Source organism: Pseudomonas sp. PDM22 (assembly GCF_014851965.1).
In the GTDB taxonomy this organism is placed as follows: domain Bacteria; phylum Pseudomonadota; class Gammaproteobacteria; order Pseudomonadales; family Pseudomonadaceae; genus Pseudomonas.
This window is the reverse complement of the sequence record NZ_JACVAR010000011.1, coordinates 111,506-168,350: the sequence shown is the minus strand read 5'-3', so window position 1 is coordinate 168,350 and position 56,845 is coordinate 111,506. Positions and strand designations below refer to the sequence as shown.

The following is a 56,845-nucleotide window of genomic DNA, read 5'->3' as shown; positions in this document are numbered from 1 at the left end:
GGCCTGCCGCCAGCGTTCAATCTGAGCCATGATCAAACTCTTCAGTTCAATACTGCTTGGGTTTTGAGAAAACCCTAAACTTGGCTCAGCAATCGCATGCTCTATTTAAAGAGCTAAAACTCTCGAACTCACGAGTGTTACTTGCGCTGCTGATAATCAGTCGATCATCAGTCTTACATCACAAGCACCCACACGAATTGCTTGATTCAACTTGTTAAAGAGCGTTTGGCTGAGGCTTTCGTCTCAACCGAGGCGCGTATTCTACGCTAACCTCTCTTTCCGTCAAGCTTTATTTTTCGAAAATTTCTTTTCTACTCAATCGCTTGTGCTTCAGCGAAGGAAACCTTCTCATCAGCGGGAGGCGCATTCTACAGCGATAAAACTCACTGTCAACCACCTCGGCGATCTTCTTTTCAGCTCGCTGCCGGAGCAGCTAATGAAGAGCGGCAAGCGAATCACCTGCCTGACCACCACCCTCAACTTCGAATCTCTGTAAGTACTTGATTTTCAAGTTCTTTCAGCGCTTCGTCGCTGGGAGTGGTGCGCATTATAGGGAGTTTAAATCGGCCGTCAACGACTAATTTAAACTTTCTTCAGTTAGCCGCCAGGCGGCCCCGCAGCAACGGTAGACGCCGGGCCACTGGCGGTATCCGCAAGAGCAGCAGGACCAAGCCTATGGCTGCATAGACCGCCCAGCGCTCCAGATCGGAGCGTACGACCCACAGCATATGCAGTAATCCCAGACCGAGGATGACATATATCAGGCGATGCAGTTTCTTCCAGCCTGCCCCCAGCCTCCGCATGCTGTAGCGGTTGGAAGTAATCGCCAGGGAGAGCAAGCCGAGGAAGGCAACGACCCCGACGATGATATAGGGACGCTTGCGCAGTTCGACGCCCAACTGCGCCCAGTCCAGCCCCAGAATGAAGACGGCATAGGCGCCCAGGTGCAGCACTATATAGGTGAAGCACCACAGCCCCAGCTGTCGACGGACCTGTACCCAGCCTCCCCAGCGGGTGATCTTCTGCAGGGGAGTCATGGTCAGGGTTATGAGCAACAGGATCAGACCTCCCTGCCCCAGCCGGTCTACCAATGCCTTGCCCGGGTCCGGGCCAAGATCGAAGATCCACGCCTGGTACAGCCAATAAAGCGGCGGCAGCAACGCAGTCAGAAACACCCCGGCCCGCCAGAACGGATAGCGCATCAGTAATCCTTCCTCAGGTCCATGCCTGCATAGAGCGAAGCGACCTCATCGGCGTAGCCGTTGAACATGAGGGTAGGACGAACATTGGGGCTGAATAGTCCACTGGGCAGGCGCCGCTCGCGCGCCTGACTCCAGCGAGGATGGTCCACGGTCGGATTGACGTTGGCATAGAAACCGTACTCATCAGCCGCCAGGCTTTGCCAGGTGGTCTTGGGCTGCTCTTCCACGAAGCTGATCCGCACGATGGACTTGGCCCCCTTGAACCCGTACTTCCACGGCACCACCAGGCGAAGCGGTGCTCCGTTCTGGTTCGCCAGCACCCGGCCATACATGCCGACTGCCAATATCGCCAACGGATGCATGGCTTCGTCCATACGCAACCCTTCCACATAGGGCCAGTCGATCAGGGCGAAGTTGGACTGCACACCCGGCATGTCCTTGCGATCCACCAGCGTTTCGAAGCGTACGTATTTCGCCTTGCTGGTCGGCTCCACTCGCTTGATCAGGTCGGATATCGGGAAGCCAATCCAGGGAATGACCATTGACCACGCTTCGACACAGCGCAGCCGATAGATGCGCTCTTCCAACTGATAGGGCTTGATGAAGTCTTCGAGCCCATACTTGCCCGGCTTGCCCACCTCCCCATCAATCACCACTGACCACGGCTCGGTCTTCAGCGCGCCGGCATTGGCGGCAGGATCGCCCTTGTCGGGACCGAACTCGTAGAAGTTGTTGTAGGTGGTCGCGTCCTTGAATGGCGTGATGGCTTCATCTTTCACCGTCACGGCATCCCAGCGGGTAGCCGACAGCTTCTCCGCCAACCAGGAAGGAGCAGCCGTTTCGGCCACATCGGCATAGCGACCGCCATCGGCAAGGCTCAGACGGGGCAGTCCGGACAGCGCGGCAGCCGCCATCGCACCACCGAGAAAGTGACGACGGGAAAGATAGAGGGATTCAGGAGTGACTTCCGATTCGTGGCAATCGGAAAGACGGGACGACTTGATCAGCATGACGGGCTCCGCAACGACTGGCTGTATGCGCCAGTAGACTGCGGAGCCCGCTAGAAATTACACGGCAGGCGGCTGCTTGCGACGGCGCAATTGCAACAAGTATTGCACCGGGCCGGAGGTGGCGTAAGCAAGGAACAGCAGGAGCAGGATGCGCGGCGGGTCGGTGAAGACCACGGCGAATGCCAGCACCACCACCAGGATCGCCATGAACGGCACGCGACCACGCAGGTCGAGGTCCTTGAAGCTGTAGTACTTGATGTTGCTGACCATCAGCATGCCGGCGGCAGCGACCATCAGGGCAACCAGCAGGGAAACCTTGGCACCCTGCACGTCGAAGTCGGCGAACGCCCACACCGTACCGGCAACCAGCGCCGCGGCAGCCGGACTGGCCAGACCGATGAAGTAGCGCTTGTCGGCCTTGCCCACCTGAGTGTTGAAGCGTGCCAGGCGCAGCGCCGCACCCGCGACATAGATGAAGGCAACCATCCAGCCGACCTTGCCCAGGCTGCTCAGCGCCCACTCGAAGGCGACCAGTGCCGGCGCGACACCAAAGGCGACCATGTCGGACAGCGAGTCGTACTCGGCGCCGAAGGCACTCTGGGTATTGGTCAGGCGGGCCACGCGACCGTCGAGGCCGTCAAGGACCATGGCGACGAAGATGGCGATGGCGGCGTTGGAGAAGTCGCCATTCATGGCATTGATGATGGCGTAGAGGCCGGTGAACAGTGCCGCGGTGGTGAACAGGTTGGGCAGCAGGTAAATGCCGCGATGACGAACCTTGCGACCTTCGGCGTCATGCCCCTCTTCGATGTGTTCATCGATGGGCAGCAGACTTTCTTCGGTGTCGGAAGCCTTGTTCGGCTCCTCGTGACCTTCACTCATGGACGATTCCTTGAGAACTCGTTGAGGCTGAGATTCGCCGGGGCACGCTACCGCGCAGACTCACCCGACGCCCCCGCTTTATACCAGATCACCGCCCTTAAACGAAAAAACGCGGCAAGCGCCGCGTTTCTTCGTTCGTCGAATGGACCTTAGTTCTTGGTCTTGTCGACGATCTTGTTGGCAGCGATCCACGGCATCATGGCGCGCAGCTGCTCGCCGATGACTTCGATGCCGTGAGCGGCGTTGTTACGGCGCTTGGCGGTCATCGATGGGTAGTTGGTGGCGCCTTCGGAGATGAACATCTTGGCGTATTCGCCGTCCTGGATGCGCTTCAGAGCGTTGCGCATGGCCTGGCGGGATTCGGCGTTGATGACTTCCGGACCGGTCACGTACTCGCCGTATTCGGCGTTGTTCGAGATCGAGTAGTTCATGTTGGCGATGCCGCCTTCGTACATGAGGTCAACGATCAGCTTCAGTTCGTGCAGGCACTCGAAGTAGGCCATTTCCGGAGCGTAACCAGCTTCGACCAGGGTTTCGAAACCGGCTTTCACCAGCTCGACGCAGCCGCCGCACAGAACAGCCTGCTCGCCGAACAGGTCGGTTTCGGTCTCGTCCTTGAAGGTGGTTTCGATGATGCCGGTACGGCCGCCGCCGACGCCGCAGGCGTAGGACAGAGCGACGTTCTTGGCATTGCCCGAAGCGTCCTGGTAGATGGCGATCAGGTCAGGGATGCCGCCGCCCTTGACGAACTCGGAGCGCACGGTGTGGCCCGGGGCTTTCGGCGCGATCATGATCACGTCTAGGTCAGCGCGCGGTACAACCTGGTTGTAGTGGATGGAGAAGCCGTGAGCGAAGGCCAGGGTAGCGCCCTTCTTCAGGTTCGGCTCGATCTCGTCCTTGTACAGGCGGCCTTGGAACTCGTCCGGAGTCAGGATCATGACCAGGTCGGCAGCGGCAACGGCTTCGGCCACTTCGGCGACTTTCAGGCCATGGTTCTGGGCCTTGGCAACGGAGGAAGAACCCGCACGCAGGCCGACGGTGACGTCGACGCCGGAGTCTTTCAGGTTGCAGGCGTGGGCGTGGCCTTGGGATCCGTAACCGATGATGGCAACTTTCTTGCCCTGAACGATGGAGAGGTCACAGTCTTTATCGTAGAAAACGCGCATTTGGGTAATCCCCTGTCAGTTGGCCTCGTGGGCCGTATTTCAAATCAGATGCTGAGAGTCTTGTCGCCACGGGCAATGCCGGTGACGCCACTGCGGACAACTTCGAGGATCGACGCGGTGCCGACTGCCTGGATGAAGCTGTCCAGCTTGTCGCTGGTACCGGCCAGCTGCACGGTGTAGACGCTGCTGGTGACGTCGACGATCTGGCCGCGGAAGATGTCGGTGGTGCGCTTGACCTCAGCGCGCTGGGCGCCGGTGGCCTTCACTTTCACCAGCATCAGCTCGCGCTCGATGTGCGCGCTCTCCGAGAGGTTCACCAGTTTTACCACCTCGATGAGCTTGTTGAGGTTCTTGGTGATCTGCTCGATGACCTCATCCTGACCGGCGGTGGTCAGGGTCAGGCGCGACAGCGTCGGGTCCTCGGTCGGGGCGACGGTCAGGCTTTCGATGTTGTAGTTGCGCTGGGAGAACAGGCCGACCACGCGGGAGAGCGCGCCGGGTTCGTTTTCCAGCAACAGGGAAATGATGTGTCGCATGATCAGGTACGCTCCGTCTTGCTCAGCCACATGTCGCGCATCGCACCACCGCGGATCTGCATCGGGTAGACGTGCTCGCTGGTATCGACCTGGATGTCGAGGAAGACCAGGCGATTCTTCATCGCGAAGGCTTCTTCCATCATCGGTTTCAGGTCCTTCAGGTCGGTGATGCGCATGCCGACGTGGCCATACGCTTCAGCCAGCTTGACGAAGTCCGGCAGCGATTCCATGTAGGAGTGCGAATAACGGCTGTTGTACTGCATGTCCTGCCATTGGCGGACCATGCCCAGCGCACCGTTGTTCAGGTTGACGATCTTCACCGGCAGGTCGTACTGCAGGCAGGTGGACAGCTCCTGGATGTTCATCTGGATGCTGCCCTCACCGGTCACGCAGGCGACGTCGGCTTCGGGGAAGTTCAGCTTCACGCCCATGGCGGCCGGGAAGCCGAAGCCCATGGTGCCCAGGCCACCGGAGTTGATCCAGCGATTGGGTTTGTTGAAGCGGTAGTACTGCGCCGCGAACATCTGGTGCTGGCCCACGTCGGAAGCGACGAAAGCATCACCGTTGGTGACTTCGCAGAGGGTCTCGATCACGGTCTGCGGCTTGATGATGCTGCCGTCGCCCATGTTGTACGGGAACAGGCCGCGGGTGCCGCGCCATTCCTCGATCTGCTTCCACCAGGCAGCCTGGGCTTCCTTATTCGGGGTCTCGCCGATTTCCTTGAGGATCGCGACCATTTCGGTCAGGACGCTGTCCACCGGGCCGACGATCGGGATGTCGGCCTTGACCGTCTTGGAGATCGAGGCCGGGTCGATGTCGACGTGGATGATCTTGGCGTTCGGGCAGAACTTGGCAGCGGTCTCGCCGTTGATCACGCGGTCGTCGAAGCGTGCGCCGACAGCGAAGATCACGTCAGCGTGGTGCATCGCGAGGTTCGCGGTGTAGCTGCCGTGCATGCCGAGCATGCCGACGAACTGGCGATCGGTACCCGGATAGCCACCCAGACCCATCAGGGTGTTGGTGACCGGCACATTGAGCATGCGCGCGACTTCGGTCAGCGGCTCGGCGGCATTGCCCATGATCACGCCACCACCGGCGTAGATGATCGGGCGCTTGGCAGCCAGCATCATCTCGGCAGCCTTGCGGATCTGGCCGGAGTGGCCACGGACCGCCGGGCTGTAGGAGCGCAGCTTGACCTTCTTCGGGTAGTTGTACTCGAACTTCTGGGTCGGATCGCCCATGTCCTTCGGAATATCGATCACCACCGGGCCGGGACGGCCGGACTGGGCGATGTAGAAGGCCTTCTTGATGACCTCGGGGATTTCCGACGGGTGCTTGATGATGAAGCTGTGCTTCACGATCGGGCGGGAGATACCGACCATGTCGGTTTCCTGGAACGCGTCGGTACCGACCATGTTGCTCGCCACCTGGCCGGAGATCACCACCATCGGGATGGAGTCCATGTAGGCGGTAGCGATGCCGGTGACGGCGTTGGTCGCGCCGGGACCGGAGGTCACCAGCACCACGCCCGGCTTGCCGGTGGCGCGCGCATAGCCGTCGGCCATGTGGGTAGCGGCCTGCTCGTGGCGAACCAGGATGTGGGTTACTTCGTTCTCTTTGAAGAGAGCGTCGTAGATATGCAGGAGGGCACCGCCCGGGTACCCGTAGATGTACTTAACGCCTTCGTCACGCAGGGAGCGGACGACCATTTCAGCGCCGGATAAAAGTTCCACGTTGTCACCTCTAGAACGCTATATACGGAAACCCCCAACGTGGGGGACCGACTTGGATGGCTGCCCGGCAGACATGGGCGAATGTAATCGCCGGCTACGTCGACTGCCGATTGAGCAGAACCTGGAGACGCTCCTGTTTGTGTTACGGAGAGCCTCCACCCAGCGCGAGGTAACGCGAAACAGGGTGAAACTTTGCGGCGCGGGTAGCACCTCTTGTCTGCCGAGTAAAACCAGCTTGCGGCCGGCCCACTGCAGCGAACCTTGGATTCTTCTGAAACGAAGCGGCCAAGTCAAGCCATATATGGCTTTGAATGAAGCGGGGATGTGAACTTTCTCAGAGTGAATAAGCGCACGATTTGGTTATAGTTACCGACAGACTCCGCATCCCAAGGATCGACAAAGCATGCGACGGACGATTTTCCTGGGCAGCCTGCTGCTCGCACTGGCCCCGACCGTGATGGCCGCGCAGGTCTACAAGTGGGTCGATGCCCAGGGCATCACCCATTTCGGCGCTCAGCCGCCGGAAGGCACCGATGCCGCCACGGTGAACACCAATACGGCGCCGCCCAAGGCCAGCAGCAATTTCCCGCCGCCTGCCGCCGCCAAGCCGGTGCTGCCGCCCAGCGCAGACGAAAAGCAGAAGGCCGCCGACGAGAAGGTGCGTCAGGAAGTGGCGCAGCAGGAAGCCGAGCGAGTCCAGCAATGCGAGAGGCTGCGCGCCGATGTGGCACAACTGAAGAACAACCCGCGCGTCCGCGTGGACGACGGCAATGGTGACCTGCGCCGGATCACCGAAGAGGAACGTCAGGGACGCATCGCGGCCAGCGAAAAGAGCATTCGCGAGAACTGCAACTGACGCCCGCTCAGGGCGTCGGGCTGATCAGCTGATCGAAGGCGCCGAGCGCATCCAGCAGCGCCGCAACGCGCGCGCCTTCATTGGCATAAGCCATTTCCGCGATGGCGCGGATGCCAGAAGCACTGGGCAGATCCGCGCCGCTCTCGATGATCAGTTTCATCCGCGGCAGGAAAATCCACTGCAGCCACTCCTCCAGCGCCAATGTGTCCACGCAGAAGGGCTCGATGCTCGAAAGCCTGTCCGTCGACGGGCTCTCGGCTCCCCACATCCCGACCGCACGCAGCTCCCGCTCGATCAGCAGCAACTGATCGGCAACGGCCAGCACGCGGGCGTCCATTACAGGGTCACCTTGGCTTTCTGACGCGCTTCGGCAGCGCCGGCAGCGTTGCCCTGCTGGTCACGGCACTTGGCGATCAAATCCCACAGACTGGCCTGCATGGTCGGGCGACCGTTGGCCAGCGACAGGCCACGCAGCGCTACCTGTTCGGCTTGCGCGGCATCGCCCTGGGCCAGGCGAACCTGAGCCAGCTTGTAGAGCACCTGCGGCTCGCGCGGCGCGATGCGCTGGGCACGCTCCAGGCTCGCGGCAGCGCCGTTCAGATCACCACCACCCTGCTGCTGCGAAGCGGAGGTCAGCAGCGCCAGCACCGGACCATCCAGTTGCTCGTCCGCCGACAGGCCGGAGTTGCTCCGCGGAATCCCCGACGGCCCCTGGTAGGTGCTGCCCTGGCTCGACGGCGCGGCCTGCTGGGTCTGGTACGCCGGCTGCTGGTAGGTCTGCGACTGGAAACCACCATTGGAGGTGATACCACCACTGGTGGAAATCGGCTGCTGCGAAGAATAGGTCGAGCCGGCAGCACCCGGAGACGTGGTCATCGGCGCGGTGCTGATCGGCGCGGCGCCGGTCTGTGCCGGGAAGGTCTGGATCGGCGCCATGCCGGCATCCTGCGGGACCATCACGGTAACGCCGGAGTCACCCTGCGGGATGCTCTGACCGGCACCAGCGCGCACCGGTGCCTGAGTGTTGCCACCGCTGCGGCCGACGCGCTCCGAGTTGGAGACGGAGGTACCGGAGTCCTGCACGGGAATCGCGCCGTGCTGCGGGGACGCGCAACCGGACAGAAGCGCCAGAGTCGCCGACGCTGCAAACCAAGCTTTTCTCACTTCCAATCCTCTTGCATCAGTTCAACCAGCCGCGCACCCAGTCCATGACTTCGCCGGCCGGCGTCTGGTTTCCGCAACCTGCGCCCAGCGCAGGCTCGCTTCCTCGAATATAAGGCATCTGTACTGCACCGGGGCAGTTGGCGTCAGTGCCCTGCCCGGTATGCGGATCGACCCAGGCCTGCACCACATTGTCCGGCATCGGCATGTCCAGCGGCGCCGGATTGGCCTTGCGCATGAAGCTGGTCCAGATCTGCAACGCACCGGTGGCGCCGGTGAGCGGCGTCTTGCCGTTGTCATCGCGACCGATCCACACCACCGCGAGCAGGTCCTGACCGAAGCCGGAGAACCAGCTATCGCGGGAGTCGTTGGTGGTGCCGGTCTTGCCCGCCAGGGTCAGGGACGCCGGCAGCTGGTTGTAGACGGAGCGGCCGGTGCCCTCGCGCATCACGCGCTGCATGGCGCTCTGCAGCAGGTAGATGGCGCCCGGATCGAAGCGCTGCTGGACCTGGAACGGATAACGCTTGAGCGGCTGCCCGTCGGCCGCCAGCACGCTGCGAATACTGCGCAGCGGCGTGTTGAAGCCGCCGCTGGCGATGGTCTGGTACATGGTCGCCACCTGCATCGGGCTCAGCGCACCGGCGCCCAGCAGCATCGACGGATAGGCCGGCCAGTTCGGCGAAACGCCCAGGCGCTCCAGCGTCTTCAGAACGTTCGGCACGCCCAGGTCAAGACCCAGCCTGGCAGTGGACAGGTTCAGCGAACGAGCCAGCCCCTGGTAGAGGAAGATCGTGCCGTTGGCGGTGCCTTCATAGTTCTTCGGCGTCCAGACCTGACCATCCTTGCCCTTCACCTGGAACGGCTGGTCCTGGATGTAGCTGGTCAGGGTGTACTGGCTCGGCTTTTCCAGCGCGGTCAGATAGACCGCCGGTTTGACCAGCGAACCGATCGGCCGCACCGCATCGACGGCGCGGTTGAAGCCGGCGAAGCGCGGGTCGCGGCTGCCGAGCAACGCCTGGATCTCACCGGTTTCCGGGTTGGTCACGACCATCGCGGTTTCGGTTTCGGCGACGCCCTTGCGGCCTTCGAGACGCTTGAAGGTTTCGCTGACGGCGGACTCGGCCTTCATCTGCAGGATGGGGTCGAAGCTGGTGAAGATACGCAGACCTTCTTCGGTGAGGTCCTCGTCGCGGTAATCCTCGCGCAGTTGGCGTTTAACCAGGTCGAGGAAGGCCGGGTAGGAACTGTTGGCCATGCTGCCCTGGCGAGTCACGCCCAGCGGCGTCTGCTTGGCGGCAGCGGCTTCGTCGGCAGTGATCACACCCTGCTCGGCGAGCACGTCGAGCACCACGTTGCGGCGCTCCAGCGCACGCTCGGGGTTGCGGCGCGGGTTGTAATAGGAGGGCCCTTTCACCATGCCGACCAGCAGAGCCACCTGCGGCAGCTTGAGCTCCGACAGCGGCTGACTGAAGAAGTACTGGCTGGCGAGACCGAAGCCGTTCACCGAGCGCTGGCCGTCCTGACCGAGGAATACCTCGTTGAGGTAACCTTCGAGGATTTCACGCTTGTCGTAATGCAACTCAAGCAGCACCGCCATCATGGCTTCGGTGAGCTTGCGCGACAGGCTGCGTTCGTTGGTCAGGAAGAAGTTCTTCACCAGCTGCTGGGTCAGCGTACTGCCACCCTGGCGCAACTGGCCGGCGCTGGCGTTGACCCAGACGGCGCGGGCGATGGACTTGATCGAAACCCCGTGGTGGGTCCAGAAGTCACGGTCTTCCACAGCGACCAGGGTATCGATCAGGTACGGCGGCACCTGGTCGAGCTTGATCAGGATGCGGTCTTCGTTGTGCGCCGGGTACAGGCCGCCGATCAGCAACGGCTCCATCCGAGCTACAGCAAGGTCGCCACCGTTGGCGCGACTCAGGCCGGCCACATAGTCGCCGGAGAAGCGCACGCGAATGCGCTGCGCCGGCTCGGCACCTTCATAGAACTGGAAGCCGCGTGTGTTCAGGTCGACGGCATTGCCGGCCACCGACACCGCGCCCGGCCCTGCGACCGAAGTCTCGCGCCGATAGCCCAGGGCATCCAGCTCGCGCAGGAAGTCGTCCTTGCCCAGTTTCAGGCCGACGAACAGTTCCAGCGGCCGAGCATAGACCTTGGCGGGAATGGTCCAGCGTTTGCCGGAGAACTTCTCCTGGACAACCGCATCGAGGTACACGGCAAAACCGGCCAGCACCACCACGCCAACCAGACCGAGCTTGAGAGCCCAGCCCAGCCACTTGCGCATGGCAGGCGACGATTTGCCGCTTTTTTTACGAGGTTTGGAAGATCGGGGACGCGTCATGGCGGCGCATTATACGTACTTTATCCACAGGAGACAGACGCCGCTCCAGCGGGCGTCCAGGCTTGATGCGAACTGCCGCGCATCTCGCGGTTACGGCAGTCGCCGAGCTATGACCCCACGATGGCCATTTGGTTGCCGGTCGGCCGCACAGTTTGCAGCTACCGACCCAGCCGCCATAATGCCTGCCTTCAGATATTCGACCGGAAAGGACATCACGTGAGCCAGACCTTACTCGCAGCCCTGCAGAACCCCACCCTCTTCCCTCATCCGGTCGACGGGTTCCGGGTCATCGAAACCCACATTTCCTGGGTGCTGCTCACTGGCTCCTATGTCTACAAGATCAAGAAGCCGGTGAACTTCGGTTTCCTCGACTTCACCGACCTCGCCCAGCGCAAGCACTTCTGCGAGGAGGAGCTGCGCCTGAACCAGCGCCTGACCGAAGGCCTGTACCTCGACGTGATTGCCATCACCGGCAGCGAGACCGCACCGCAGCTGAACGGTGAAGGCCCGGCCATCGAGTACATGCTCCAGTGCCGCGAATTCCCGCAAACCCAACTGCTCAGCGAAGTACAGGCCCGCGGCGAACTGGGCGCCGAGCACATCGACGGCCTGGCCAGGCAGATCGCCGACTTCCACCTGCGCACCCCCATCGTACCTACCGAGCACCCGCTGGGTACCCCGCAAGCCTGCATGGCGCCCGTGCGGCAGAACTTCGAGCAGATTCGCCCGATGCTCTCCGACAAGGCCGACCTGCAACAGCTCGACGCCCTGGAAGCCTGGGCAGAATCCAGCTTCGAACGCCTGCACAGCGTGTTCGAGCAGCGCAAGGCGAATGGCTTCATCCGCGAATGCCATGGCGACATTCACCTGGGTAACGCCGCGATCATTGATGGCAAGGCCGTGCTGTTCGACTGCATCGAATTCAACGAACCGTTCCGCTTCACCGACGTTACCGCCGACTACGCCTTCCTCGCCATGGACCTGGAAGACCGTGGCCTGAAATGCCTGTCGCGGCGCTTCGTCAGCCAGTACCTGGAATACACCGGCGACTACCAGTCCCTGGCCCTGCTGAACTTCTACAAGGCCTACCGCGCCCTGGTCCGCGCCAAGATCGCGCTGTTCAGCCTGGCGCACCAGACCGACGCCGTGCAGAAGGCCGCGACCCTGCGCCAGTACCGCAACTACGCCAACCTGGCGGAAAGCTACAGCGCCATCCCCTCGCGTTTCCTGGCCGTCACCGTCGGCGTTTCCGCTGTCGGCAAGAGCCAGGTTGCCCTGCGCCTGGTGGAAGCGCTGGGCGCCGTTCGCCTGCGCTCGGACGTGGAGCGCAAGCGCCTGTTCGGTGAACAGAAGACCGATCAGCAGGGCCAGCTCAAGAGCGGCATCTATGACGCCGACTCCACCGCCGCGACCTACCAGCGCCTCAACGAACTGGCCGTGGACATTCTCCGCGCCGGCTACCCGGTCGTGCTGGACGCCACCTTCCTCAAGCGCGAGCAGCGCGCCGCCGCGTGGGAAATCGCCGAGGAAACCGGCGTGCCCTTCCTGATCCTCGACTGTCACGCACCGGAGGCCGTGATCGCCGGCTGGTTGGCCCAGCGCCAGAACGACGGCAACGATCCGTCCGACGCCACCCTGGAAGTCGTCCAGGCGCAACTGGCCAGCCGCGACGACCTCAGCGCCGAGGAGCAGCAGCACAGCAAGCGCGTCAACACCCCGGAAGCCGCCAGCCTCGACGCCCTGGTCGCCAGCATCCGCCAGCGCCTGCCCGGCCTCTGATCCACCGCCTGTCGGCCGGAGAACGCCCCAAGTGGCGTTCTCCGGCTAGCGGCGACGCCGCACGACCAGCCTTCGACGACGACAACGCCCTGCCCCGCATTCATGGCGATGTCACAAAGCCACGTTTTTCCCAGTCACCGCTACACTTCCTTCTGAGTGTCCGGCCGCTACGAGCAGTTCTCGGCCCCTTCAAGACCTGACACCCATCGCGCCCATCGCAAGGACAGACGATGAACGACGAACTGCTGCACCTGAAGAACCTAGGCAAGACCTCCGCCCAATGGCTGCATGCCGTGGGCATTCACAGCGCCAGCGACCTGCGCCGTCTGGGGGCGGTCGGCGCCTATCGGGCCGTGCGCGCAAGGGGCTTCCGCGCCTCGAAAGTGCTGCTCTATGCCATCGAGGGCGCCCTGCTGGATGTGCACTGGAACGACCTGCCACCCGCGCACAAGGCTGCTCTTCTTGGCGAGCTTGAGACATTTCCCGCACGTAACAAGAGCTAGCTCACAAGCTCTGTGTGAAAATGTTTACGCAAGGTACCTGTCCGCTTATGGTTTCAGGGCCCTTCGTGCGCCCTCGACCGTCGCCATATCAAGGAATTACGGCCATGTACCTACTCGGTGAACAACCCGCCTATGCCGATCGACTGATCAATCGGCTGCAGGGCATTCCGGCGCAATTGCTCGCCGGCCTTGAGCCCGCAGGCGAAGCCATTCGCCTGGAGCGCTCCGACGATCTGGAAGGCGAGCTGCCCGGCAAGCATCTGTTCCTCATCGAGAACGGCCTGGTCCATGCCCTGGTGGATGAACGCCCGCTGTTCTACCTGCAGGAAGGCGACCTGGTCGGCCTGCGCCAGGGCATCGAGCTGCCACCCTGCCGCTATGTCAGCGAAGAGCCGCTGTGCCTGATTCCCTATTCGCGCAGCGAAGTGTTCCGCCATATCCACAGCCACGAGCAGCGGCAGGAACAGTTCCTGCACTACCTGATCGGCCATACCGCGCTGCTGTCGGATGCCCTGGCGCACCTCAAGCAGCCGGAGATTCGCCCGGCCACCGGCTTCCAGCACTTCGCCGCCGGCGCCCAGCTGATCCAGCAGGGTGACGACGCCGAGCACGTGTTCATCATCATCGAGGGCCACGCCGAAGCCTTCGTCGACGGGCAGAAGGTCGGCGATGTGCAGAAAGACGAGATCTTCGGCGCCATGGCCGTGTTCACCCGCGAGAAACGCAGCGCCTCGGTGATCGCCAGCGAGCCGTGTACCGTGATGGTGATCCCCAAGGACCAGTTCCTCAGCCTGATGCAGAGCAACCCGCGCATCGCCCACAGCCTCATCGAAGGCATGGCGCGGCGCATTGACCTGCTGAACAAGGAAGTCACCCAGCTGCGCCTGCAACGCCAGGCCGACTGATCCGCTTCCACCTGAGAAAGCCCGGCCCAGCGCCGGGCTTTTTCGTTTGCGCAGGCGGAATTTCGCGGACGAGAAAAAATCTGCAGAAAAGAGGTTGACTCTCAAATGATAATGATTATTATTGAGTCATCTGGTCGCGAGGCCAGATCGATAACCTCAAGAGACCACGCAGTCGGACTCTTCAGATTATCTCCTCATCAGGCTAATCACGGTTTCGACCCGGCACTTTGCCGGGTCTTTTTTTGCCTCGATTTTTTCCTTCGCGCGGCGCATTCACGTCCACCAGAAAATCTTCGGATCGGTCGAAGAAAAGGTGTTGACTCTCAAATGATAATGGTTATTATTACAACCACTGGCTGCGAGGCCAGTTGGATAAGCTCGAGAGACCACGCAGTCGGACTCTTCAGATTATCTCCTCATCAGGCTAATCACGGTTTGGACCCGGCACTTTGCCGGGTCTTTTTTTGCCCGCGATTTCTGCCACGACCGTCCTTCATCCACTCATGAAAAAGGGCCTTTCGGCCCCTTCACATATTGCCGCGCATCTGCGCGCAGTAATCCGTCGGCGGCTGTGCCGGTGTGTACCAGGCGAAGTCCGCCTGAGCCGGCTCCACCACCCTGCCCACTTCCGCCAGCATCACCACCTTCAACCCTTGAGCGGCGTCCAGGTCCTGCAGGTGCAGCGGAACGCCCAGATCACGGCGCGCATGGAAACCACCGGCAATCAGCAGGGAAGGTTCGGGCGCCGCCTTGAAACGTTCGGCCAGGCGCCGATCGCGTTGCTGCTGCACCGCCAGCATCGCCGGCAGCTGACTGTCCGGCAGCAGGCCACAGTGGGACTCGCGGATGTCCTGCAGCAGCGCATCGCGCACCGAGGTCGCCGTGGAGGCTGGACCCTGCAATTCGGGCTTGTTCCGGTAGATGGCCATGATCTCGCTGCGATCCAGGTTGGCCGCCAGCAGCGGCGCCGGCTGTTTCACCAGCCAGGTCACCAGCGGGCCGTACTGTGACCAGTCCCAGCCTGGTTGCCAGCGCAGCGCACCGATCAGGTCTTCCGGCGTATCACCCTTCGCTGCCGTGGACTGGGCAGCGCTCACGGCGCTCTGCTGATCGGGGTTGAGCATCTCCAGCAGCACGCTGCCAGTCGGGCGGCGCTCGGCCAGAGCGCGCGCCAGCCAGAGCTCGAGTGCATGGTGATCGGGGTTGTCGTGCTGCTCGCCGACTATCACCCGCGGTGCGGCAGCCAGTCGGTCGAGCAGTTGCGCTGGCGACAGCTCTTCACCGCTACGCAGATCGCGGATTACCCCCAGTTCGGTGCTGTCGCGCCCTTCCGGGCTCTGCCAGACCGGCAGCGGCGGCACGCTCACCCGAGCCTGGCAGGCGGCGAGCATCGCCAGCAGCGGGACGAGCAGGACTTTCTTCATGGCGACTCCCTTCAGCGCGCGATGATCAGCGGATGGCCGCGTTCCGGGTGCTCCTGCACCAGCACATCGAGGCCGAAGACAGTGCGCAGCGGCTCGGCCTGTAGCACTTCGCAAGGGGTGCCGAGCAGATGCGCGCGCGCCTCGTGCAGCAGTAACAGGCGATCACAGTAACGCGCCGCGAGATTCAGGTCGTGCAGGATCACCAGCACCGCCGCTCCGCGCCCGGCGAAATCGCGCACGGCTTGCAGCGTGGTGTGCTGGTGCAGTGGGTCGAGCGCCGAGGTCGGTTCATCCAGCAGCAGCACCTGTTCTGCGCCGCCCGGCCACAGCTGCGCCAGCACTCGGGCAAGGTGCACCCGCTGGCGCTCGCCGCCGGAGAGCGCCAGGTAGCTGCGCCCGGCCAGGTGCGAGGCATCGGCGGCGGCCATGGCTTCGCGGATGATCTCCTCGTCGCGCTGGCGGCCACTGTCGTGGGGCAAGCGTCCGAAGCCAACCACCGCCTCGACGGGGAATGCGAAGTTCAGCGAAGACGATTGCGGCAGCACCGCCAACCGGCGTGCGCGCTCGGTACCTTGCCAGGAGCCCAGCGGGCGGCCGTCGAGACTCACTGATCCACCGGCCAGCGGCAGTTCCCCGTTCATGGCGCCAAGCAGGGTGCTCTTGCCCGCACCGTTGGGGCCGAGAACGCCGAGCACTTCGCCCGGCTGCAGCGCCACGCTCACCTCCTGCAGAACGGTCAGGGCGCCGCGCTTCACCAGCAGCTTGTCTGCACACAGCATCAGGAACGCCCCCGGATCAGCAGATAAAGGAAGAACGGCGCACCGATCAGCGCGGTAACGATGCCGATCGGCAGTTCCGCCGGCGCCAGCGCCAGCCGCGCGATCAGGTCGGCGAGCAGAAGCAGGATCGCACCGCCGAACATCGAGGCGGGCAGCAGCACGCGGTGATCCGGGCCGACGATCAGGCGCAGCAGGTGCGGCACCACCAGGCCGATGAAACCGATCATCCCGGCGGCAGCCACAGCCGCGCCGACGCCCAGCGCGGTGCAGAGGATCAGTTCGAGTTTCAGCCGCTCGACATCGAAGCCCAGGTGACGCGCTTCGGATTCGCCCAGCAGCAGCGCATTCAAGGCATTCACCCGGCGCGGCAGCCAGCAGGCCACCAGCAGGGTGATCAGCAGCAGCGGCCACAGGCGCGGATAGCTCGCGCCGTTGAGGCTGCCGAGGTTCCAGAACGTCAGGGTGCGCAGCGTGGCATCATCGGCGAGGTAGGTGAACAGGCCGATCAGCGCGCCCGCCAGCGCGGTCAGCGCGATACCGGCGAGCAGCATGGTCGCCACACTCGTCTGGCCGTTATGGCGCCCCAGCCGGTAGACCAGCGCCGTCACCGACAGGCCGCCGGCAAAAGCGCAGGCGGACAGTAGATAAGGAGCGAAGGCCTCGGGCAACCCACCGATGGACGCACCAAAAACGATGGCAATGGCCGCCCCCAGCGCAGCACCGCTGGAAACACCGATCAGGCCGGGATCGGCCAGCGGGTTGCGGAACAGCCCCTGCATGGCCACGCCGGCCAGCGCCAGCACGCCGCCGGTCGCAATGCCCAGCAAGGTCCGCGGCAGGCGAATCTGCCCGACGATCAGTTCGGCCTGACCGAGGCCATCGGCGGACACCGGCAGCCCGAGCATGTGCGCCAGCGCGCGCAGGGTATCACCCAGCGGCAGGCTCACCGGCCCGAGAGCCAGTGAGAGCCAGACGACCAGCAACAGGAGAAAACCGAGGAGCAGGAACAGCGGTCGAGCGGTAACGATCCGGGTCAAGGACGACTTTCCGTGTTCAGGGCCTGCGCGGAAGGATAAAAGGCCTGGGAGAGGCTAGCCAGCCCGTCCGGGATGCGCGGGCCGAGACCGCCCACCAGCAGGGTCGGATCGAGCACCAGAACACGACCTTCACGCAGCGCGCTGGTCGCGGCCAGTCCGGGGTTCTGCTGGGTCAGTGCGGCGCGGGCCTTGTCGCCGTCCAGGGAGCGATCGCTGAGCACCACCACCTGCGGATTCAGCGCAGTGAGGGCTTCGGTCGACAGCGTCTTGTAGCCGGTATGGGTCGCCAGGTTGCGGCCACCGGCGTGCTGGATCAGCCAGTCGCCGGAAGTGTCCTGCCCGGCCACCAGCAGGTTGCCGCCAGCGTGCCCGACCAGCAGGACGACACCGGGCGCGGCTTGCGCGGACTGGGCTTTCTTTACCCACGCGTTCTGCGCGGCGAGACGCGCATCGAAGTCCGCCACGGCATGCCTGGCCTTGTCCGGCGCACCAAGCAGTTCGCCCAGACGCTGAATGGTGTCACGCACGGTCTTCTCGTCAGCCTTGGCCGAGAGCGTCTCGATCCGCACACCAGCGGCACGCAGTTGCTGCAGTACCGGCGGCGGACCCATCTCTTCGCTGCCCTGCAGGATGTCCGGTTTCAGCGCGAGGATGCCTTCGGCGGCGAGCTGCCGCTGATAGCCGATCTTCGGCAGCGCGTGGAGCGATGCGGGGTGCAGGCTGGTGGTGTCGACGCCCACCAGCTTGGCCTCGCCGCCCAGGGCGACGACCCATTCGCTCAGCGAACCACCGGCGCTCACCCAGCGCTGGGGCAACGCGTCGGCCAACGCGCTGGTGGCAGTCAGGCAAAGCCCGGCGAACAGCGCGCGTGCAGTCATGGAAATCTTCATGTGTCGCCCCTCAGAGTGCCGGGAAGGATTCGGCGAGTTCGCGCCAGCTCTGCAGTTCCGGAACGCCGGGCTTGCGCGCACCGAACACCTGCAGCACCAGCTCGCCATGGGCATCGAAGGCTTCCCAGCTGGTGACCACGCCATCGCTGCTGGGCTTGCGCACGCGCCACAGTTCAACCACGCCCGGGGTCTTCAGGTGCAGGTTGAACAGCGGGTCGAGGACGTTGAACCAGTCGTCCATCCACTTGAGATTCTGCACGGTGCCGGTGTGAATCTGGATGCAGTGGGCGTTGCCGACGAAGATCATGATCGGCAATTGCTTGGTCCCCGCTGCTTCCAGCAGACGCGGCAGTTCGACGGTAGCCAGCGGCTCGGCCCACTCGCGGCCGGCGAGGCGCAGCGCCTGGGTGCGCTGGACCTTGTGCTTCTTCAGCAGGGCGAAGAAGTGGTGAGTGTCTTTCAATGCCGACCAGCCTTCGCGCAGGGCGGCGACATCGATTTCGCCGTCGGCCAGCGGCGCGGCCTTGGGCTCCAGCGGGGCCAGGTCAAGCGCTGCGCTCTGCTCGGCGGCGGTGAAGCTGCGCACCAGCGGGTCCCAGGCCGCGAGGTCGCTCTGCTCGGTGAGGAAGACCTTGTGCACGGCGGTGCCCTGGCGGTCGAATACCTGGATGCTGCGCTGGGTGCCGTGGGCGGTCTCCTCGCTGATGGCGAAGGCGCTGGTCCAGCCGCCGAGGAACAGGCGCAGGTCGATGTCCGGAGACACCACCAGGCCCATCTGGCCATTGGCGGAGACGGTGACGTCACGGTACGGCCCCTTGCGCTCATGCACGCAATGCTCGTTGCGGGTCAGCGCCATGATCTGGCCCAGCTCCCCCAGCGCCGGCAGCAGCTCGGCCCAATCGCTGCGCAGGCGCACGGCGTCCACACCCAGGCGACTGGCAGTCAGCTCGGCTTCGCTCACGGCCAGGTGTTGCGCGGCATCGCGGGCGCGCAGGCGCGGTTTCTCGGCGCGCAGGGCTTGCCAGGCGCGGTACAGCTCGGAGGCCGGCGCAGTCAGGGTCGTCATCGCAGAATTCCTCGTTCGAAAGGTGGCCTGCCGCGGCGCGGCAGCATGGACGAACCTTGCCACAGGAAAATTAGGAAATCTATTTGATAATTATTTGCATTAAATATCAGAGAGGCTTAAGGTCGGCGCCGCTTTCGTTGGCAAGGCGCCAGCTCAGCCCTTCTTCAGCACACGCTCTTCAGCACAGGGAAGTGCACCCTCTTCCGGTATCGCCCTGCGGGCGCGGATAATGCCCGCCTCGTGATGCCGTACCTGGATGGAAGCCCCGGATGATCCTGCTCTGCGCCCCGCATGACCTGGCCGAAGGCCAGAGCCGGGGCTTCAAGGCCGCTGGCCTGAACCTCTTTGCCGTACGCCGCCAGGGCCGCGTCTACGCCTACCGCAACAGCTGCCCGCACCGGGAAATCCCGCTGGGCTACGACGCCGAGCGGTACCTCGATGCCAGTGGCCGCCTGCTGCAGTGCAGCCACCATGGCGCGCTGTTCCTCATCGAAACCGGCGAGTGCATCCAGGGACCATGCCTGGGGGAGGTGCTGGAGGTGCTGCCCTGCCGGGAGGATGAACAGGGCATCTGGCTGGAAATGTAGGAGCGGGCCAGGCCGCCGATCGCGCCCATGGGGCGCTCCTACAACAACACCTGCAACGGCCGCTCGAGCCGAATCTCCTGCGTATCAATCTGCGCCCCATACGCCAGCACCTCCACGCCGGCGTTGCGCGCCTCCGCCAGCGCCGCGGCGTAGGCCGGGTCGATTTCCACCGCTGGGCGAACCGCCTTGATACCCGACAGGTTCACCGCATACAGCAGCACCGCACGCATGCCCTCGCGCGCCAGCACCGCCAGCTCGCGCAGGTGCTTGGCACCACGCTGGGTCACGGCATCGGGGAAGGCGGCGACCGTGGTGTCGTCGAAGCCCAGGGTTACGCTCTTCACTTCCACGTACACCGGCTTGCCGGCGTACATCAGGCGAAAGTCCGCGCGGCTGTTCTCCTGCCCGTAGGCCACCTCGCGGCGCAGTTCGTCGAAGCCGGCCAGCTCCGTCACCGTACCGGCCAGCAGCGCCTCTTCCACCAGACGGTTGGCCCGCCCGGTGTTCACGCAGGCCAACCGGCCCTGCGGGGTTTCCACCAGCTCCCAGGTCCCCGGCAGCTTGCGCTTGGGGTCATCGGAGCGGCTGAACCAGAGACGGCAACCTTCGCTCATGCAGTTGAGCATCGAACCGGTGTTCGGGCAGTGGATGGTGAGCCGCTCACCACTGGCGGTCTCGATGTCCGCCAGGAAGCGCTTGTAGCGTTTGATCAGGCGCGCCTGTTCCAGCGCCGGTTCGAAGCGCATCAGGGACGCCAGGTCTTCAGGCCGCGCGCGATGCGCTCCACCGCCTGCTGCAGGCGTTCGACGCTCTGGGTGTAGGCGAAACGCACGTGGTGCGAAGCCTGGTAACGCCCGAAGTCGATGCCGGGCGTGAAGGCCACGTGTTCGGTCTCGATGAAGTGCTGGCAGAAGGCGTAGGCGTCGCCACCGAAGGCGCTGATATCCGCATACAGATAAAAGGCACCCTCCGGCTCCACGGCGATACCGAAGCCCAGTTCGCGCAGCGCCGGCAACAGGTAGTCGCGGCGGCGGCGGAATTCTTCGCGGCGCTCTTCGAGGATCGCCAGGGTCGCTGGCTCGAAACAGGCCAACGCCGCGTGCTGAGCCATGCTCGGCGCACTGATGTAGAGGTTCTGCGCGAGCTTCTCCAGTTCGCCCACCGCTTCGGGCGGCGCCACCAGCCAACCCAGGCGCCAGCCGGTCATGCCGAAATATTTGGAGAAACTGTTGAGGACGAAGGCGTCGTCATCCACTTCCAGGACGCTGGGCGCATCCAGGCCGTACGTCAGGCCGTGGTAGATCTCGTCCACCACCAGATGCCCGCCGCGCGCCTTCAGGGCGCCAGACAGCGCGACGAGTTCGTCCTTGTGCAACAGGGTGCCGGTAGGATTCGCCGGCGATGCGGCCAGAGCGCCTACACTGTCCTGATCCCAGTGCCGTTCGATGAGTTCCGGGGTGAGCTGGTAACGGCTCTCCGGCCCCACCGGCACCAGTTGCGCGGCGCCTTCCACCAGGCGCAGGAAGTGGCGGTTGCACGGGTAGCCCGGATCGGCCAGCAGCCAGTGCTTGCCCGGATCCACCAGCAGGCTGCTGGCGAGCAGCAGGGCACCGGAGCCGCCAGGCGTGACGAGAATGCGTTGCGGGTCGATCGACAGCCCGTAGCGCTGGGCGTAGAAGCCGGCGATGGCTTCGCGCAGGGCCGGCAGGCCACGTGCGGCGGTATAGCGCGTGTGACCATTTGCCAGGGCCTTCTGCCCGGCCTCGACGATGGGCGCGGCGGTGGTGAAGTCCGGCTCGCCGATTTCCAGGTGGATGACGTCGTGACCCGCGGCCTGCAGCTCGTTGGCCCGCGCCAGCAGCGCCATGACGTGAAAGGGTTCGATGGCGCGGCTGCGCGCACTGAAGGTGGTGGCCATGGAATATTCCGAACTTTGCGACAGAGCCGGGATTCTAACAGGCCACTGATGAATTCTGGGCGGCCGCGCCTGTGATGTGCGGCTTCCGGGAACTTGCAGGCTTCGTCTGGCGAACGCCGACGATTCTGCTCAGGTTTGCAGAAAAACCCACTGGCGATGACCGGTGGGTCGCCGACCTGGCGATCAGGTCATGTGCGGGCACTGGCAGGCTCGATAACCGGGAGTAGCATCGCGGTTATCGTTCTGGTAAGTTCGCCCGCTGCGAGCGCGGGGCCGGCGGTGCCGGAGAGGGACCATCCGCGAGAGGATTAGCGAGAGTGAGAGGCGGTCATCCATGCCCACCAAAGCAAAGCAACAGAGCAGCCAACTGATTCGTGGCTTCGAGCCCTACCAGGAAACCAAGGGCGAGGAGTACATGAGTGATCGCATGCGCGCGCACTTCACCTCCATCCTCAACAAGTGGAAAGTTGAGCTGATGGAAGAAGTGGACCGCACCGTGCACCACATGCAGGACGAAGCGGCCAACTTCCCCGACCCGGCCGACCGTGCCAGCCAGGAAGAAGAGTTCAGCCTTGAGCTGCGCGCCCGCGACCGCGAGCGCAAGCTGATCAAGAAGATCGACGAGACCCTGCAGCTGATCGAAGACAACGATTACGGCTGGTGCGACTCCTGCGGCGTCGAGATCGGCATTCGCCGTCTGGAAGCCCGCCCCACCGCCACCCTTTGCATCGACTGCAAGACCCTGGCGGAAATCAAGGAAAAGCAGCTGGGCTCCTGAGCCTGGTTGATCCCGGACGGGGCGCTGCGGCGCCCCGTTTCGTTTCTGCGTTTTATAGATGGTCTTCCAGCAGCAGAGAGTTCCCATGCCCGCCTCCCGCTACGTCGGACGCTTTGCCCCCACGCCCAGCGGCTACCTGCACTTCGGTTCGCTGGTGGCGGCAGTGGCCTCCTACCTGGACGCGCGCGCCGTGGGGGGAAAGTGGCTGGTGCGCATGGAAGACCTCGACCCACCGCGCGAAATGCCCGGCGCCCAGACCGCCATCCTGGAGACCCTCGAGCGCTATGGCTTCGAGTGGGACGGCCCGGTCGAGCACCAGAGCGAGCGCGGCAACGCCTATGCCGCCCAGGTCGAGCAATGGCTGCGCAGCGGCCTGGCCTACGCCTGCACCTGTTCGCGCAAGCAGCTCGAAGGCAGCCACGGCATCTATCCCGGCACCTGCCGCGACGCCCAGCATGACTGGCACGGCGACGTCGCCATCCGCATCCGCGTGCCGGAGCTGGACTACCGCTTCACCGATCGGCTGCAGGGCGAATTCCACCAGCACCTGGGCCGCGAAGTGGGCGACTTTGTCATCCGCCGCCGCGACGGGCTGTTCGCCTATCAGTTGGCGGTAGTGCTGGACGATGCCTGGCAGGGTATTACCGACATCGTTCGCGGCGCCGACCTGCTGGACAACACCCCGCGCCAGCTCTACCTGCAGGAACTGCTGGGCATCGCCGCCCCGCGCTACCTGCATGTGCCGCTGATCATCCAGCCCGACGGCCACAAGCTCGGCAAGTCCTACCGATCGCCGCCACTGGAAGCCGACCAGGCCGCCCCGCTGCTGGTGCGCGCCTTGAAGGCACTGGGACAGAAGCCGCCCACCGAGCTGCTGCAGGCCACGCCCCACGAGGTGCTCGCCTGGGGCATCGCGCACTGGGATGCCGATGCGATCCCCCACAGCCTGACGCTGGAAGATGCGCGGCTCTAGACTTGTACCCGTCCCCACCGGCGGCCGGCTTGCCGGCGACTGTGCGCACAGGTAGCCTGCCCGCCGAACCAAGAGAGAGACGACATGTACATCTACCGACTGGTGTTGCTCCTGGTCGTGGGCATCTACCTGTTCTCACCGGCCATCATGGACTGGTGGATCGATCCCCACGGCGCCTGGTACCGCCCGTATCTGCTGTGGCTGATCCTGATCGTCGTCACCTTCATCCTGCAGAGCCAGCGCGATGCTGACGAGCTTTAGCCTCACCCAGCTGATCCTGATCAGCGCCTCCTACCTGATGGTCCTCTTCGGTGTCGCCTGGATCACCGAGCGCGGCTTCATTCCGCGCCGGCTGGTGCGCCATCCGCTGATCTACACCCTGTCGCTGGGCGTGTACGCCAGCGCCTGGGCCTTCTATGGCACGGTCGGGCTGGCCTACCAGTACGGCTACGGCTTCCTGGCGATCTACCTGGGCGTCTCCGGCGCCTTCCTGCTCGCGCCGGTACTGCTCTACCCGATCCTGCGGATCACCCGGGCCTACCAGCTGTCGTCGCTGGCCGACCTGTTCGCCTTCCGCTTCCGTAGCACCTGGGCCGGCGCGCTGACCACGCTGTTCATGCTGATCGGCGTGCTGCCGATGCTGGCCTTGCAGATCCAGGCGGTGACCGACTCGATCAGCATCCTCACCCGCGAATCCGAACCCAACCGCGCGGCGCTGGCGTTCTGCGCGCTGATCACGCTGTTCGCCATCCTCTTCGGCGCGCGCCACATTGCGACCCGCGAGCGTCATGAAGGGCTGGTGATGGCCATCGCCTTCGAGTCGCTGGTGAAGCTGGTGGCGCTCTGCTCCATCGGCCTGTTCGCCCTCTATGGCGTGTTCGGCGGGCCGGACGGCCTGGAAGTGTGGCTGCTGCAGAACCAGGAAGCCCTGAGCACCCTGCACACGCCGCTGGCCGAAGGGCCGTGGCGCACGCTGCTGCTGGTGTTCTTCGCCGCGGCCATCGTGATGCCGCACATGTTCCACATGACCTTCACCGAGAACCTCAACCCGCGCTCGCTGCTGAGCGCCAGCTGGGGCCTGCCGTTGTTCCTGCTGCCGATGAGCCTCGCAGTACCACCGATCCTCTGGGCCGGCCTGCACCTGGGCGCCTCGACCAACCCGGAATACTTCACCCTCGGCCTGGGCATCTCGGTGGACAGCCCGGCCCTGGCGCTGACCGCGTTCGTCGGCGGCATCTCCGCCGCCAGCGGCCTGATCATCGTGATGACCCTGGCGCTCTCGGGCATGGTGCTCAACCACCTGGTGCTGCCGCTCTACCAGCCGCCGGCCGAAGGCAACATCTACCGCTGGCTGAAATGGACCCGCCGCGCGCTGATCGCCGCGATCATCATGGCCGGCTATGCCTTCTACCTGCTGCTGGGCGCGGAGCAGGACCTGTCCAACCTGGGCATTGTCTCCTTCGTCGCCACCCTGCAGTTCCTCCCCGGCGCGCTGGCCGTGCTCTACTGGCCGACCGCCAACCGCCGCGGCTTCATCGCAGGTCTCGTGGCGGGCATGCTGGTGTGGGGCGCGACCATGCTCACCCCGCTGGTGGCGAACATGCAGAGCATCTATCTGCCGCTGTTCAACTCGCTCTATGTGCTCGACGACACCACCTGGCACCTCGCAGCGCTCGCTTCGCTGGCCGCCAACGTGCTGGTGTTCACCCTGGTCTCGCTGTTCACCGAAGCCAGCGATGAAGAGAAAGGCGCCGCCGAAGCCTGCGCCGTGGACAACGTACGCCGCCCGCAGCGCCGCGAGCTGATCGCCGTCTCCCCGCAGGAATTCGCCAGCCAGCTGGCCAAGCCGCTGGGCGCGAAGACCGCCCAGCGCGAGGTGGAACAGGCCCTGCGCGACCTGCACCTGCCCTTCGACGAACGCCGCCCCTATGCCCTGCGCCGCCTGCGCGACCGCATCGAGGCGAACCTCTCCGGCCTGATGGGCCCGAGCGTGGCGCAGGACATGGTGGAGACCTTCCTGCCCTACAAGGCCAGCAGCGAAGCCTACGTCACCGAGGACATCCACTTCATCGAGAGCCGCCTGGAGGACTACCACTCCCGGCTCACCGGCCTGGCCGCCGAACTCGACACCCTGCGCCGCTACCACCGCCAGACCCTGCAGGATCTGCCGATGGGCGTGTGCTCGCTGGCCAAGGACCAGGAAATCCTCATGTGGAACCGCGCCATCGAAGACCTCACCGGGGTCAGCGCGCAGCGCGTGGTCGGCTCGCGCCTGGCCGCCCTGCCCGATCCGTGGCGCGGCCTGCTGGAAGGCTTCATCGACGCCCCCGACGAGCACCTGCACAAGCAGCGCCTGACCATCGAGGGCCAGACCCGCTGGCTGAACCTGCACAAGGCGGCGATCGAGGAACCCCTTGCGCCCGGTAACAGTGGCCTGGTGCTGCTCGTCGAAGACCTCACCGAAACCCAGTCGCTGGAAGACAAGCTGATCCACTCCGAGCGCCTGGCCTCCATCGGCCGCCTCGCCGCCGGCGTGGCCCACGAGATCGGCAACCCGATCACCGGCATCGCCTGCCTCGCACAGAACCTGCGCGAAGAGCGTGAAGGCGACGGCGAGCTGACCGAGATCAGCGGGCAGATCCTCGAACAGACCAAGCGCGTCTCGCGCATCGTGCAATCGCTGATGAGCTTCGCCCACGCGGGCGGCAAGCAGGTCGCGGCCGAGCCGGTGTGCCTGGCGGACGTCGCCCAGGAAGCCATCGGTCTGCTGTCGCTGAACAAGCGCAGCATCGACGTGCAGTTCTTCAACCTGTGCGATCCGGAACACTGGGTGGAAGGCGACTCCCAGCGTCTGGCCCAGGTGCTGATCAACCTGCTGTCCAACGCCCGCGACGCCTCCCCGCCCAACGGCGCGATCCGCGTGCGCAGCGAAGCTTCCGAGCAGACCATCGACCTGATCGTCGAGGACGAAGGCAGCGGAATACCCAAGTCGATCATCGACCGCCTGTTCGAGCCCTTCTTCACCACCAAGGACCCTGGCAAAGGGACCGGCCTGGGGCTCGCTCTGGTCTATTCGATCGTGGAAGAGCATTATGGGCAAATCACCATAGACAGCCCGGCTGACCCCGAACGCGAATGCGGAACCCGCATCAGCGTCACCTTGCCGCGGCATCCTGGCCCGACGGCCGAGCAGTAAACGAGCACGTCGAGAGAGCTGAATACATGGCACATATCCTCATCGTCGAAGACGAAACCATCATCCGTTCCGCCCTGCGACGATTGCTCGAGCGCAACCAGTACCAGGTCAGCGAAGCTGGCTCGGTGCAGGAGGCGCAGGAGCGCTACAGCATCCCGTCGTTCGACATGATCGTCAGCGACCTGCGCCTGCCCGGCGCACCCGGCACCGAACTGATCAAGCTGGCCCAGGGCACTCCGGTGCTGATCATGACCAGCTATGCCAGCCTGCGCTCGGCAGTGGATTCGATGAAGATGGGCGCGGTGGACTACATCGCCAAGCCATTCGACCACGACGAGATGCTCCAGGCCGTGGCGCGTATCCTCAAGGATCGCCAGGAGAACCGTAACGCTCCCGCCGAAGCCCGCGGTAACGCCAAGGCCGCCGACCGTAGCAGCGGTAACACCGCCCCCGCGGACGGCGAGATCGGCATCATCGGCTCCTGCGCCCCCATGCAGGAGCTCTACACCAAGATCCGCAAGGTGGCGCCCACCGACTCCAATGTGCTGATCCAGGGAGAGTCGGGTACCGGCAAGGAACTGGTCGCCCGCGCGCTGCACAACCTGTCCAAGCGCACCAAGGCGCCGCTGATCTCGGTGAACTGCGCCGCGATCCCGGAAACCCTGATCGAATCCGAACTGTTCGGCCATGAGAAAGGTGCGTTCACCGGTGCCAGCGCCGGCCGTGCGGGCCTGGTAGAAGCGGCCGACGGCGGCACCCTGTTCCTCGACGAGATCGGCGAGCTGCCGCTCGAGGCCCAGGCACGCCTGCTGCGCGTGCTGCAGGAAGGCGAGATCCGCCGCGTCGGCTCGGTACAGTCGCAGAAGGTCGACGTGCGCCTGATCGCCGCCACCCACCGCGACCTGAAGATGCTGGCCAAGACCGGCCAGTTCCGCGAAGACCTCTACTACCGCCTCCACGTCATCTCGCTGAAACTGCCGCCCCTGCGCGAGCGCGGCCCTGACGTGATGGAGATCGCCCGCTCCTTCCTGGCGCGCCAGTGCTCCCAGATGGGGCGTCCGTCGCTGACCTTCTCCCACGAGGCCGAGCAGGCCATTCGTCACTACCCGTGGCCGGGTAACGTGCGCGAGCTGGAGAACGCCATCGAGCGCGCGGTGATCCTCAGCGAAAGCCAGGAAATCCCTGCCGACCTGCTGGGCATCGACATCGAGCTGGATGATCTGGAAGACGACTTCGGCGATGACGGCGACCTGCGCCCGACCAACGGCAGCGCCAGCAACCACGAGCCCACAGAGGACCTGTCGCTGGAGGACTACTTCCAGCACTTCGTCCTCGAGCACCAGGACCACATGACCGAGACCGAGCTGGCCCGCAAGCTGGGTATCAGCCGCAAATGCCTGTGGGAACGCCGCCAGCGCCTGGGCATCCCGCGCCGCAAATCCGGCGCATCGGCTGACTCGTAAGACGTTTCACACTGTTACCGGAGACAAGCTCCGTAACAAAAGCCGGGTTCATCGGTAACGGGAACCCGGCTTTTTTGTGCCTGCCGCCCGGGGGTGAATCCTCGCAAACCCTTGAAAAATAAGGATTCGCAAAAGTTGGCACGGCATCTGCTTTGTTATTGGCACAACAACAATAACAAGCACGACCACTCACAATAAGAACAAGACGAAACGACTCCAGCACAACAAAAACAAGATCGCGGAGGCGCAGCTAACTGATTCTTTTGGAGAAGGGTAGCCGTCGGGACCAGTCCCGCAACCAGTCAAGAAGAATAAAACTGTCTTGAGACAGCACGCAAAACTGGTTGGATCGAAAGATCATTGCTCACTCAGCGACCAAAGCAATCCGTTTGCTATTGAACACCTTCCAAGTGTGGAAGGTTCCCCGAAGCAGGTAGCTTCGAGGGTCGGGTCTACAAACAAAAACAACAAGCCCGGTAATCATAATAAAAACAAAGCACGCACCTATTTGGGGGGGAGCCTCGGCTCCCCCAGTAGCTTTCGCTACACCCTCCCGCTCTCTCCCCGCAAGTCCCTTTCTTCAGTTTTCTTCATCATCCCACCCCACGATGCTAGAATCGCCGCGGCGCAGACGGCATTCGATTTGCTGCCATTTGTTTCAAGGCAGCGGCAGACACCCGCTATCCTCCAGGAAACGCCGTAATCAGGCGGCTTGCCGAGACCTGCGTATGCCATCCATACACCTATTCCCGATAGTGCACACATGCTGAAAAAGCTGATCCAGTCCATCCGATCCCCACTGCGCCGTCCGCGCGCTGTCCGCACTACTCCGGAAGTCGTTGGCAATCATCAGCACTCGCTGCGGCGGGAACAGTTCAGCAGGAACGCGGTGAACGTCGTGGAGCGCCTGACCAAGGCCGGCTACCAGGCGTACATCGTCGGCGGTGGCGTACGTGACCCGCTGCTGGGCATTCCGCCCAAGGACTTCGACGTGGCCACCAGCGCCACCCCCGAGCAGGTGCGCGCCGAATTCCGCAATGCGCGGGTGATCGGTCGCCGCTTCAAGCTGGTCCATGTCCATTTCGGCCGCGAGATCATCGAGGTCGCCACCTTCCGCGCGAACCATCCGGTCAGCGAAGACGACGACAGCAACAACGCCCACGCCTCCCGCAACGAGGCCGGCCGCATCCTGCGTGACAACGTCTACGGCACCCTGGAAGACGACGCCCAGCGCCGCGACTTCACCATCAACGCCCTGTACTTCGACGTCACCGGCGAGCGCATCCTCGACTACGCCCACGGCGTGCGCGACATCCGCAACCGCCTGATCCGCCTGATCGGCGACCCGGAGCAGCGTTACCTCGAAGACCCGGTCCGGATGCTGCGCGCCGTGCGCTTCGCCGCCAAGCTGGACTTCGAGATCGAGAAGCACAGCGCCGCGCCGATTCGCCGACTGGCGCCGCTGCTCAACGAGATTCCTTCGGCGCGTCTGTTCGACGAAATCCTCAAGCTGTTCCTCAGCGGCAAGGCCGAACGCACCTTCGAACTGCTCAACGAGTACGAGTTGTTCGCCCCGCTGTTCCCGGCGAGCGCCAAGGCGCTGAAGGACGACCCGGAGTACGCCGGCAAGCTGATGCGCCAGGCCCTGGCCAACACCGACGAGCGCATCCGCATGGGCAAGCCGGTCACTCCGGCCTTCCTGTTCGCCGCGCTGCTCTGGCCGGCCCTGCCCGCCCGCGTGCTGAAACTGCAGGACCGCGGCATGCCGCCGATCCCGGCGATGCAGGAAGCCGCCCACGAGCTGATCCTCGAGCAGTGCCGCCGCACCGCGGTGCCCAAGCGCTTCACCATCCCGATCCGCGAGATCTGGGACATGCAGGAGCGCCTGCCGCGCCGCCAGGGCAAGAAGGCCGACCTGCTGCTGGAGAACCCGCGCTTCCGCGCCGGCTACGATTTCCTCCTTCTGCGCGAGAGCGCCGGCGAGGAAACCGGTGGCCTCGGCGACTGGTGGACCGACTACCAGGAAGCCAGCGACGGCGAACGCCGCGGCATGATCCGCAACCTGGCCAGCCAGCAGGAAGAAGGCGGCGCCGCCGCACCGCGCAAACGCCGCCGTGGCGGCAGCAATCGTCGTCGTCGCGGCCCGCGCACCGAAGGCGCCAGCAGCGAATGAGCGAGCGCGTGTACATCGGGCTCGGCAGCAATCTCGCCGAGCCGCGCCAGCAGCTGGAAGCCGCGCTGAAGGCGCTGTCGCAGGTCCCCGCCACCAAGGTGGCGGTGGTCTCCCCGCTCTACGCCAGCGATCCGCTGGGCCCGCCGGACCAGCCGCGCTACGTCAACGCCGTGGCCGCCCTGGATACCGACCTGGAGCCGCTCGCGCTGCTCGACGCCCTGCAGACCATCGAGCTGGAACAAGGCCGCGTACGCAAGGACGAGCGCTGGGGACCGCGTACCCTCGACCTCGATATCCTGCTGTTCGGCGAGCGCCTGATCGACGAGCCGCGCCTGACCGTACCGCACTACCACATGCACGCCCGCGCCTTCGTGCTCTACCCGCTGGCGGACCTCGCTCCGCAACTGCGTTTCCCCGACGGGCGCACCCTGGCCGAGCTGCTCGCCGCCTGTCCGTTCAGCGGCCTCGAGCGCCTGTCCTGATGCATGCTGCGCCCCAGGCGTGGGGCGCACTGGCAGTAACGCCGTAACAGTCCGGTAACACCTGCAATTGACTTAGCCTTTTTCGATCCGGACTATAGGGCCCCGTTTGCCCCTGCCCGGCGCAGAACCGAGGACACTTTCATGCCTGATGTCACCCTGACCACCCTGCAAGGTCTCAAGCAAAGCGGCGAAAAGATCGCGATGCTGACCTCCTACGATGCCACTTTCGCCCATACGGCCAGTCTGGCCGGTGCCGAAATGCTGCTGATCGGTGACTCCCTGGGTATGGTGCTGCAAGGTCACGACAGCACGCTGCCGGTGACCGTAGAGGACATGGCCTACCACACCGCTGCCGTGAAACGCGGTAACAAGGGCGCGCTGATCGTCACCGATCTGCCGTTCGAATCCGGCACCTCGCTGGACCAGCTGCTGCGCGACTCGGTGAAGGTCATGCAGGCCGGCGCCCACATGGTCAAGCTCGAAGGCGGCGCCTGGCTCGCCGAGCCGATCATTCGCCTGGCCCAGATGGGCATCCCGGTGTGCGCGCACCTGGGCCTCACCCCGCAGGCCGTCAACCTGTTCGGCGGTTTCAAGGTCCAGGGCCGCCAGGAAAACCAGGCGCGCCAGCTGCGCGCCGACGCCATCGCCCTGGAGCAGGCCGGCGCTGCCGTGCTGCTGCTGGAGTGCGTGCCGTCCGCGCTGGCGAAGGAAATCACCGAAGCCGTGAAGATCCCGGTCATCGGCATCGGCGCTGGCGCCGGCACCGACGGCCAGGTGCTGGTGATGCACGACATGCTCGGCCTGTCGCTGTCCGGCCGTTCGCCGAAGTTCGTGAAGAACTTCCTCGAAGGCCAGCCCGACATCCAGTCCGCCTTCGCCGCCTACGTGAAGGCAGTGAAGGACGGCACCTTCCCCGGCCCGGAGCACGGTTTCGCCTGATGAATACAGTCAAGACAGTCCGCGAGCTGCGCGCCGCCGTGGCGCGCGCACGTAGCGAAGGCAAGCGCATTGCGCTGGTCCCGACCATGGGCAACCTGCACGCCGGCCACGCCGCGCTGGTGACCAAGGCCAGCCAGCGCGCCGACTTCGTGGTGGCGAGCATCTTCGTCAACCCGCTGCAGTTCGGCCCCAGCGAAGACCTGGACAAGTACCCGCGCACCCTGGCGGCGGACCAGGAGAAACTGCTCGATGCCGGCTGCCACCTGCTGTTCGCACCCACCGTCGAGGAGATGTATCCCGACGGCATGGAAGGCCAGACCAAACTGCATGTCACCGGAGTCTCCGAGGGCCTGTGCGGCGGCAGCCGTCCGGGTCACTTCGATGGCGTCGCCACGGTGGTCTGCAAGCTGTTCAACATGGTCCAGCCCGATATGGCGCTGTTCGGCGAGAAGGATTTCCAGCAGCTGGCGGTCATCCGCAAGCTGGTGCGCGACCTGAACCTGCCGATCCAGATCTTCGGCGAGCCCACTGTGCGCGCCGAGGACGGCCTGGCGCTGTCATCGCGCAACGGTTACCTCACCGAGGAGCAGCGCGCCCTCGCACCGGTCCTGCAGCGCACCCTGAAGCAACTGGCCGAGCGTATCCGCCAGGGCGAGCGTGACTTCCCCGCGCTGCTGTCCGAAGGCCGCCAGCAGATCGAAGCGGCCGGCCTGCGCATCGACTACCTCGAGGCCCGCGAGTCCGCCGGCCTGCGCACGGCCACGGCACAAGACCATCAGCTGGTGATCCTGGTCGCCGCCTTCCTGGGCACCACCCGGCTGATCGACAACCTCGCCTTCCACATCGACTGATTCCCCGTCCGATACCCGAATTTTCGCCTCGAAGCCGCGCCACTCGCGGCCTTGAGCGACTTCGGGTGCTCGGGCATACTCGCCCCGCTCTCCTCGACCAGAAGAAAAACAGGAGCCACGCCATGCAGAGCATCATGCTCAAAGCCAAACTGCACCGCGCCGAAGTCACCCACGCCGTGCTCGACTATGAAGGCTCCTGCGCCATCGACGGCGAATGGCTCGATCTCGCCGGCATCCGCGAGTACGAACAGATCCAGATCTACAACGTCGACAATGGCGAACGCTTCACCACCTACGCCATCCGTGGCGAGGAAGGTTCGCGGATGATTTCCGTCAACGGCGCCGCCGCCCACAAGGCCAAGGTGGGTGACCGGGTGATCATCTGCGCGTACGCTCAGTTCAGCGACGCCGAGCTGGAAGGCTACCAGCCGTGCATGCTGTACATGGCGCCCGGCAACGAACTCAGCCACACCAGCAACGCCATCCCGGTTCAGCTCGCCTGAGCCACGGAAAGGCCCGGAACCACCGGGCCTTCCCAGGTTCCAAAGCCTCGTTCAAACACGCCCGTCTTACCCGAAGGTACGTCATGGAACACCACCTCAACCCGCTGGATGCCACCAAACTGGCAAGCTGGCAGGCATTGGCCGCACACCGCCAGGATCTGCAGAACTTCACCATGCGCGAGGCGTTCGCCGAGGACCCGGAGCGCTTCAAGCGTTTCTCCCTCGCCGCCTGCGGCCTGTTCCTCGACTTCTCGAAGAACCTGATCCGCCAGGACACCCTCGATCTGCTGGTGAAGCTCGCCGAGGAAGCCAAGCTGGGCGAGGCAATCGGGTCGATGTTCCGTGGCGAGGTGATCAACGCCTCCGAACGCCGCCCGGTGCTGCATACCGCACTGCGCCGCCCCATCGGCGACAAGGTGCTGGTCGACGGCGTCGACGTGATGCCCGAGGTGCACCGCGTACTGCATCAGATGACCGAACTGGTCGCCGCCGTGCACAACGGCCTGTGGCGCGGCTACACCGAGAAGCCGATCACCGACGTGGTGAACATCGGCATCGGTGGTTCCTTCCTTGGCCCGCAGCTGGTCTCCGAAGCGCTGCTGCCTTTCGCCCAGAAAGGCGTGCGTTGCCACTACCTGGCGAACATCGACGGCAGCGAATTCCGCGAGATGACCGCCAAGCTCAACGCCGAGACCACGCTGTTCATCGTCTCGTCGAAGTCCTTCGGCACCCTGGAAACCCTGAAGAACGCTCAGGCCGCCCGCGCCTGGTACCTGGCCCAGGGCGGCAGCGAGGCAGAGCTGTACCGCCACTTCATCGCCGTTTCCAGCAACAAGGAAGCGGCATCGGCCTTCGGCATCCGTCCGGAAAACGTCTTCCCGATGTGGGACTGGGTCGGCGGTCGTTACTCACTGTGGTCGGCTATCGGCCTGCCGATCGCCATGTCGGTCGGTATCAACAACTTCAAGGAACTGCTGTCCGGCGCCTACAACATGGACCAGCACTTCCTCACCTCGCCGTTCGAGAAGAACATCCCGGTGCTGCTGGGCCTGCTCGGCGTCTGGTACGGCGACTTCTGGGGCGCACGCAGCCACGCGATCCTGCCCTACGACTACTACCTGCGGAACATCACCGACCACCTGCAGCAGCTGGACATGGAGTCCAACGGCAAGAGCGTGCGCCAGGATGGCACCCCGGTGTCCGCCGGCACCGGCCCGGTGATCTGGGGCGGCGTGGGCTGCAACGGCCAGCACGCGTACCACCAGTTGCTGCACCAGGGCACCCACCTGATCCCGGCCGACTTCATCGTCCCGGTGTCCAGCTACAACCCGGTGGCCGATCACCACCAGTGGCTGTACGCCAACTGCCTGTCGCAGAGCCAGGCCCTGATGGTCGGCAAGAGCCGCGCCGAGGCCGAGGCCGAGCTGCGCGCCAAGGGCGTCGACGAAGCTGAAGTGCAGCGTCTGGCGCCGCACAAGGTGATCCCGGGCAACCGCCCGAGCAACACCCTGGTGATGGAGCGCATCAGCGCCCGCCGCCTGGGCGCGCTGATTGCCATGTACGAGCACAAGGTCTACGTGCAGAGCATCCTCTGGGGCATCAACGCCTTCGACCAGTGGGGCGTGGAACTGGGCAAGGAGCTGGGCAAGGCCGTCTACGGTCGCCTGGTCGGCAGCGAGGAAAGCGCCGCCGAGGACGGTTCCACCCAGGGCCTGATCGACTTCTTCCGCGGCCGTCACCGCGGCTGATGGCGAACGGACGGATGCGCGCCTGCGCATCCGTCCCGCTCCTGGCGGCAGAAGCGCTGTCGATACTCCCCGGGCGTCACGCCCAGCGCCTGCACGAAGGCGCGCCGCAAGTTGTACTCGTTGCCAAATCCTGCGTGCTGTGCCACGCGCTTGAGCGACGATTCTCCCGCCTCCAGCAGTTGGCTCGCTTTCTCCAGACGCAACTCCAACAGCAGCTTCGCCGGCGTCATGCCCATCTCCGCCTGGCAATGCCGATGCAGGGTGCGCGCTGACATGGCCATCTGCGTCGCCATTTCCTCGACATCCAGGGCCTCAGCCAGCCGTTCCCGCAGCCACGCCACCAGACGCTCCATCTGCCCGTCCGGCGGCGCCTGCTGCGCCAGCAGCTCGGCGCTGAACTGACGCTGGCCGCCAGGTCGACGCAGGTACATCACCAGCCCGCGAGCAACCCGCAGCGACAGGTCGCGGCCATGGTCCTCCTCCACCAGGCTCAGGCACAGGTCCATCCCGGCCGACACACCGGCGGAGCTGTAGAACTTCGCGTCGCGCACGAACAGGGCATCGTGCATCACCCGCAAGCCAGGAAACAGCCGCTGTAGCAGTTCGGCGTAACGCCAGTGGGTAACGACCGGGCGCCCCTCCAGAAGCCCAGCCTGCGCCAGCAGAAAGGCCCCGGTACAGACCGACCCGCAGCGCGCGGCGTGGGGTTCAGCCTGCGCCACCCAACGCGCTACTTCGCCTTTCTGCAGGGCCGCTTGCACCCCATGGCCGCCCGCGACCAGCAAGGTACAGCCGGCCACTTGCTGCGGCTCCGGCAAGGCCCTGGTCGCCAGCTCCAGCCCGGTGCTGGAGCGAACCAGGCCGCCACCGGGCGATATCGCCTCGAGCTGGTAGGCGGGGCGGGCAGCGACCGGCAGGTGCTCGTCCACTGCCGCGAATACATCGGCCGGCCCGCTGGCATCGAGCAACTGGAAATCCGGGAAGACCAGCAACAGAACGCGGTGAGTAGCATTCATCGGGGCGAATCCCTGGCGACGATTGGCAGATATTCACTCATCAGCGTCAGAAGCGACAGACGAATCCGCGCCAGGATCGAAATCCCCACCCGGAGACGGCCATGCACGCTTTCCTGCTGTTCCTCATCCTGCTGCTCTGCACCCACGCCGCCCAGGCTGACGACGGGGCGCTTGCGCCCTATCAACCGCGCTTCGGCCGCGAGCGCCCGGTCATCGCCGTCGTCGCCCAGAACCGCATGACCGAACTCGCGGACTACCTCGTCCCGCTCGGCGTGCTGCGCCGCTCGGGCGCAGCGGAAGTGCTCGCGCTTGCGTCGGAGCCTGAACCGGTGCAACTGATGCCAGCCCTGCGACTTCAGCCGCAGGCCACGCTGGAGGAGTTCACGCAACGTTATCCACAGGGCGCCGACTACCTGATCGTGCCCGCCGTGCATGACAGCCAGGACCCCGCCCTGCTGGCTTTCGTCCAGGCTCAGGCGGCGCGGGGCGCGACTGTCGTCGGCGTCTGCGATGGCGTCCTGGTGCTGGGCAACGCGGGGCTGTTGCACGGTCGACGCGCCACTGGCCATTGGTACTCGCGCAAGCAGCGCCTGGCAGAGTATACCGATGCCCACTGGGAGGAGAATCGCCGCTACGTAGCGGACGGCAGGGTGATCACCACCTCCGGTGTTACCGCTGCGCTACCGCTGTCGCTTGCGCTGGTGGAGGCCATCGCCGGAGAGCCCAGGGCCACCACGCTCGCTCGGGAGTTCGGCGTGCAGGACTGGTCGCCGCGGCACGACAGCCAGCGCTTCCGCCTCGGCGCCAGCGGCTACCTGATCGCCGCCGCCAACTACCTCGCCCTCTGGAACCACGAGGTCTTCAGCGTCCCGCTGAAGCAGGGTTTCGATGAAGTCAGCCTGGCGCTGGCCGTGGACGCCTGGGCGCGGACCTTCAAAACAGAAGTACAGGGCAACGCCGCACACCCCGTCAGCAGTGCCGGCGGCCTGTTGTTCCTGCCGGACTCGCCCGATGACCACCCAGCATTGCCGGGGGCCGGCACCACGGCGATCGCAACACTCGACAACGCACTCGATGCGATAGCCCGGCGCTACGGCGAATCGACCCGGCGCCTGGTCACCGCCCAGCTGGAATACGCCCCACCTGAACGATCCAACCGCCTGGCGCGTCGAAACAACATGGACAACCCTTGAACCCGCCTGGCCTTGGATGCACCCTTGGGGGCATCTCGGCTCAACAACAACAAGGACTTCCCATGTACGAGATCAGCCTTCACCCCGTGCCGGAGGCCGTACGCAAGCGTGCCTACCTCGACAACGACGCGTACCAGCGCCTCTACAAGCAGTCGGTAGACGACCCGGAAGCCTTCTGGGGCGAGCAGGCCAAGGCCTTCCTCGACTGGTTCAAGCCCTGGCACTCGGTACACCACGGCGACCTGGCGAAGGGCCAGGCCACCTGGTTCAAGGGCGGCCAGCTCAACGTCACCTACAACTGCATCGACCGCCACCTGGAACAGCGTGCCGAGCAGGTCGCGATTATCTGGGAAGGCGACAACCCCAGCGAATCCGCCAACATCACCTACCGCAAGCTGCACAGCCATGTCTGCCGCCTGGCCAACGTGCTCAAGAGCCGCGGCGTAGGGAAGGGCGACCGGGTCTGCATCTACATGCCGATGATCCCCGAGGCGGCCTACGCCATGCTCGCCTGCGCGCGGATCGGCGCAATCCACTCGGTGGTGTTCGGCGGCTTCTCCCCGGACGCCCTGCGTGACCGCATCAACGATGCCGACTGCCGGACCGTGATCACCGCCGACGAAGGCGTGCGCGGCGGCAAGTACGTCCCGCTGAAGAAGAACGTGGAAAAGGCCCTGGCCGACTGCCCGAACGTCTCCACCGTGGTGGTGGTCGAGCGCACCCAGGGCGAGATCCCATGGGTCGAAGGCCGCGACATCTGGTACCACGAGGCGCTGGGCGAGGTCAGCGAGGACTGCGCCCCCGAGCCGATGGATTCCGAGGACCCGTTGTTCATCCTCTACACCTCCGGCTCCACCGGCAAACCCAAGGGCGTACTGCACACCACCGGTGGCTACCTGCTGGGCGCGGCAATGACCCACAAGTACGTGTTCGACTACCACGACGGCGACATCTACTGGTGCACTGCGGACGTGGGCTGGGTCACCGGCCACAGCTACATCGTCTACGGCCCGCTGGCCAACGGCGCCACCACCCTGATGTTCGAGGGCGTGCCGAACTACCCCGACGCCTCGCGCTTCTGGCAGGTGATCGACAAGCATCAGGTGAACATCTTCTACACCGCGCCGACCGCGATCCGCGCCCTGATGCGCGAGGGCGAAGCCCCGGTGCAGAAGACCGACCGCAGCAGCCTGCGCCTGCTCGGCTCGGTTGGCGAGCCGATCAACCCGGAAGCCTGGGAGTGGTACTACAACGTGGTAGGCGAAAAGCGCTGCCCCATCGTCGACACCTGGTGGCAGACCGAAACCGGCAGCATCCTGATCACCCCGCTGCCCGGCGCCACCGACCTCAAGCCCGGCTCCGCCACCCGCCCCTTCTTCGGTGTGCAACCGGTGCTGCTGGATGAGCAGGGCAAGGAAATCGACGGCCCCGGCTCAGGCGTCCTGGCGATCAAGGCCAGCTGGCCGAGCCAGATCCGCAGCGTCTACGGCGACCACCAGCGGATGATCGACACCTACTTCAAGCCCTACCCTGGCTACTACTTCACCGGCGACGGCGCGCGCCGCGACGAGGATGGCTACTACTGGATCACCGGCCGCGTGGACGACGTGATCAACGTCTCCGGCCACCGCATTGGCACCGCCGAGGTGGAGAGTGCGCTGGTACTGCACGACTCCGTCGCCGAGGCCGCCGTCGTCGGCTACCCGCACGACCTCAAGGGCCAGGGCATCTATGCCTTCGTCACCACCATGAACGGCATCGAGCCCAGTGATGCGCTCAAGCAGGAACTGCTGGCCCTGGTGAGCAAGGAGATCGGCAGCTTCGCCAAGCCGGAAATGCTGCAGTGGGCACCGGGCCTGCCCAAGACCCGTTCGGGCAAGATCATGCGACGCATCCTGCGCAAGATCGCCTGCAACGAGCTGGAAAACCTCGGCGATACCTCGACCCTGGCCGATCCCAGTGTGGTCCAGGGACTGATCGACAACCGCCTCAACCATTGATGTGCGCTACAGGCCAAGGGTGCAAAGATGCTAGGTTTAGAAAACAGACCTGTCGTCCTTGCCCCGAGGCCTGTCCGCCACAATGGAAACCGTCCGCCGTCATATCGAAAGCCAGGTACTCAGCCTGACCGGCCTCGCCCTGGGCGGGGTCGATTTCGAGTCGCCCAAGGGCGACCCCGGCCTGTTCGGGCCGGACTCCGTGAGCTGGAAAGTCCACGGTGACTTCAGCTCGATGCTCATTGGCGGCATCAGCGCCCTGCTCCTGCAGATGCTGCATCCGGCCGCCCTCGGCGGCGTCTGGGACCACTCCAACTTCCGCGCCGACATGCTCGGCCGCCTGCGCCGCACCGGGCAGTTCATCTCCGCCACCACCTATGGCTCGCGCGGTGACGCCGAGAAGCTGATCGAACGTGTACGGCGCATTCACGACAACGTGCACGGCACGCTGCCGGACGGCACAGCCTATGCGGCCAGCGACCCGGACCTGCTGACCTGGGTGCACGTCGCCGAAGTCAGCTGCTTCCTCGCCTCGCACCTGCGCTACCTGAACCCGGACCTTTCCGGCGAAGATCAGGACCGTTACTACGACGAGATCGCCCTGATCGCCGAACGACTCGGCGCGCGGGATGTACCACGCTCACGCGCGGAAGTAGCCGCCTACCTGCAACGCATGCGACCGCAGCTTCGCTACGATGAGCGCACCCGCGAGGTAGTCAGCGTACTGTTCAACGCCCCCGCCCCGAGCTTCCTCGCCAAGCCCTTCGGCATGCTGATGATGCGCGCCGGCATCGACCTGCTGCCGGACTGGGCCACGGATCAGCTCGGCCTCAGCCTGGGCAGCCTGCAACGGCAACTGATCCGCTCCAGTGTGAGGCGCAGCGTGCCACTGCTGCGCTGGGCGGTACGCAACGGCTCGTTGCACCGCGCACGCCGCCGCATGGGTTTACCACCTCTGCGCTGAAGCGTGACCACCCGGTTCGGAGGGTGGTGAGCCGGCGGCGGGCATGCAACCATGACCGTTCGCTGCGGCCTCGCCGCTTCCGACAGAGGATTCGTGTCATGCAAGAAGTCGTCATCGTCGCTGCCACCCGTACCGCCATCGGCAGCTTCCAGGGTTCGCTTTCCGCACTGCCGGCCCATGAACTGGGCGCCGCAGTCATTCGCAGCCTGCTGCAACAGACCGGCCTGGACCCTGCCCGGGTCGACGAGGTGATCCTCGGCCAGACCCTGACCGCCGGCGCTGGCCAGAACCCGGCACGCCAGGCCTCCATCGCCGCCGGCCTGCCCAACAGCGTACCGGCGATGACGGTGAACAAGGTCTGCGGCTCGGGCCTCAAGGCACTGCATCTGGCGACCCAGGCGATTCGCTGCGGCGACGCCGACATCATCATTGCCGGCGGCCAGGAAAGCATGAGCCTCGCCCCCTACGTCATGCCCGGAGCCCGCACCGGCCTGCGCATGGGCCACGCGAAGCTGATCGACAGCATGATCCAGGATGGTCTTTGGGACGCTTTCAACGACTACCACATGGGCATCACCGCCGAGAACCTGGTGGAGAAGTACGGTATCAGCCGCGAGGAACAGGACGCCTTCGCTGCCGACTCGCAGCGCAACGCGACCGCGGCCATCGAAGCAGGCCGTTTCAAGGCCGAGATCACCGCCATCGAGATTCCCCAGCGCAAGGGCGAACCGCTGCGCTTCGAAACCGACGAGCAGCCGCGCGCCGGCACCACCGCCGAGTCCCTAGCCAAGCTCAAGCCGGCGTTCAGGAAGGACGGTAGCGTGACCGCCGGCAACGCTTCGACCCTCAATGACGGCGCCGCCGCCGTCCTGCTGATGAGCGCTGCCAAGGCCGCCGAACTGGGCCTGCCGATCCTGGCCCGCATTGCCGCCTACGCCAACGCGGGTGTCGACCCGACCATCATGGGTATTGGCCCGGTCTCGGCCACCCGCCGCTGCCTGGAGAAGGCCGGCTGGCAACTCGCCGACCTGGACCTCATCGAAGCCAACGAGGCGTTCGCCGCTCAGGCGCTGTCCGTGGGCAAGGAGCTGGGCTGGGATACTTCGAAGGTGAATGTGAACGGCGGCGCCATCGCCCTTGGCCACCCCATCGGCGCATCGGGCTGCCGCGTCCTGGTCACCCTGTTGCACGAGATGCTCCGCCGCGACGCGAAAAAAGGCCTCGCGACGCTCTGCATCGGGGGAGGGCAAGGCGTGGCGCTCGCTCTGGCGCGCTGATAGCCACTGACTTGCTGCGCAGAATTCACTCTGCGCAGCAAGTCTCTGTGCACGCTGGCAAGAAATCCCCTCTCAACTTGACTCCCCGCATGCTTTCGGTCCTACGCATAGGAATATTCCGTAGGTGCTTGAACAACTGGTCTATCTTCAAGATCAATGCGCGCAAATCATTTGGACTCAGGGAGTTGACTATGAAAAAGCGTGTGGTGCTGATCGAAGATCACCCCGCGATGCGTCTGGCGATCCGCTCATTGCTCGAGCAGGATTCGCAGTTCGAAGTGGTCCGTGAAGCCGCCGATGGCCATGGCGGGCTGGATGCCGTACGCAAGGAGCGCCCCGACCTGGTGATACTCGATCTCAACCTGCCCGGCATGGATGGCCTCGACCTGCTGGCGCGCATCCATATCTTCGACGAGAACATCCGCCTGCTGGTGTTGAGCTCGCAGGATGAACGCCTGTACTCGAGCAAGGTCGAAGCGGCGGGTGCGCATGGATTCGTCAGCAAGAACAAGGACACCAGCGCCATTCTCAACGCCGCGCGCATGCTGGTTTCGGGCTATCGCTGCTTCCCGGAAAAGGCCCTGAGCATCGACAAGAATACCGACCCTGTGGCCAGCCTCACGCCACGGGAACTGGTCGTGTTGCGCAGCCTGGTGAGAGGCATGAGCAACAAGGACATCGCCGAGGAGCTGTTCCTCAGCCAGAAGACCGTCAGCACCTACAAGACGCGCATTCTTGAGAAGCTGAACCTGGAAAGCCTCGTGGACCTGGTCGAATTCGCCCGCACCCATCGCCTGAATGACTGACAGACATCACTGAAAACCTCGTCCGAAGGCGACTATCGAATCGAAGAATCACAGCCGTGCCATACTCTTGTGGCACGTCACGACGGAAACGACTCTCGCCATGCCCAAAGGATTGAAACGCGCCATCGGCGCGGTAGTGCTGTTAGTCCTCTTCTATTGCCTGCTGGGTTTTCTCATCCTGCCCGGCGTTGGACTGCGGATAGCCAACCAGCAACTGGCTCACTATTCGACCGTTCCGGCACGCCTGGAACGCATCGAGTTCAACCCGTTCAGTCTCGAACTCACCCTCTGGGGCCTGCATCTGGGTGACGACGGGCAGGAACAGGTCCGCTTCCGTCGACTCTATGCCAACCTCGAACTCGACAGCCTGTGGAAACGCAGGCTGCACCTCGCCGACGTTGAACTGGACGCACCGCACACCGAACTGCTGTTCGCCGAGAACGGCACGCTGAACCTGAGCCAACTGTTCAAGGTACCGCCCAGTGAGCCGGCCCCCGCACAGGAAGAACCCAGCGATCCCTTCCCGCTGCGCATCGACCGCATCCGCCTGGCCGAAGGCAGCCTGCACTTCCTCGACCGCCGCCCCAGCGAGCCGGTGGAATTCGTCTTCGACCCGATGGGCTTCGAGCTGCACAACCTCAGCACCCTGCCTGAGGATGGCGCCGAAATGACCCTGGTCGCCACCGGCCCCCACGGCGGCAAGCTCGACTGGAAGGGCGACCTGAGCATCGTACCCTTCACCTCCAAGGGCAGCTTCACCCTTGACGGCGTGCCGCTGAAGGCCTGGTGGCCCTATGTGCGTGACAACGCACCGCTGAACCTGAACAACGGCATCCTCAGCGTGGCCTCCGACTACCATCTGGACCTCTCGAAGGGGACGCAACTCCTGCTGGACAAGGCCGCCATCAAGCTCCGCGACCTGGACCTCAGCTCCCCCGAAGGCAAACCACTGGCCAAGCTCGCCACCCTGGATGTCGCCGAAACCACCCTCGACCTCGTCAAGCAGGAAGTGGTGGTCGGCCAGATCCGCAGCCAGGGCCTGGAGGCCTGGGCGGCGCGGGAGAAGGACGGCCAGCTGGACTGGCAGAAACTCTTCGCCAACTTCAAACCCTACAAGCGCCCCGAGGAGCCCACACCGCAAGCGCAGGCCACTTCCGAGCCAGCGCCTGCCACCGAGACGGCAGCTGCAGCCGGCAAGGAGCAGAAGGCCCCGACTAACCAACCGGAAGCCCAGCCCAGCGCCCCCGCCACAACAGCCCAGGCCGAGCCAGCCAAACCGGCCGCTCCGTCCCAGCCGGAAACCAAGCTGGAAGCCAAGCCCGCCGAGGCTGACAAGCCTGCCCAGACGGCCGAGCAGAGCAAACCGGCCGAGCCGCAGAAGCCATGGCATGTCGTTTTGCGCGACACCCAGCTGCGCGGCTACAAGGCGCACCTGGCCGATCGCGCACCGGGAAAACCGGTGGCCCTGGAAATCGGCCCGCTGGACCTGGACCTGCAAAACGTCGACAGCGGCCTGACCTCGCCACTGCAACTCAAGCTCAAGACCGGCCTCGGCCCGCGCGGGCAGATCGAAGCCAGCGGCCAGGTCATCCCCAGCCCGGTCAGCGCCAAGCTGAAGGTTTCGACCCGCGACATCGACCTGCGCGTCGCCCAGGCCTACATCGATCCGTTCATTCGCCTGGAGCTGCGCAGCGGCCTGCTGTCCAGCGACCTGGACGTCGACCTCAAGGGCACCGAGCCGCTGGCCTTCAGCGTCACCGGCAGCGCTCAAGTCACCCAGCTGCACACCCTGGACACCCTCAAGAGCCGCGACTTCGTCAAATGGACCAAGCTGACCCTCGACGGCCTGACCTACAAGCATGGCGATAGCCTGGTGATCCAGACCGTTTCGCTGGAAGAGCCCTACGCGCGCTTCATCATCAACGAAGACCGCAGCACCAACGTCAGCGAGCTGATCATTGCGCAACCGGAGTCCGCCTCGTCCACGGCGAGCAAGGGCAGCGCCTCGGGCAGTAACAGCAAGCCGCTGGGCATCCGTATCGGCGGCGTGAAGATCAACAACGGTTCGGCCAACTTCGCCGACCTGACGCTGCGCCCCGACTTCGCCACGGCCATCCAGCAACTGGGCGGTGAGATCGGCACCATCGACAACCGTAATCCGGCGCCGGCCTCGGTGGACGTCAAGGGCAAGGTCGACAAGTACGCGCCGGTCACCATCAAGGGCAGCCTCAACCCGTTCTCGCCGCTGGAGAAGCTGGACATCGCCACCAGCTTCAAACGCGTCGAGCTGACCACCCTGACGCCCTACTCCGGCAAGTTCGCCGGTTACCGCATCCGCAAGGGCCGGCTGAACCTGGACCTGCACTACCAGATCACCCAGGGCAAGCTCAAAGCCGACAACAAGGTACTGGTGGAACATCTGCAACTGGGCGAGAAGGTCGACAGCCCGGACGCCGTGGACCTGCCGGTGAAACTGGCGATCGCCCTGCTCAAGGACGCCAACGGCAACATCGACATCCAGCTACCGGTGGAAGGCGACCTGAACAACCCGCAGTTCAGCGTCATGCCCATCGTCTGGCAGACCCTGCGCAATCTGGTCGTGCGCGCCGTGCAGGCGCCGTTCAACTTCATCGCCGGCCTGGCCGGTGGCGGTGGTGGGCCTGACCTGAGCAACGTGGTGTTCGCCCCCGGCTCCAGCGAGCTGGACGCCAGCGCCCAGGGCAATCTCGACAAGCTGGCCGAAGCCCTCAAGCAGCGTCCGGCGCTGAAGCTGGAAGTCGAAGGCGTCGCCGCCGCCTCGAGTGACGGCCCGCTGCTGGCCGACAAGCGCCTGAAGCAGGAATACCAGAAGAACTACTACAGCATGTTGCAGCGCCGCGGCGACAAGGTGCCCAGCGACGCGAGCCAGTTGGAAGTGCCGGAAGACCTGCAGCCGGTCCTGCTCGAAGGCGTTTACCGCGCGCGCCTGAAGAAGCAGCCGCCAGCGGAATGGCAGGACCTGAGCAAGGACGAGCGTTCGGCGAAGATGCGCCAGGCCGTGCTCGATTCCTGGAGCGACAGCCAGTTGCTGCTGCGCAAGCTCGGTCAGGAGCGCGCAACCCAGATCAAGGACTACTTGGTCGCCAAGGGTGGCCTGGGTGACGACCGCATCTACCTCATCGACGTCAGCTTCGGCGAAGCGGAGAATGGTGGCAGTGTGGCCACCCAGCTTCACCTTGATAGCGAATAAGGAGTCGTTCGATGAAAGCCCTGACCTGGATGTCCTGCGCCCTGCTGCTTTGCGCGGCGGGCGCCCAGGCGGAAAGCATGCGTTGCGGAAGCGCCCTGATCAACGCCGGCGACCGCGCCTGGGAAGTCGAGCAGAAGTGCGGTGCGCCGGATCACCGTGACGAAGTCGGTTACACCCTCGGTGGTTACGATCGCCGCGAGTACCGGGTGGAGGAGTGGGTCTACGGCCCGCGCAATGGCACCAGCTACATCCTCACCTTCGAAGCCAACAAGCTCAAAAGCATCGAGTTCAAACGCAATTGAAGACGCCCCTCGTACTGCGCCTGGCGGCCCTGCTGCTGCCCCTCGCCTTCACGCCCCTTGAGGCACAGGCCGCCAGCCTGCGCTGCAGCAGCAAGCTGATCAGCACCGGCGATGTCACCAGTGACGTACTGAGCCGGTGCGGCGAGCCTGTCAGCCGCTCCTTCCTCGGCTACAAGCAGGTACCCGGACCGCGTTACGGCGAGTCGATGGAAGTAGCCGTAGAGGAATGGATCTACGGCCCCTGGAGCGGCATGCTGTATTTCGTCCGCTTCGAGGGCAACCGCCTGAGCGACATCCAGAGCAAGCGCAGCGGCAACTGACAGCCGTGCTGGCGGGATGCTAGTCTCGCCGCCACTCAAGCACTTACGCCATTCGGGCCAAGGACCGGTCGCCATGGTTATCGTCCCCGCCGAGCACCCGCTGGACTGGAAGAAACCTCCCGTCATCACGCTGCTGCTGATCGTCATCAACGTCCTGATCTACTTCGGCTACCAGGGCGGTGACAGCACCCGGCGCGAAGAAGCCGTGCGCATCTACCTCGAACAGGACCTGCTCAGCCATGAGCGGCCGTTGTTCAGCGCCTCGCTGGAACGCCGCGACCGACTGGAAGCCGACCAGCAGCGCGCCCTCGAAGCCCTTCCCCGCCAGCGATTGGCCTGGCTGGTACTCTCGGACCTGGAGTTCGGCCACGAACTGCGCGCCCTGCCTGCCTTCCAGCAGGACGCCGCCTGGCAGGCCTCGCGCCTCAGGGCCGAAACAGCGCGCGACCAGACCAGCAGCCTGCGCTTCGGCTTCATCCCCGAGCGCTTCACCGTGCAGGGCCTGTTCGGCTCGATGTTCCTGCACGGCAGCTTCTGGCACCTGGCCGGCAACATGGTGTTCCTGTTCATCTTCGGCTTCGCCCTCGAAGCGGCGCTGGGACGGGCCCTTTATCTGGGCCTCTACCTGTTCAGCGGTCTGTGCTCCGGCCTGCTGTGGTGGGCGCTCGATCCTTCCTGGGTTCCTGGCATCGGCGCCTCCGGCGCGATCTCCGGCTTGATGGGCATGTACATCGGCGTGTACGGCCTGAGGCGCATCCAGTTCTTCTACTGGCTCGGCCCCCTGATGGGCTACCTCAAGGCGCCGGCACTGTGGATCCTGCCGCTGTGGCTGGGCAAGGAGCTCTTCGGGCTGGTACGCGCCGCCGACCACGTGAACTACTACGCACACATTGGCGGTCTGGTGTCGGGTTTTCTCGCCGTCTGGCTACCGCGCAAGCTGGGGCAGATGCCGGTGGACGAGGCTTACCTGAGCAAAGAAGACCCGGACGCCCCCTTCAAGCGCGCCCTGGCGTCGCTGGACGAACAGATCGGCCGCTTTGCCCTCGACCAGGCTGCTGCACGCGGCCCGGAACTGCTGCGGCAGTTTCCCGGCCAGCCGGTACTGGTCGAACGCCTGTACGGCGTCGCCAAGGGGCGGCAGGACCGCGCCCTGATGGGGGAAACCCTCAAGCAGTTGTTCGCCCTGCCACCTTCCGCGTCAGCCGATGCGCTACTGCGCCGCCTCGCCGAGGAAAGTGCCGCCGCCGACGCCGGACTGCTGGCCCACCCGGCGATTCAGTTGCGCCTGTTGCGCAAGCTGCTCCAGCGCAATGAGTCCTCACAGGCATTGCAATGCTGGCGTCGCCTGTCACGCTCGGGCCAACTGCCCGAACCGCTACCCGGCCTGACCCTGCAACTAGCCAAGCAGATGGGGCAAAAAGGCGACCTGCAGGCCGTGCGCGAACTCTCGCGCTTCCTCCGCCAGCACTACCCGGAAGCTGATCCAACCCGGCAGCTGACGATCTACCAGCAACACCTCGCCCCCTGATCTGCCCATGAAAAAGCCCCGCCGGCGAACCGGCGGGGCTTGGGTCATCCCTTTGCTGGGTGCTACAGACGGCTGCTGAAGTCGCGAACTTCCTCTTCCGCTTTCTCTTTGGTCCAGCCGTAGCGTTCCTGCAGTTTGCCTACCAGGTACTCGGCGTGTCCGTCTGCCGCTTGTACATCGTCGTCGGTCAGCTTGCCCCACTTTTCCTTCATAGTGCCGGACAACTGCTTCCACTTGCCTTTGATCACGTCAGTGTTCATGGCGATCCTCCTATTCGAGGTTGGATGGGGTGAGAAGCTGTGGTTCTTACTCGACCGATTTCAGGCCATCGGCGGAGACAGCGGTCACGCCCTTGATGCCTTTGGTGGTCTGAATGGCCAGTTCCTTCTCGGCGTCGGTCTTGACGTTACCCGAGAGGGAAACCACGCCCTTGTTGGTTTCGACCTTGATGTTGGTGCCGCTGATGTCCTTGTTGGCGATCAGCGAAGACTTCACTTTGCTGGTGATCCAAGTATCGGAAACCGCCTCTTCGGTTTTCTGAACTGTCTCGTTGGCGGCCAGAGTCGTCGGCTGGGCGAACACCGAGTTGGCGAACGAGAAGCTCAGGGCGGTTGCAGTGGCAGCGGCGAGAGCCAGTTTATTGAAACGTTTCATGGCGGTTTCTCCTGAATTATTGGAAAACTGCGGCCCGTGCCTGGCAGCAGTTGCACAAGTACTATCGCAAGCCCTGTGCCAGTTTTTCCTATTCAGTAAAACCCTTAAAAATCAAAACGTTATACAAAAAACACAAACACCCTTCACTTGCAGTTTGCAAAATCCGCCGCTGCGCTTCATGCAGGTTGCACGATCAGGTTCCGGAGCTTCGCCCCAGCTTCGCGAGCACGGCCTCGAGTTGCACCACCTCGCCCATCTGCTCGAACGCCGGATAGCGCTGGCGAATAAAGGCCAGCAGTTGCTGCGCGGGCTCCACCTGCCCCAGCTGTTCGGAGAACGCCCGCGCCGCCATCAGGTAGGCGCGAGGAATCCCGGGGTACTCCGGGAAACGCTTGTGCAGGTTTCGCAGCAGGCTCAGCCCCTCGCGGGCCTTGTGGCGCTCGATCAGGACCTCGGCAATGCGCTCGCACACGCTCGGGTCTTCCGGCAGGTAATCCGCCTGCAACTGCCGGGCATTGAGGAAGGCACTGGCAGCCAGCTGCGGATTGAGCCGGGTGGCCAGACTCAGATAGTGCGGCAGGTGATTCAGGCACTCGGCGCGCTCGTTCAGGGCGAAGAGCAGCTGGTGATAACGCTCGTTCAGCTTGAGGTCCTGGCGGCCTTCGCGCAGGGCCGCGACCAGTATCTCCAGGGCGGCGCCGGTCTGCCCCTCCTTGACCCGCACCTCCGCCTCGGCCAGCGCCTTGCGGCGGTGCCATTCCGGCGCGGCAAAGCCGGCTGGGGCGTCTTCCCCGGCGGAAACGTAGCCCAGCTCACCCTGATACTGGAACACGGCGTAACCCATCATGGCGCACATTACCACGGCGAAATAACCCGTCAGCCCCGCTACCACCGGGACCATCACCACTCGAGGCAAGCCGTTGGAGAGCAGCCAGCCGACATAGGTGGGGGATTGCCAGAGAATGAACAGGAACACGCAGAGAATCAGGTAACGCCAGCCCATGGCTGCAATGACCTGCCCCACTTCACTGGGGCTGAGCGCGGCGCCCAGGCTCTTGTCAAGGGACAACCGGATGATGCTCGCCGGCAGCACCAGCATGAGGCCGATGTTGGCGGCCCAGTAGACGGCCTCACTGTGGAAGTCGGCCGCCAGCCAGAGCAGGACGAGGGCTATCAGGAACACCGCCAGTTGCTGGAAAAAGGTCCGCAGGCTGTCGGCGCTGAAGGCCTCGATCAAGCCTGGGGCGTCCTGGCCGCCAAAGCTCGCCGCCTCGATCACGCTGTGCAGGTACTTGGTTGCCACGCTGAGCAAGGCGACCCAGAGCACGATCATCGCCGGCATGAACACGCAGGCCAGTGCCAGCAAGGCGCAGAAGGCCAACGGCCCGGCCTGGAAGCCGTAGGCGAAGAATTTCGGCAGACGCTCCCAGAAGGGTTGCGCGGTATTGGCCGCGCCGAGGAAGCGCAGATGGCCACGGCACAAAGGGCACGCCGGCGCGTACTCCGGGGCGTCGGCGTTGAGGGGAATGCAGCAGTCGCCGTAATGACGCTCGCAGGGCTGGCAATGCCAGGTCGCGGGCTGGGCACTGTGGTAGTGACAGTAACGCTTGTCCATCTCGGGGCATCCTTGGAGCGAGATCGGCGAATAGCGCATTTTCAAGGCAAAAAAAGAGGGCCCGCAAGGGGCCCTCTTTCATTTCGCCGATTGCTTAAACGCCAGAGGCTTCAGCAGCGGCTACGTCCTTGATGGACAGCTTGATGCGGCCGCGGTTGTCCACGTCGAGAACCAGGACTTTGACTTCCTGGCCTTCCTGCAGAACGTCGGTGACCTTGTCGATGCGCTTGTCGCTGATCTGCGAGATGTGCACCAGACCATCCTTGCCCGGCAGGATGTTGACGAAGGCACCGAAGTCCACGATGCGCTCGACCTTACCGACGTAGATCTTGCCGATCTCGGCTTCCGCGGTGATACCCAGGACGCGCTGCTTGGCGGCCTCGGCAGCTTCCTTGGTCTCGCCGTAGATCTTCACGCTGCCGTCGTCCTCGATGTCGATCGAGGCCTTGGTCTCTTCGCAGATGCTGCGAATGGTGGCGCCGCCCTTGCCGATGACGTCGCGGATCTTGTCGGTGTCGATCTTCATCTGGATCATGGTCGGAGCGTTTTCCGACAGCTCGGCGCGCGGAGCGGCGATGATCTGGTTCATCTGGCCGAGGATGTTCAGGCGAGCTTCCAGGGCCTGGCCCAGGGCGATCTCCATGATCTCTTCGGTGATGCCGTTGATCTTGATGTCCATCTGCAGGGCGGTAACGCCCTTGTCGGTACCGGCGACCTTGAAGTCCATGTCGCCCAGGTGGTCTTCGTCACCCAGGATGTCGGTCAGGATGGCGAACTTGTCACCTTCCTTCACCAGGCCCATGGCGATACCGGCAACCGGCGCCTTGACCGGAACACCGGCGTCCATCAGAGCCAGGGAAGCACCGCAAACGGAAGCCATGGAGCTGGAACCGTTGGATTCGGTGATCTCGGAAACGACGCGGATGGTGTAGGGGAACTCGTCCTGGGTCGGCAGCATGGCAGCGACGCTGCGGCGTGCCAGACGGCCGTGGCCGATTTCACGACGGCCCGCGCTGCCCATACGGCCACACTCGCCTACCGAGAACGGCGGGAAGTTGTAGTGCAGCATGAAGGGGTCTTTGCGCTCGCCTTCGAGGGTGTCGAGCAGCTGCGCGTCACGGGCGGTACCGAGGGTGGCAACGACCAGGGCCTGGGTTTCGCCACGGGTGAACAGCGCCGAGCCGTGGGTCTTGCCCAGTACGCCGACTTCGATACGCAGCGGGCGAACGGTGCGGGTGTCGCGGCCGTCGATACGCGGTTTGCCGTTGACGATGTTTTCGCGAACGGTGCGGTATTCCAGCAGGCCGAAGACTTCTTTGACTTCACCTGCGGAGAACTGGCCTTCGCCTTCGCCGGCGAACTTGGCGACGATCTGCTCGCGCAGGGCGTCCAGGGCCGCGTAACGGTCCTGCTTGACGGTAACGGTGTAGGCCTCGGAGATGGCGGCACCGAACTCGGCCTTGATGGTGTTGACCAGGGTGGTGTTCTCGACCGGAGCGGACCAGTTCCAGGTCGGCTTGCCAGCTTCGGTTGCCAGTTCGGCAACGGCGCGGATGACCGCCTGGAATTCTTCGTGGGCGAACAGAACGGCGCCCAGCATCTGGTCTTCGGTCAGCTCGTCGGCTTCGGACTCAACCATCAGCACGGCGTCGGAGGTACCGGCCACGACCATGTCGAGGCTGGAGCTCTGCTGCTGCTCATAGGTCGGGTTGAGGATGTAGCCGATTTCCGGGTGGAAGCCAACACGGGCAGCGCCGATCGGGCCGGCGAACGGAATGCCGGAGATCGCCAGGGCGGCGGAGGTGCCGATCATGGCAGCGATGTCCGGATCAGACTTCTTGTTGGTGGAAACGACGGTGCAGACAACCTGCACTTCGTTCATGAAACCTTCCGGGAACAGCGGACGGATCGGACGGTCGATCAGGCGCGAGGTCAGGGTTTCCTTCTCGGAAGGACGGCCTTCACGCTTGAAGAAGCCACCGGGGATGCGGCCGGCTGCGTAGGTCTTCTCCTGGTAGTGCACGGAGAGCGGGAAGAAGCTCTTGCTCGGGTCGGCCTGCTTGGCGCCGACGACGGTGCAGAGCACGGTGACGTCGTCCATGGTGACCAGGACGGCACCGGTGGCCTGGCGGGCGATGCGGCCAGTCTCGAGGGTTACGGTCGACTGACCGAACTGGAATTTCTTGGTTACCGGGTTCACGGTTTTTCTACCTTCGCTTTAGTTGCCTTGGGGGAAATTGTGGAAATGCCGGGAGTCGGACCCGATTTCATTCCCTGTAAAAGCGAGAAAGCCGGGAGCCAGAGCCGATGGGCGGTTTACACCGCCCATCGACCCCGGACTCCCAGCTTCCCACTTCAGGCTTGCCGTCTTAGCGACGCAGGCCCAGGCGACCGATCAGGGCGCTGTAACGAGAGGTGTCCTTGCTCTTCAGGTAGTCCAGCAGCTTACGACGCTGGTTAACCATACGGATCAGGCCACGACGGGAGTGGTGGTCTTTGCCGTTGGCCTTGAAGTGGTCCTGCAGCTTGTTGATGTTGGCGGACAGCAGTGCAACCTGCACTTCCGGGGAACCGGTGTCGCCTTCAGCTTGCTTGTACTCGTTAACGATCTGGGCTTTTTCTTGGACGCTCAGTGCCATGATGGGGCTTCCTCTGAGGTAACAGGCCAGGGACTTATCCCTGTGTTCATAGTAAGAGGAGTGACCGTGCCTGCTGACAGCCACCCTCGGTTTCGGTCTTAAGACCGAATCAGTCGACGCGGCGCCAGGCGCCCGTCTTCGACCACTTCACCGATACCGATGAAGCGGCCTTCATGATCCTGCACCCGCAGCATGCCGAACTTCGGCATATCGGGGGCGCGTACCGGCTGACCATGCAGCCAGTAATAGGCGCTGTGCTCCGACAACTGCAGCAGCGGCCAGTGTTCCAGGCCGGCATCCACCGGCAGCAGGAAGCGGTCGAGGGCTTCGTTGCCACCCTCGGCATGGACTTTCTCGAGCTCCTCCAGCGTCACCGACTGGTTCAGCTGGAACGGACCTGCCTGTGTCCGGCGCAGGGCGGCGACGTGTGCGCCACAACCAAGTTCGCGGCCGAGGTCTTCGACCAGGGTGCGAATGTAGGTGCCCTTGCTGCAGGAAACCGCCAGGGTCGCACAGGGCGACTCGAACGCGAGCATTTCCAGGCGCGCAATAGTAACAGAACGCGCCTCGCGCTCCACTACCTCTCCGGCACGGGCCAGCTTGTACAACGGCTGGCCGTCCTTCTTCAGCGCCGAGTACATCGGCGGCACCTGCTCTATGTCGCCACGGAAGCGTGGCAGCAAGGCCTCGATGGCTTCCCGACCAGCGGTCACTTCGCGCTGCTCGACCACCTCACCCTCGGCATCGGCGGTGGTGGTAGTGACGCCGAGCTTGGCAATCGTCTCGTAGGCCTTGTCGGCGTCGAGCAGGTACTGGGAGAACTTGGTCGCCTCGCCGAAACACAGCGGCAGCACGCCGGTGGCCAGCGGATCGAGGCTGCCGGTGTGCCCGGCCTTCTCGGCATTGAGCAGCCAGCGCACCTTCTGCAGCGCCTGGTTGGAGCTCATGCCCAGCGGCTTGTCGAGAATCAGCACACCGTTGACCGCACGGCGAATGCGTTTCACCTGGGCCACGCGTTACTCCTCGGAATCGCCGCCGCGACGATCGGCGGCCACCGCGCGCTCGATCAACGCCGACAGTTCGGCACCGCGACGGATGCTGGCGTCGTAGCTGAAGTGCAGTTGCGGCACGGTGCGCAGCTTCATCGCCTTGCCCAGCTGCATGCGCAGGAAGCCTGCGGCATCGTTGAGGATGCTGGTGTTCTGTTTCACCACTTCGGCGTTGTCATCCTGCCCCATCACGGTGACGTACACCTTGGCATGGGACAGGTCACGGGCCACGTCGACGCCGGTGATGGTCACCAGGCCGAGACGCGGGTCCTTGATTTCACGCTGGATCAGCAGCGCCAGTTCGCGCTGCATCTGGTCGCCGATACGCTGGGTACGGCTGTACTCTTTAGCCATTTTTCTAACCTGCTTGCCCGAGCCGCGAGGCTCCGGGTCTGAAAGCGGCAAACGCCCGGGGCAGCAATTCAGCTGGCCCGGGCGCTGCGTTCACGCTCGAATACCCTTACAGAGTACGAGCGACTTCGACCTTCTCGAACACTTCGATCTTGTCGCCGACGCGGACGTCGTTGTAGCTCTTCACGCCGATACCGCATTCCATGCCGGCACGGACTTCGGAGACGTCATCCTTGAAGCGACGCAGGGATTCCAGCTCGCCTTCGAAGATGACCACGTCGTCGCGCAGTACGCGGATCGGACGGTTGCGGTGCACCAGACCCTCGGTGACCATGCAGCCGGCGACCGCGCCGAACTTCGGCGAACGGAACACGTCACGCACTTCGGCGATACCCAGGATGTTCTCGCGAACATCGCTGCCGAGCATGCCGGTCAGGGCTTTCTTGACGTCTTCGATGATGTCGTAGATCACGTTGTAGTAACGCATGTCGAGGCCTTCGGACTCGACGATCTTGCGCGCACCGGCGTCGGCACGGACGTTGAAGCCGAACAGCACCGCGTTGGAGGCCAGCGCCAGGTTGGCATCGGATTCGGTGATACCACCGACGCCGCCACCGACCACGCGAACCTGCACTTCGTCGTTGCCCAGGCCACTGAGCGAGCCCTGCAGGGCTTCCAGCGAACCACGGACATCGGACTTGAGCACGATGTTGAGGGTCTTCTTCTCTTCCTGGCCCATGTTCTCGAAGATGTTTTCCAGCTTGCCGGCATGGGCACGAGCCAGTTTCACTTCGCGGAACTTGCCCTGGCGGAACAGAGCAACTTCGCGGGCCTTCTTCTCGTCGGCAACCACGGTCATCTCGTCGCCGGCGTCCGGGGTACCATCGAGGCCGAGGATCTCGACCGGAATGGACGGGCCCGCTTCCTTGATCGGCTTGCCGTTCTCGTCGAGCATCGCACGGACGCGGCCGTAGTTGACGCCGACCAGGACCATGTCGCCCTGACGCAGGGTACCGTCCTGGACCAGCACGGTGGCTACCGGGCCACGGCCCTTGTCCAGACGGGACTCGACCACCACGCCACGGCCCGGGGCCGACGGAGTGGCTTTGAGTTCGAGTACTTCAGCCTGCAGCAGCACGGCTTCGAGCAGCTCGTCGACACCGGTACCCAGCTTGGCGGAAACGTGAACGTACGGAGCATCGCCGCCCCACTCTTCCGGGATCACGTCCAGAGCGGCCAGGCCGTTCTTGATGTTGTCCGGGTTGGCGTCGGGCTTGTCGATCTTGTTCACCGCGACCACGATCGGCACGCCAGCCGCTTTCGCGTGCTGTACGGCTTCCTGGGTCTGCGGCATCACGCCGTCATCCGCTGCCACCACCAGGATGACGATGTCGGTCGCCTGGGCACCACGGGCACGCATCGCGGTGAACGCGGCGTGGCCAGGGGTGTCGAGGAAGGTGACCATGCCGCGGTCGGTTTCCACGTGGTAGGCACCGATGTGCTGGGTGATGCCGCCGGCTTCGCCAGCTGCAACCTTCGCACGACGGATGTAGTCGAGCAGCGAGGTCTTGCCGTGGTCGACGTGGCCCATGACGGTCACGACCGGCGCGCGGGAAACCGCTTCACCTTCGAACTTCAGGGATTCGGCCAGTTGCTCTTCCAGGGCGTTCTCGCTGACCAGCTTGACCTTGTGGCCGAGTTCTTCGGCGATCAGCTGGGCGGTTTCCTGGTCGAGGACCTGGTTGATGGTCACCGGGGTGCCCATCTTGAACATGAACTTGACGACCTCGGCACCCTTCACCGACATCTGGGCAGCGAGATCGCCCACGGTGATGGTCTCGCCGATATTCACTTCACGCACAATCGGTCCTGTCGGGCTCTGGAACCCGTGCTGGTTACGCTTCTTCAGCTTGCCTTTGCCACGGCCACCGCCGCGACGGCCAAAGCTGTCGTCGTCGTCGCCACCACCGCTGCGTACAACGCGCGGGGCAGTGGTCTTTTCCTTTTCCTTGATCGACGGGCGATGCTGGGCATGCTTGCGATCACGGCGCTCGTCCTCTTCGTCGCGCTTGGGCGCGCGGCGCACTTCGTCCTTCTTGCGGTCGTCCGCAGCAGGAGCGGCAGCAGCCGGGGCAGCAGGAGCGACAGCCGGAGCTGCGGCGCGCGGCGCCTCGGCAGCGGCCGGAGCGGTAGCAGCAGGAGCGACATCAGCGGTCTGCCGAGCGGCGTCCGCCTGACGGCGAGCCTCTTCCGCAGCGGCGCGCTGGCGGGCCTCTTCCTCGGCCTTCACACGTACGGCTTCTTCAGCGGCACGCTGCTCTTCCAGCTCGCGCTGGCGCTCGGCCTCAAGCTCTTCAGGATCGCGCTTGACGTAGGTCTTCTTCTTGCGAACCTCGACGCTGACGGTCTTGCTGCCAGCGACCCGAATGGTCGAGGTGGTCTTGCGTTGCAGGGTGATCTTGCGCGGCTCATCCGCGCGATCACCATGGCTGCCTTTCAAGTAGGCCAGCAGCGCCTGTTTCTCGCTGTCGGTCACCACCTGCTCGGCGTTGTTATGCGGCAGACCCGCTTCGCGCATCTGCTGCAGCAGGCGCTCTACCGGCGTATCGACCGTCTTGGCCAGTTCTTTCACCGTGACTTGCGTCATGCACTTCTCTCCTCAGGCCGCGAATGCTTACTCGAACCAATGGGCCCGGGCGGCCATGATCAACTTGCCGGCACGCTCTTCGTCCATGCCGTCGATGTCGAGCAGGTCGTCAATAGACTGCTCGGCAAGATCTTCACGGGTGGTTACGCCACGCAGCGCCAGGTCCACGGCCAGCTCTTTGGTCATACCATCGAGGCTGAGCAGGTCTTCGGCAGGTTGTGCGTCGGCGAGTTTCTCTTCAGTGGCGATGGCTTTGGTCAGCAGGCGGTCCTTGGCACGCGAGCGCAGCTCGTTGACGATGTCTTCGTCGAAGCCGTCGATGCTGAGCATCTCTTCCATCGGTACGTAGGCAATCTCTTCCAGGGTGGTGAAAC

The 56,845-nt window shown here is 64.3% G+C and carries 51 protein-coding genes (1 of these 51 only partly in view); 25 read left to right on the top strand and 26 right to left on the bottom strand.

Annotation, left to right across the window (positions count from 1 at the left end; all coding sequences use genetic code 11):
- Positions 1-593: 593 nt before the first annotated feature.
- The 6 genes from msrQ to IB255_RS29375 form a co-directional block, all read right to left on the bottom strand.
- On the bottom strand, positions 594-1,202 hold the full coding sequence (msrQ, locus tag IB255_RS29400) for a protein-methionine-sulfoxide reductase heme-binding subunit MsrQ (protein WP_081520741.1): 609 nt from the start codon (positions 1,200-1,202) through the stop codon (positions 594-596).
- Complete coding sequence (msrP, locus tag IB255_RS29395) at positions 1,202-2,212, bottom strand: protein-methionine-sulfoxide reductase catalytic subunit MsrP (RefSeq protein ID WP_081520740.1); 1,011 nt, start codon at positions 2,210-2,212, stop codon at positions 1,202-1,204. The genes msrQ and msrP overlap by 1 nt, the downstream gene beginning before the upstream one ends.
- A gap of 57 nt (positions 2,213-2,269) precedes the next feature.
- Complete coding sequence (gene pssA, locus IB255_RS29390) at positions 2,270-3,094, bottom strand: CDP-diacylglycerol--serine O-phosphatidyltransferase (RefSeq protein ID WP_017516328.1); 825 nt, start codon at positions 3,092-3,094, stop codon at positions 2,270-2,272.
- A gap of 149 nt (positions 3,095-3,243) precedes the next feature.
- Positions 3,244-4,260: a ketol-acid reductoisomerase gene (gene ilvC / locus IB255_RS29385; protein ID WP_017516327.1), complete on the bottom strand. Its 1,017-nt coding sequence runs from the start codon at positions 4,258-4,260 to the stop codon at positions 3,244-3,246.
- Positions 4,261-4,304: 44 nt separating this feature from the next.
- A complete protein-coding gene (ilvN, locus tag IB255_RS29380) occupies positions 4,305-4,796 on the bottom strand; it encodes an acetolactate synthase small subunit (RefSeq protein WP_081520739.1) in 492 nt (163 codons plus the stop codon).
- A 2-nt stretch (positions 4,797-4,798) separates the two neighbouring features.
- Entirely contained in the window at positions 4,799-6,529 is a 1,731-nt protein-coding gene (locus tag IB255_RS29375) for an acetolactate synthase 3 large subunit (RefSeq protein WP_081520738.1), read from the bottom strand.
- Between the two features lie 403 nt (positions 6,530-6,932).
- Here IB255_RS29375 and IB255_RS29370 point away from each other — a divergent pair, with 403 nt between their 5' ends.
- On the top strand, positions 6,933-7,385 hold the full coding sequence (locus tag IB255_RS29370; RefSeq protein ID WP_081520737.1) for a DUF4124 domain-containing protein: 453 nt from the start codon (positions 6,933-6,935) through the stop codon (positions 7,383-7,385).
- Positions 7,386-7,392: 7 nt separating this feature from the next.
- Here the strand turns inward: IB255_RS29370 and IB255_RS29365 are convergent, their stop codons facing one another.
- From IB255_RS29365 to mrcB, 3 genes are read right to left on the bottom strand one after another with little or no spacing between them, the layout of a single operon-like run.
- On the bottom strand, positions 7,393-7,722 hold the full coding sequence (locus IB255_RS29365) for a YqcC family protein (protein WP_081520736.1): 330 nt from the start codon (positions 7,720-7,722) through the stop codon (positions 7,393-7,395).
- A complete protein-coding gene (locus IB255_RS29360) occupies positions 7,722-8,549 on the bottom strand; it encodes a tetratricopeptide repeat protein (RefSeq protein WP_081520735.1) in 828 nt (275 codons plus the stop codon). The genes IB255_RS29365 and IB255_RS29360 overlap by 1 nt, the downstream gene beginning before the upstream one ends.
- A 16-nt stretch (positions 8,550-8,565) precedes the next feature.
- Positions 8,566-10,890, bottom strand: a complete 2,325-nt coding sequence (gene mrcB / locus IB255_RS29355) for a penicillin-binding protein 1B (RefSeq protein WP_139791701.1) — start codon at positions 10,888-10,890, stop codon at positions 8,566-8,568.
- A 216-nt stretch (positions 10,891-11,106) separates the two neighbouring features.
- Between mrcB and IB255_RS29350 the strand changes: the two genes are divergently transcribed.
- The 3 genes from IB255_RS29350 (at position 11,107) to IB255_RS29340 (ending at position 14,077) form a co-directional block, all read left to right on the top strand.
- Positions 11,107-12,669, top strand: a complete 1,563-nt coding sequence (locus IB255_RS29350; protein WP_081520733.1) for an AAA family ATPase — start codon at positions 11,107-11,109, stop codon at positions 12,667-12,669.
- A gap of 230 nt (positions 12,670-12,899) precedes the next feature.
- Positions 12,900-13,172: a TfoX/Sxy family protein gene (locus tag IB255_RS29345; protein ID WP_045216847.1), complete on the top strand. Its 273-nt coding sequence runs from the start codon at positions 12,900-12,902 to the stop codon at positions 13,170-13,172.
- Between the two features lie 104 nt (positions 13,173-13,276).
- Positions 13,277-14,077 (top strand): cyclic nucleotide-binding domain-containing protein, encoded by an 801-nt coding sequence (locus IB255_RS29340; protein WP_045216845.1) that lies wholly within the window; start codon positions 13,277-13,279, stop codon positions 14,075-14,077.
- A gap of 527 nt (positions 14,078-14,604) precedes the next feature.
- On the opposite strand, the gene IB255_RS29335 is transcribed toward IB255_RS29340, so the two are convergent.
- From IB255_RS29335 to IB255_RS29315, 5 genes are read right to left on the bottom strand one after another with little or no spacing between them, the layout of a single operon-like run.
- Positions 14,605-15,501 carry a ChaN family lipoprotein gene (locus IB255_RS29335; protein ID WP_192211233.1) on the bottom strand — a complete coding sequence of 299 codons (897 nt, stop codon included), beginning with the start codon at positions 15,499-15,501 and terminating at the stop codon, positions 14,605-14,607.
- An 11-nt stretch (positions 15,502-15,512) separates the two neighbouring features.
- On the bottom strand, positions 15,513-16,280 hold the full coding sequence (locus IB255_RS29330) for a heme ABC transporter ATP-binding protein (protein ID WP_192211232.1): 768 nt from the start codon (positions 16,278-16,280) through the stop codon (positions 15,513-15,515).
- Positions 16,280-17,263 carry a FecCD family ABC transporter permease gene (locus IB255_RS29325; RefSeq protein ID WP_139791703.1) on the bottom strand — a complete coding sequence of 328 codons (984 nt, stop codon included), beginning with the start codon at positions 17,261-17,263 and terminating at the stop codon, positions 16,280-16,282. Before IB255_RS29325 ends, IB255_RS29330 begins: the two co-directional genes overlap by 1 nt.
- A gap of 50 nt (positions 17,264-17,313) precedes the next feature.
- Complete coding sequence (locus tag IB255_RS29320) at positions 17,314-18,207, bottom strand: heme/hemin ABC transporter substrate-binding protein (protein WP_192211231.1); 894 nt, start codon at positions 18,205-18,207, stop codon at positions 17,314-17,316.
- Between the two features lie 10 nt (positions 18,208-18,217).
- Positions 18,218-19,273 (bottom strand): hemin-degrading factor, encoded by a 1,056-nt coding sequence (locus IB255_RS29315; RefSeq protein WP_192211230.1) that lies wholly within the window; start codon positions 19,271-19,273, stop codon positions 18,218-18,220.
- A gap of 269 nt (positions 19,274-19,542) precedes the next feature.
- Here IB255_RS29315 and IB255_RS29310 point away from each other — a divergent pair, with 269 nt between their 5' ends.
- Positions 19,543-19,860 (top strand): Rieske (2Fe-2S) protein, encoded by a 318-nt coding sequence (locus IB255_RS29310; protein ID WP_192211229.1) that lies wholly within the window; start codon positions 19,543-19,545, stop codon positions 19,858-19,860.
- Between the two features lie 38 nt (positions 19,861-19,898).
- Here the strand turns inward: IB255_RS29310 and sfsA are convergent, their stop codons facing one another.
- Both sfsA and IB255_RS29300 read right to left on the bottom strand, forming a co-directional pair.
- Positions 19,899-20,606, bottom strand: coding sequence for a DNA/RNA nuclease SfsA (sfsA, locus tag IB255_RS29305; protein WP_192211228.1), 708 nt, complete (start codon positions 20,604-20,606; stop codon positions 19,899-19,901).
- Positions 20,606-21,778, bottom strand: a complete 1,173-nt coding sequence (locus IB255_RS29300; protein WP_081520725.1) for a pyridoxal phosphate-dependent aminotransferase — start codon at positions 21,776-21,778, stop codon at positions 20,606-20,608. The genes sfsA and IB255_RS29300 overlap by 1 nt, the downstream gene beginning before the upstream one ends.
- Before the next feature lie 334 nt (positions 21,779-22,112).
- Here IB255_RS29300 and dksA point away from each other — a divergent pair, with 334 nt between their 5' ends.
- The 11 genes from dksA (at position 22,113) to pgi (ending at position 34,884) form a co-directional block, all read left to right on the top strand.
- Positions 22,113-22,556: an RNA polymerase-binding protein DksA gene (dksA, locus tag IB255_RS29295; RefSeq protein ID WP_015478905.1), complete on the top strand. Its 444-nt coding sequence runs from the start codon at positions 22,113-22,115 to the stop codon at positions 22,554-22,556.
- 85 nt (positions 22,557-22,641) lie between these two features.
- Positions 22,642-23,529 carry a tRNA glutamyl-Q(34) synthetase GluQRS gene (gene gluQRS, locus IB255_RS29290; protein ID WP_081520724.1) on the top strand — a complete coding sequence of 296 codons (888 nt, stop codon included), beginning with the start codon at positions 22,642-22,644 and terminating at the stop codon, positions 23,527-23,529.
- Positions 23,530-23,613: 84 nt separating this feature from the next.
- Positions 23,614-23,790, top strand: coding sequence for a hypothetical protein (locus IB255_RS29285; RefSeq protein WP_015478907.1), 177 nt, complete (start codon positions 23,614-23,616; stop codon positions 23,788-23,790).
- Positions 23,774-26,725, top strand: a complete 2,952-nt coding sequence (locus IB255_RS29280) for a sensor histidine kinase (RefSeq protein WP_081520723.1) — start codon at positions 23,774-23,776, stop codon at positions 26,723-26,725. Before IB255_RS29285 ends, IB255_RS29280 begins: the two co-directional genes overlap by 17 nt.
- A 26-nt stretch (positions 26,726-26,751) precedes the next feature.
- Entirely contained in the window at positions 26,752-28,188 is a 1,437-nt protein-coding gene (locus IB255_RS29275; protein ID WP_081520722.1) for a sigma-54-dependent transcriptional regulator, read from the top strand.
- A 763-nt stretch (positions 28,189-28,951) separates the two neighbouring features.
- Positions 28,952-30,361: a polynucleotide adenylyltransferase PcnB gene (locus tag IB255_RS29270; RefSeq protein ID WP_081520721.1), complete on the top strand. Its 1,410-nt coding sequence runs from the start codon at positions 28,952-28,954 to the stop codon at positions 30,359-30,361.
- Positions 30,358-30,843: a 2-amino-4-hydroxy-6-hydroxymethyldihydropteridine diphosphokinase gene (folK, locus tag IB255_RS29265; protein ID WP_081520720.1), complete on the top strand. Its 486-nt coding sequence runs from the start codon at positions 30,358-30,360 to the stop codon at positions 30,841-30,843. Before IB255_RS29270 ends, folK begins: the two co-directional genes overlap by 4 nt.
- 141 nt (positions 30,844-30,984) lie before the next feature.
- Positions 30,985-31,782, top strand: coding sequence for a 3-methyl-2-oxobutanoate hydroxymethyltransferase (gene panB / locus IB255_RS29260; RefSeq protein ID WP_081520719.1), 798 nt, complete (start codon positions 30,985-30,987; stop codon positions 31,780-31,782).
- On the top strand, positions 31,782-32,633 hold the full coding sequence (gene panC, locus IB255_RS29255) for a pantoate--beta-alanine ligase (protein ID WP_081520718.1): 852 nt from the start codon (positions 31,782-31,784) through the stop codon (positions 32,631-32,633). The genes panB and panC overlap by 1 nt, the downstream gene beginning before the upstream one ends.
- Before the next feature lie 122 nt (positions 32,634-32,755).
- Positions 32,756-33,136, top strand: coding sequence for an aspartate 1-decarboxylase (gene panD / locus IB255_RS29250; RefSeq protein WP_081520717.1), 381 nt, complete (start codon positions 32,756-32,758; stop codon positions 33,134-33,136).
- Positions 33,137-33,219: 83 nt separating this feature from the next.
- On the top strand, positions 33,220-34,884 hold the full coding sequence (gene pgi / locus IB255_RS29245; protein ID WP_081520716.1) for a glucose-6-phosphate isomerase: 1,665 nt from the start codon (positions 33,220-33,222) through the stop codon (positions 34,882-34,884).
- On the opposite strand, the gene IB255_RS29240 is transcribed toward pgi, so the two are convergent.
- Positions 34,872-35,900, bottom strand: a complete 1,029-nt coding sequence (locus IB255_RS29240; protein WP_081520715.1) for a GlxA family transcriptional regulator — start codon at positions 35,898-35,900, stop codon at positions 34,872-34,874. The two genes, pgi and IB255_RS29240, sit on opposite strands and share 13 nt — an antisense overlap.
- A 101-nt stretch (positions 35,901-36,001) precedes the next feature.
- Here IB255_RS29240 and IB255_RS29235 point away from each other — a divergent pair, with 101 nt between their 5' ends.
- From IB255_RS29235 to IB255_RS29195, 9 genes are all read left to right on the top strand, one after another.
- The gene (locus IB255_RS29235; protein WP_192211227.1) at positions 36,002-37,093 is read left to right on the top strand and encodes a DJ-1/PfpI family protein; all 1,092 of its coding nucleotides are present in this window, start codon (positions 36,002-36,004) and stop codon (positions 37,091-37,093) included.
- A 62-nt stretch (positions 37,094-37,155) separates the two neighbouring features.
- Positions 37,156-39,093 carry an acetate--CoA ligase gene (acs, locus tag IB255_RS29230; protein WP_081520713.1) on the top strand — a complete coding sequence of 646 codons (1,938 nt, stop codon included), beginning with the start codon at positions 37,156-37,158 and terminating at the stop codon, positions 39,091-39,093.
- Positions 39,094-39,175: 82 nt separating this feature from the next.
- Positions 39,176-40,054 (top strand): oxygenase MpaB family protein, encoded by an 879-nt coding sequence (locus IB255_RS29225; RefSeq protein ID WP_081520712.1) that lies wholly within the window; start codon positions 39,176-39,178, stop codon positions 40,052-40,054.
- Positions 40,055-40,152: 98 nt separating this feature from the next.
- Entirely contained in the window at positions 40,153-41,331 is a 1,179-nt protein-coding gene (locus IB255_RS29220) for an acetyl-CoA C-acetyltransferase (protein ID WP_192211226.1), read from the top strand.
- Positions 41,332-41,522: 191 nt separating this feature from the next.
- The gene (locus IB255_RS29215; protein ID WP_081520710.1) at positions 41,523-42,137 is read left to right on the top strand and encodes a response regulator transcription factor; all 615 of its coding nucleotides are present in this window, start codon (positions 41,523-41,525) and stop codon (positions 42,135-42,137) included.
- Between the two features lie 100 nt (positions 42,138-42,237).
- A complete protein-coding gene (locus IB255_RS29210; RefSeq protein WP_081520709.1) occupies positions 42,238-45,366 on the top strand; it encodes a DUF748 domain-containing protein in 3,129 nt (1,042 codons plus the stop codon).
- Positions 45,367-45,377: 11 nt separating this feature from the next.
- Positions 45,378-45,668: a DUF2845 domain-containing protein gene (locus tag IB255_RS29205; RefSeq protein WP_139791700.1), complete on the top strand. Its 291-nt coding sequence runs from the start codon at positions 45,378-45,380 to the stop codon at positions 45,666-45,668.
- Complete coding sequence (locus tag IB255_RS29200) at positions 45,665-45,988, top strand: DUF2845 domain-containing protein (protein WP_139791699.1); 324 nt, start codon at positions 45,665-45,667, stop codon at positions 45,986-45,988. The genes IB255_RS29205 and IB255_RS29200 overlap by 4 nt, the downstream gene beginning before the upstream one ends.
- A 73-nt stretch (positions 45,989-46,061) precedes the next feature.
- Positions 46,062-47,516 carry a rhomboid family intramembrane serine protease gene (locus tag IB255_RS29195; RefSeq protein ID WP_192211225.1) on the top strand — a complete coding sequence of 485 codons (1,455 nt, stop codon included), beginning with the start codon at positions 46,062-46,064 and terminating at the stop codon, positions 47,514-47,516.
- Between the two features lie 62 nt (positions 47,517-47,578).
- Here the strand turns inward: IB255_RS29195 and IB255_RS29190 are convergent, their stop codons facing one another.
- From IB255_RS29190 to nusA, 9 genes are all read right to left on the bottom strand, one after another.
- Entirely contained in the window at positions 47,579-47,776 is a 198-nt protein-coding gene (locus IB255_RS29190; RefSeq protein WP_081520707.1) for a CsbD family protein, read from the bottom strand.
- A 46-nt stretch (positions 47,777-47,822) separates the two neighbouring features.
- On the bottom strand, positions 47,823-48,170 hold the full coding sequence (locus tag IB255_RS29185; protein ID WP_081520706.1) for a BON domain-containing protein: 348 nt from the start codon (positions 48,168-48,170) through the stop codon (positions 47,823-47,825).
- A 193-nt stretch (positions 48,171-48,363) separates the two neighbouring features.
- The gene (locus IB255_RS29180) at positions 48,364-49,785 is read right to left on the bottom strand and encodes a DUF4013 domain-containing protein (protein WP_081520705.1); all 1,422 of its coding nucleotides are present in this window, start codon (positions 49,783-49,785) and stop codon (positions 48,364-48,366) included.
- Positions 49,786-49,879: 94 nt separating this feature from the next.
- The gene (gene pnp / locus IB255_RS29175; protein WP_081520704.1) at positions 49,880-51,985 is read right to left on the bottom strand and encodes a polyribonucleotide nucleotidyltransferase; all 2,106 of its coding nucleotides are present in this window, start codon (positions 51,983-51,985) and stop codon (positions 49,880-49,882) included.
- A gap of 169 nt (positions 51,986-52,154) precedes the next feature.
- Positions 52,155-52,424, bottom strand: a complete 270-nt coding sequence (rpsO, locus tag IB255_RS29170) for a 30S ribosomal protein S15 (RefSeq protein ID WP_017518939.1) — start codon at positions 52,422-52,424, stop codon at positions 52,155-52,157.
- A 98-nt stretch (positions 52,425-52,522) separates the two neighbouring features.
- A complete protein-coding gene (gene truB / locus IB255_RS29165; protein WP_081520703.1) occupies positions 52,523-53,437 on the bottom strand; it encodes a tRNA pseudouridine(55) synthase TruB in 915 nt (304 codons plus the stop codon).
- 3 nt (positions 53,438-53,440) lie between these two features.
- Complete coding sequence (gene rbfA, locus IB255_RS29160; RefSeq protein WP_045216758.1) at positions 53,441-53,827, bottom strand: 30S ribosome-binding factor RbfA; 387 nt, start codon at positions 53,825-53,827, stop codon at positions 53,441-53,443.
- A gap of 106 nt (positions 53,828-53,933) precedes the next feature.
- Positions 53,934-56,471, bottom strand: a complete 2,538-nt coding sequence (gene infB / locus IB255_RS29155; RefSeq protein ID WP_081520702.1) for a translation initiation factor IF-2 — start codon at positions 56,469-56,471, stop codon at positions 53,934-53,936.
- Positions 56,472-56,498: 27 nt separating this feature from the next.
- Positions 56,499-56,845, bottom strand: the end of a protein-coding gene (gene nusA / locus IB255_RS29150; protein ID WP_017518943.1) for a transcription termination factor NusA. The gene runs 1,135 nt beyond the window's last position; 347 of the gene's 1,482 nt are visible here — the last part of the coding sequence; the start codon falls outside the window, past its right edge; its stop codon occupies positions 56,499-56,501.

Excerpts from the sequence above, each read along its gene's own strand:
- msrQ (WP_081520741.1), bottom strand. The coding sequence starts at position 1,202 with ATGCGCTATCCGTTCTGGCGGGCCGGGGTGTTTCTGACTGCGTTGCTG.
- msrP (WP_081520740.1), bottom strand. The coding sequence starts at position 2,212 with ATGCTGATCAAGTCGTCCCGTCTTTCCGATTGCCACGAATCGGAAGTC.
- pssA (WP_017516328.1), bottom strand. The coding sequence starts at position 3,094 with ATGAGTGAAGGTCACGAGGAGCCGAACAAGGCTTCCGACACCGAAGAA.
- ilvC (WP_017516327.1), bottom strand. The coding sequence starts at position 4,260 with ATGCGCGTTTTCTACGATAAAGACTGTGACCTCTCCATCGTTCAGGGC.
- ilvN (WP_081520739.1), bottom strand. The coding sequence starts at position 4,796 with ATGCGACACATCATTTCCCTGTTGCTGGAAAACGAACCCGGCGCGCTC.
- IB255_RS29370 (WP_081520737.1), top strand. The coding sequence starts at position 6,933 with ATGCGACGGACGATTTTCCTGGGCAGCCTGCTGCTCGCACTGGCCCCG.
- IB255_RS29365 (WP_081520736.1), bottom strand. The coding sequence starts at position 7,722 with ATGGACGCCCGCGTGCTGGCCGTTGCCGATCAGTTGCTGCTGATCGAG.
- mrcB (WP_139791701.1), bottom strand. The coding sequence starts at position 10,890 with ATGACGCGTCCCCGATCTTCCAAACCTCGTAAAAAAAGCGGCAAATCG.
- IB255_RS29345 (WP_045216847.1), top strand. The coding sequence starts at position 12,900 with ATGAACGACGAACTGCTGCACCTGAAGAACCTAGGCAAGACCTCCGCC.
- IB255_RS29340 (WP_045216845.1), top strand. The coding sequence starts at position 13,277 with ATGTACCTACTCGGTGAACAACCCGCCTATGCCGATCGACTGATCAAT.
- IB255_RS29335 (WP_192211233.1), bottom strand. The coding sequence starts at position 15,501 with ATGAAGAAAGTCCTGCTCGTCCCGCTGCTGGCGATGCTCGCCGCCTGC.
- IB255_RS29330 (WP_192211232.1), bottom strand. The coding sequence starts at position 16,280 with ATGCTGTGTGCAGACAAGCTGCTGGTGAAGCGCGGCGCCCTGACCGTT.
- IB255_RS29320 (WP_192211231.1), bottom strand. The coding sequence starts at position 18,207 with ATGAAGATTTCCATGACTGCACGCGCGCTGTTCGCCGGGCTTTGCCTG.
- IB255_RS29315 (WP_192211230.1), bottom strand. The coding sequence starts at position 19,273 with ATGACGACCCTGACTGCGCCGGCCTCCGAGCTGTACCGCGCCTGGCAA.
- IB255_RS29310 (WP_192211229.1), top strand. The coding sequence starts at position 19,543 with ATGATCCTGCTCTGCGCCCCGCATGACCTGGCCGAAGGCCAGAGCCGG.
- sfsA (WP_192211228.1), bottom strand. The coding sequence starts at position 20,606 with ATGCGCTTCGAACCGGCGCTGGAACAGGCGCGCCTGATCAAACGCTAC.
- IB255_RS29300 (WP_081520725.1), bottom strand. The coding sequence starts at position 21,778 with ATGGCCACCACCTTCAGTGCGCGCAGCCGCGCCATCGAACCCTTTCAC.
- dksA (WP_015478905.1), top strand. The coding sequence starts at position 22,113 with ATGCCCACCAAAGCAAAGCAACAGAGCAGCCAACTGATTCGTGGCTTC.
- gluQRS (WP_081520724.1), top strand. The coding sequence starts at position 22,642 with ATGCCCGCCTCCCGCTACGTCGGACGCTTTGCCCCCACGCCCAGCGGC.
- IB255_RS29285 (WP_015478907.1), top strand. The coding sequence starts at position 23,614 with ATGTACATCTACCGACTGGTGTTGCTCCTGGTCGTGGGCATCTACCTG.
- IB255_RS29280 (WP_081520723.1), top strand. The coding sequence starts at position 23,774 with ATGCTGACGAGCTTTAGCCTCACCCAGCTGATCCTGATCAGCGCCTCC.
- IB255_RS29275 (WP_081520722.1), top strand. The coding sequence starts at position 26,752 with ATGGCACATATCCTCATCGTCGAAGACGAAACCATCATCCGTTCCGCC.
- IB255_RS29270 (WP_081520721.1), top strand. The coding sequence starts at position 28,952 with ATGCTGAAAAAGCTGATCCAGTCCATCCGATCCCCACTGCGCCGTCCG.
- folK (WP_081520720.1), top strand. The coding sequence starts at position 30,358 with ATGAGCGAGCGCGTGTACATCGGGCTCGGCAGCAATCTCGCCGAGCCG.
- panB (WP_081520719.1), top strand. The coding sequence starts at position 30,985 with ATGCCTGATGTCACCCTGACCACCCTGCAAGGTCTCAAGCAAAGCGGC.
- panC (WP_081520718.1), top strand. The coding sequence starts at position 31,782 with ATGAATACAGTCAAGACAGTCCGCGAGCTGCGCGCCGCCGTGGCGCGC.
- panD (WP_081520717.1), top strand. The coding sequence starts at position 32,756 with ATGCAGAGCATCATGCTCAAAGCCAAACTGCACCGCGCCGAAGTCACC.
- pgi (WP_081520716.1), top strand. The coding sequence starts at position 33,220 with ATGGAACACCACCTCAACCCGCTGGATGCCACCAAACTGGCAAGCTGG.
- IB255_RS29240 (WP_081520715.1), bottom strand. The coding sequence starts at position 35,900 with ATGAATGCTACTCACCGCGTTCTGTTGCTGGTCTTCCCGGATTTCCAG.
- IB255_RS29235 (WP_192211227.1), top strand. The coding sequence starts at position 36,002 with ATGCACGCTTTCCTGCTGTTCCTCATCCTGCTGCTCTGCACCCACGCC.
- acs (WP_081520713.1), top strand. The coding sequence starts at position 37,156 with ATGTACGAGATCAGCCTTCACCCCGTGCCGGAGGCCGTACGCAAGCGT.
- IB255_RS29225 (WP_081520712.1), top strand. The coding sequence starts at position 39,176 with ATGGAAACCGTCCGCCGTCATATCGAAAGCCAGGTACTCAGCCTGACC.
- IB255_RS29220 (WP_192211226.1), top strand. The coding sequence starts at position 40,153 with ATGCAAGAAGTCGTCATCGTCGCTGCCACCCGTACCGCCATCGGCAGC.
- IB255_RS29215 (WP_081520710.1), top strand. The coding sequence starts at position 41,523 with ATGAAAAAGCGTGTGGTGCTGATCGAAGATCACCCCGCGATGCGTCTG.
- IB255_RS29210 (WP_081520709.1), top strand. The coding sequence starts at position 42,238 with ATGCCCAAAGGATTGAAACGCGCCATCGGCGCGGTAGTGCTGTTAGTC.
- IB255_RS29205 (WP_139791700.1), top strand. The coding sequence starts at position 45,378 with ATGAAAGCCCTGACCTGGATGTCCTGCGCCCTGCTGCTTTGCGCGGCG.
- IB255_RS29195 (WP_192211225.1), top strand. The coding sequence starts at position 46,062 with ATGGTTATCGTCCCCGCCGAGCACCCGCTGGACTGGAAGAAACCTCCC.
- IB255_RS29190 (WP_081520707.1), bottom strand. The coding sequence starts at position 47,776 with ATGAACACTGACGTGATCAAAGGCAAGTGGAAGCAGTTGTCCGGCACT.
- IB255_RS29185 (WP_081520706.1), bottom strand. The coding sequence starts at position 48,170 with ATGAAACGTTTCAATAAACTGGCTCTCGCCGCTGCCACTGCAACCGCC.
- IB255_RS29180 (WP_081520705.1), bottom strand. The coding sequence starts at position 49,785 with ATGGACAAGCGTTACTGTCACTACCACAGTGCCCAGCCCGCGACCTGG.
- rpsO (WP_017518939.1), bottom strand. The coding sequence starts at position 52,424 with ATGGCACTGAGCGTCCAAGAAAAAGCCCAGATCGTTAACGAGTACAAG.
- rbfA (WP_045216758.1), bottom strand. The coding sequence starts at position 53,827 with ATGGCTAAAGAGTACAGCCGTACCCAGCGTATCGGCGACCAGATGCAG.
- infB (WP_081520702.1), bottom strand. The coding sequence starts at position 56,471 with ATGACGCAAGTCACGGTGAAAGAACTGGCCAAGACGGTCGATACGCCG.